Annotated in this window: 52 protein-coding genes and 1 pseudogene (2 of these 53 running past the window's edge); 26 read left to right on the top strand and 27 right to left on the bottom strand. The window is 63.7% G+C overall.

Annotation, left to right across the window (positions count from 1 at the left end):
- From AC3WK8_RS08560 to AC3WK8_RS08530, 7 genes are all read left to right on the top strand, one after another.
- On the top strand, positions 1 to 1038 hold the 3' portion of the coding sequence (locus AC3WK8_RS08560; protein WP_022643883.1) for an alpha-ketoacid dehydrogenase subunit beta. It extends 21 nt beyond the left edge of the window; 1038 of the gene's 1059 nt are visible here — the last part of the coding sequence; the start codon falls outside the window, past its left edge; its stop codon occupies positions 1036 to 1038.
- On the top strand, positions 1039 to 2337 hold the full coding sequence (locus AC3WK8_RS08555; RefSeq protein WP_103323832.1) for a dihydrolipoamide acetyltransferase family protein: 1299 nt from the start codon (positions 1039 to 1041) through the stop codon (positions 2335 to 2337).
- A 3-nt stretch (positions 2338 to 2340) separates the two neighbouring features.
- Positions 2341 to 3732, top strand: coding sequence for a dihydrolipoyl dehydrogenase (gene lpdA, locus AC3WK8_RS08550; protein WP_103323833.1), 1392 nt, complete (start codon positions 2341 to 2343; stop codon positions 3730 to 3732).
- 293 nt (positions 3733 to 4025) lie between these two features.
- Entirely contained in the window at positions 4026 to 5045 is a 1020-nt protein-coding gene (locus AC3WK8_RS08545) for a branched-chain amino acid aminotransferase (protein WP_022643880.1), read from the top strand.
- Between the two features lie 178 nt (positions 5046 to 5223).
- A complete protein-coding gene (locus AC3WK8_RS08540; RefSeq protein ID WP_103323834.1) occupies positions 5224 to 5739 on the top strand; it encodes a sigma-70 family RNA polymerase sigma factor in 516 nt (171 codons plus the stop codon).
- Positions 5736 to 6737 (top strand): FecR domain-containing protein, encoded by a 1002-nt coding sequence (locus AC3WK8_RS08535; protein ID WP_256592201.1) that lies wholly within the window; start codon positions 5736 to 5738, stop codon positions 6735 to 6737. Before AC3WK8_RS08540 ends, AC3WK8_RS08535 begins: the two co-directional genes overlap by 4 nt.
- 82 nt (positions 6738 to 6819) lie before the next feature.
- A complete protein-coding gene (locus AC3WK8_RS08530) occupies positions 6820 to 9249 on the top strand; it encodes a TonB-dependent siderophore receptor (RefSeq protein ID WP_103323836.1) in 2430 nt (809 codons plus the stop codon).
- Between the two features lie 63 nt (positions 9250 to 9312).
- On the opposite strand, the gene AC3WK8_RS08525 is transcribed toward AC3WK8_RS08530, so the two are convergent.
- Genes AC3WK8_RS08525 through AC3WK8_RS08515 form a run of 3 tightly spaced genes read right to left on the bottom strand, consistent with a single transcriptional unit; the run spans position 9313 to position 12119 of the window.
- Positions 9313 to 9999 (bottom strand): hypothetical protein, encoded by a 687-nt coding sequence (locus AC3WK8_RS08525; protein ID WP_053136061.1) that lies wholly within the window; start codon positions 9997 to 9999, stop codon positions 9313 to 9315.
- 12 nt (positions 10000 to 10011) lie between these two features.
- Positions 10012 to 10902, bottom strand: coding sequence for a TIGR03915 family putative DNA repair protein (locus AC3WK8_RS08520; RefSeq protein ID WP_103323837.1), 891 nt, complete (start codon positions 10900 to 10902; stop codon positions 10012 to 10014).
- The gene (locus AC3WK8_RS08515) at positions 10899 to 12119 is read right to left on the bottom strand and encodes a putative DNA modification/repair radical SAM protein (protein ID WP_022643873.1); all 1221 of its coding nucleotides are present in this window, start codon (positions 12117 to 12119) and stop codon (positions 10899 to 10901) included. Before AC3WK8_RS08515 ends, AC3WK8_RS08520 begins: the two co-directional genes overlap by 4 nt.
- Before the next feature lie 173 nt (positions 12120 to 12292).
- Between AC3WK8_RS08515 and AC3WK8_RS08510 the strand changes: the two genes are divergently transcribed.
- A complete protein-coding gene (locus AC3WK8_RS08510; protein WP_103323838.1) occupies positions 12293 to 12940 on the top strand; it encodes an SEL1-like repeat protein in 648 nt (215 codons plus the stop codon).
- A 9-nt stretch (positions 12941 to 12949) separates the two neighbouring features.
- On the opposite strand, the gene AC3WK8_RS08505 is transcribed toward AC3WK8_RS08510, so the two are convergent.
- Positions 12950 to 13885: a DMT family transporter gene (locus AC3WK8_RS08505; protein WP_103323839.1), complete on the bottom strand. Its 936-nt coding sequence runs from the start codon at positions 13883 to 13885 to the stop codon at positions 12950 to 12952.
- Positions 13886 to 14111: 226 nt separating this feature from the next.
- Between AC3WK8_RS08505 and AC3WK8_RS08500 the strand changes: the two genes are divergently transcribed.
- Positions 14112 to 14294 carry a hypothetical protein gene (locus AC3WK8_RS08500; RefSeq protein WP_143494544.1) on the top strand — a complete coding sequence of 61 codons (183 nt, stop codon included), beginning with the start codon at positions 14112 to 14114 and terminating at the stop codon, positions 14292 to 14294.
- Between the two features lie 207 nt (positions 14295 to 14501).
- Here AC3WK8_RS08500 and AC3WK8_RS08495 read toward each other — a convergent pair whose 3' ends face one another.
- Complete coding sequence (locus tag AC3WK8_RS08495; protein WP_103323840.1) at positions 14502 to 15194, bottom strand: thioesterase II family protein; 693 nt, start codon at positions 15192 to 15194, stop codon at positions 14502 to 14504.
- A gap of 64 nt (positions 15195 to 15258) precedes the next feature.
- A complete protein-coding gene (locus AC3WK8_RS08490) occupies positions 15259 to 18294 on the bottom strand; it encodes a non-ribosomal peptide synthetase (protein ID WP_103323841.1) in 3036 nt (1011 codons plus the stop codon).
- A 523-nt stretch (positions 18295 to 18817) separates the two neighbouring features.
- Between AC3WK8_RS08490 and AC3WK8_RS08485 the strand changes: the two are divergent.
- Both AC3WK8_RS08485 and AC3WK8_RS08480 read left to right on the top strand, forming a co-directional pair.
- Positions 18818 to 19628: pseudogene (locus tag AC3WK8_RS08485) on the top strand (DDE-type integrase/transposase/recombinase); the annotation flags it as partial.
- Positions 19629 to 19797: 169 nt separating this feature from the next.
- Positions 19798 to 20595, top strand: coding sequence for an AraC family transcriptional regulator (locus tag AC3WK8_RS08480; protein ID WP_068584514.1), 798 nt, complete (start codon positions 19798 to 19800; stop codon positions 20593 to 20595).
- A 17-nt stretch (positions 20596 to 20612) separates the two neighbouring features.
- On the opposite strand, the gene AC3WK8_RS08475 is transcribed toward AC3WK8_RS08480, so the two are convergent.
- Together AC3WK8_RS08475 and AC3WK8_RS08470 are read right to left on the bottom strand one after the other, a co-directional pair.
- Positions 20613 to 21128 carry a P-loop nucleotide/nucleoside kinase family protein gene (locus tag AC3WK8_RS08475; protein WP_103323842.1) on the bottom strand — a complete coding sequence of 172 codons (516 nt, stop codon included), beginning with the start codon at positions 21126 to 21128 and terminating at the stop codon, positions 20613 to 20615.
- 43 nt (positions 21129 to 21171) lie between these two features.
- Positions 21172 to 21921: an ArsR/SmtB family transcription factor gene (locus AC3WK8_RS08470; RefSeq protein ID WP_085596501.1), complete on the bottom strand. Its 750-nt coding sequence runs from the start codon at positions 21919 to 21921 to the stop codon at positions 21172 to 21174.
- A gap of 81 nt (positions 21922 to 22002) precedes the next feature.
- On the opposite strand from AC3WK8_RS08470, the gene AC3WK8_RS08465 reads away from it, so the two are divergent.
- Both AC3WK8_RS08465 and AC3WK8_RS08460 read left to right on the top strand, forming a co-directional pair.
- Entirely contained in the window at positions 22003 to 23121 is a 1119-nt protein-coding gene (locus AC3WK8_RS08465) for a cytochrome P450 family protein (protein ID WP_103323843.1), read from the top strand.
- A 94-nt stretch (positions 23122 to 23215) separates the two neighbouring features.
- Positions 23216 to 23716: a DUF1543 domain-containing protein gene (locus tag AC3WK8_RS08460; protein WP_103323844.1), complete on the top strand. Its 501-nt coding sequence runs from the start codon at positions 23216 to 23218 to the stop codon at positions 23714 to 23716.
- A gap of 15 nt (positions 23717 to 23731) precedes the next feature.
- On the opposite strand, the gene AC3WK8_RS08455 is transcribed toward AC3WK8_RS08460, so the two are convergent.
- Positions 23732 to 24679 carry a LysR substrate-binding domain-containing protein gene (locus AC3WK8_RS08455; RefSeq protein ID WP_103323845.1) on the bottom strand — a complete coding sequence of 316 codons (948 nt, stop codon included), beginning with the start codon at positions 24677 to 24679 and terminating at the stop codon, positions 23732 to 23734.
- A 118-nt stretch (positions 24680 to 24797) separates the two neighbouring features.
- Here AC3WK8_RS08455 and AC3WK8_RS08450 point away from each other — a divergent pair, with 118 nt between their 5' ends.
- Positions 24798 to 25433 carry a LysE family translocator gene (locus AC3WK8_RS08450; RefSeq protein WP_031321526.1) on the top strand — a complete coding sequence of 212 codons (636 nt, stop codon included), beginning with the start codon at positions 24798 to 24800 and terminating at the stop codon, positions 25431 to 25433.
- Between the two features lie 4 nt (positions 25434 to 25437).
- Here the strand turns inward: AC3WK8_RS08450 and dmeF are convergent, their stop codons facing one another.
- On the bottom strand, positions 25438 to 26394 hold the full coding sequence (gene dmeF / locus AC3WK8_RS08445; protein WP_103323846.1) for a CDF family Co(II)/Ni(II) efflux transporter DmeF: 957 nt from the start codon (positions 26392 to 26394) through the stop codon (positions 25438 to 25440).
- 9 nt (positions 26395 to 26403) lie between these two features.
- A complete protein-coding gene (locus tag AC3WK8_RS08440) occupies positions 26404 to 26679 on the bottom strand; it encodes a metal/formaldehyde-sensitive transcriptional repressor (protein WP_022643861.1) in 276 nt (91 codons plus the stop codon).
- Between the two features lie 213 nt (positions 26680 to 26892).
- On the opposite strand from AC3WK8_RS08440, the gene AC3WK8_RS08435 reads away from it, so the two are divergent.
- Positions 26893 to 27915, top strand: a complete 1023-nt coding sequence (locus AC3WK8_RS08435; protein ID WP_103323847.1) for a sensor domain-containing diguanylate cyclase — start codon at positions 26893 to 26895, stop codon at positions 27913 to 27915.
- Positions 27916 to 27924: 9 nt separating this feature from the next.
- On the opposite strand, the gene AC3WK8_RS08430 is transcribed toward AC3WK8_RS08435, so the two are convergent.
- The 4 genes from AC3WK8_RS08430 to AC3WK8_RS08415 form a co-directional block, all read right to left on the bottom strand.
- Positions 27925 to 28335 carry an NUDIX domain-containing protein gene (locus AC3WK8_RS08430; protein WP_085596508.1) on the bottom strand — a complete coding sequence of 137 codons (411 nt, stop codon included), beginning with the start codon at positions 28333 to 28335 and terminating at the stop codon, positions 27925 to 27927.
- Positions 28336 to 28351: 16 nt separating this feature from the next.
- Positions 28352 to 28690, bottom strand: a complete 339-nt coding sequence (locus AC3WK8_RS08425) for an FKBP-type peptidyl-prolyl cis-trans isomerase (protein ID WP_022643858.1) — start codon at positions 28688 to 28690, stop codon at positions 28352 to 28354.
- A 76-nt stretch (positions 28691 to 28766) separates the two neighbouring features.
- Positions 28767 to 29159, bottom strand: a complete 393-nt coding sequence (locus tag AC3WK8_RS08420; RefSeq protein ID WP_103323848.1) for an Imm10 family immunity protein — start codon at positions 29157 to 29159, stop codon at positions 28767 to 28769.
- A 32-nt stretch (positions 29160 to 29191) separates the two neighbouring features.
- Positions 29192 to 29623, bottom strand: a complete 432-nt coding sequence (locus tag AC3WK8_RS08415) for a DUF4265 domain-containing protein (RefSeq protein WP_103323849.1) — start codon at positions 29621 to 29623, stop codon at positions 29192 to 29194.
- Positions 29624 to 29747: 124 nt separating this feature from the next.
- Between AC3WK8_RS08415 and AC3WK8_RS08410 the strand changes: the two genes are divergently transcribed.
- Positions 29748 to 30347, top strand: coding sequence for a LemA family protein (locus AC3WK8_RS08410; protein WP_085596511.1), 600 nt, complete (start codon positions 29748 to 29750; stop codon positions 30345 to 30347).
- A 27-nt stretch (positions 30348 to 30374) separates the two neighbouring features.
- A complete protein-coding gene (locus tag AC3WK8_RS08405; protein ID WP_103323850.1) occupies positions 30375 to 31385 on the top strand; it encodes a M48 family metallopeptidase in 1011 nt (336 codons plus the stop codon).
- A gap of 5 nt (positions 31386 to 31390) precedes the next feature.
- On the opposite strand, the gene AC3WK8_RS08400 is transcribed toward AC3WK8_RS08405, so the two are convergent.
- From AC3WK8_RS08400 to AC3WK8_RS08390, 3 genes are all read right to left on the bottom strand, one after another.
- Positions 31391 to 32644 carry an OprD family porin gene (locus AC3WK8_RS08400; RefSeq protein WP_103323851.1) on the bottom strand — a complete coding sequence of 418 codons (1254 nt, stop codon included), beginning with the start codon at positions 32642 to 32644 and terminating at the stop codon, positions 31391 to 31393.
- A gap of 91 nt (positions 32645 to 32735) precedes the next feature.
- The gene (locus AC3WK8_RS08395; RefSeq protein WP_085596513.1) at positions 32736 to 34040 is read right to left on the bottom strand and encodes a CitMHS family transporter; all 1305 of its coding nucleotides are present in this window, start codon (positions 34038 to 34040) and stop codon (positions 32736 to 32738) included.
- 330 nt (positions 34041 to 34370) lie between these two features.
- The gene (locus tag AC3WK8_RS08390; protein WP_085596514.1) at positions 34371 to 35453 is read right to left on the bottom strand and encodes a 4-oxalomesaconate tautomerase; all 1083 of its coding nucleotides are present in this window, start codon (positions 35451 to 35453) and stop codon (positions 34371 to 34373) included.
- A gap of 168 nt (positions 35454 to 35621) precedes the next feature.
- On the opposite strand from AC3WK8_RS08390, the gene AC3WK8_RS08385 reads away from it, so the two are divergent.
- The 4 genes from AC3WK8_RS08385 to AC3WK8_RS08370 all read left to right on the top strand — a co-directional run bounded on the left by AC3WK8_RS08385 (position 35622) and on the right by AC3WK8_RS08370 (position 40714).
- Positions 35622 to 36512 carry a LysR family transcriptional regulator gene (locus AC3WK8_RS08385; RefSeq protein ID WP_085596515.1) on the top strand — a complete coding sequence of 297 codons (891 nt, stop codon included), beginning with the start codon at positions 35622 to 35624 and terminating at the stop codon, positions 36510 to 36512.
- A gap of 147 nt (positions 36513 to 36659) precedes the next feature.
- Positions 36660 to 38489, top strand: coding sequence for a monovalent cation:proton antiporter-2 (CPA2) family protein (locus AC3WK8_RS08380; protein WP_053136130.1), 1830 nt, complete (start codon positions 36660 to 36662; stop codon positions 38487 to 38489).
- Positions 38490 to 38563: 74 nt separating this feature from the next.
- On the top strand, positions 38564 to 39658 hold the full coding sequence (locus AC3WK8_RS08375) for a DNA alkylation repair protein (protein ID WP_103323852.1): 1095 nt from the start codon (positions 38564 to 38566) through the stop codon (positions 39656 to 39658).
- Positions 39659 to 39688: 30 nt separating this feature from the next.
- Positions 39689 to 40714: a DUF6602 domain-containing protein gene (locus tag AC3WK8_RS08370; protein ID WP_103323853.1), complete on the top strand. Its 1026-nt coding sequence runs from the start codon at positions 39689 to 39691 to the stop codon at positions 40712 to 40714.
- 46 nt (positions 40715 to 40760) lie between these two features.
- On the opposite strand, the gene AC3WK8_RS08365 is transcribed toward AC3WK8_RS08370, so the two are convergent.
- Together AC3WK8_RS08365 and AC3WK8_RS08360 are read right to left on the bottom strand one after the other, a co-directional pair.
- On the bottom strand, positions 40761 to 41135 hold the full coding sequence (locus AC3WK8_RS08365) for a hypothetical protein (RefSeq protein ID WP_103323854.1): 375 nt from the start codon (positions 41133 to 41135) through the stop codon (positions 40761 to 40763).
- Positions 41136 to 41164: 29 nt separating this feature from the next.
- Positions 41165 to 41797, bottom strand: coding sequence for a TetR/AcrR family transcriptional regulator (locus tag AC3WK8_RS08360; protein WP_103323855.1), 633 nt, complete (start codon positions 41795 to 41797; stop codon positions 41165 to 41167).
- A 154-nt stretch (positions 41798 to 41951) separates the two neighbouring features.
- Here AC3WK8_RS08360 and AC3WK8_RS08355 point away from each other — a divergent pair, with 154 nt between their 5' ends.
- Together AC3WK8_RS08355 and AC3WK8_RS08350 are read left to right on the top strand one after the other, a co-directional pair.
- The gene (locus AC3WK8_RS08355) at positions 41952 to 43490 is read left to right on the top strand and encodes an MFS transporter (protein WP_103323856.1); all 1539 of its coding nucleotides are present in this window, start codon (positions 41952 to 41954) and stop codon (positions 43488 to 43490) included.
- A gap of 106 nt (positions 43491 to 43596) precedes the next feature.
- Entirely contained in the window at positions 43597 to 44613 is a 1017-nt protein-coding gene (locus AC3WK8_RS08350; RefSeq protein ID WP_146043230.1) for an AraC family transcriptional regulator, read from the top strand.
- A gap of 13 nt (positions 44614 to 44626) precedes the next feature.
- On the opposite strand, the gene AC3WK8_RS08345 is transcribed toward AC3WK8_RS08350, so the two are convergent.
- The 6 genes from AC3WK8_RS08345 to AC3WK8_RS08320 are packed head-to-tail and all read right to left on the bottom strand — an operon-like array spanning position 44627 to position 51235.
- Positions 44627 to 45412, bottom strand: coding sequence for a MoaF C-terminal domain-containing protein (locus AC3WK8_RS08345; protein ID WP_103323858.1), 786 nt, complete (start codon positions 45410 to 45412; stop codon positions 44627 to 44629).
- Positions 45409 to 46383 carry an SDR family NAD(P)-dependent oxidoreductase gene (locus AC3WK8_RS08340; RefSeq protein ID WP_158091417.1) on the bottom strand — a complete coding sequence of 325 codons (975 nt, stop codon included), beginning with the start codon at positions 46381 to 46383 and terminating at the stop codon, positions 45409 to 45411. The genes AC3WK8_RS08345 and AC3WK8_RS08340 overlap by 4 nt, the downstream gene beginning before the upstream one ends.
- Before the next feature lie 16 nt (positions 46384 to 46399).
- The gene (locus tag AC3WK8_RS08335) at positions 46400 to 47482 is read right to left on the bottom strand and encodes a hypothetical protein (RefSeq protein WP_158250047.1); all 1083 of its coding nucleotides are present in this window, start codon (positions 47480 to 47482) and stop codon (positions 46400 to 46402) included.
- 19 nt (positions 47483 to 47501) lie between these two features.
- Positions 47502 to 48887, bottom strand: a complete 1386-nt coding sequence (locus tag AC3WK8_RS08330; protein ID WP_103323859.1) for a carbohydrate porin — start codon at positions 48885 to 48887, stop codon at positions 47502 to 47504.
- A 25-nt stretch (positions 48888 to 48912) separates the two neighbouring features.
- A complete protein-coding gene (locus AC3WK8_RS08325) occupies positions 48913 to 50061 on the bottom strand; it encodes a class II histone deacetylase (RefSeq protein ID WP_103323860.1) in 1149 nt (382 codons plus the stop codon).
- The gene (locus tag AC3WK8_RS08320) at positions 50051 to 51235 is read right to left on the bottom strand and encodes an MFS transporter (RefSeq protein ID WP_103323861.1); all 1185 of its coding nucleotides are present in this window, start codon (positions 51233 to 51235) and stop codon (positions 50051 to 50053) included. Before AC3WK8_RS08320 ends, AC3WK8_RS08325 begins: the two co-directional genes overlap by 11 nt.
- 245 nt (positions 51236 to 51480) lie before the next feature.
- Here AC3WK8_RS08320 and AC3WK8_RS08315 point away from each other — a divergent pair, with 245 nt between their 5' ends.
- A complete protein-coding gene (locus tag AC3WK8_RS08315; protein WP_085596528.1) occupies positions 51481 to 51918 on the top strand; it encodes a hypothetical protein in 438 nt (145 codons plus the stop codon).
- 166 nt (positions 51919 to 52084) lie between these two features.
- Entirely contained in the window at positions 52085 to 53002 is a 918-nt protein-coding gene (locus AC3WK8_RS08310) for a phytanoyl-CoA dioxygenase family protein (RefSeq protein WP_103323862.1), read from the top strand.
- A 6-nt stretch (positions 53003 to 53008) separates the two neighbouring features.
- Here AC3WK8_RS08310 and AC3WK8_RS08305 read toward each other — a convergent pair whose 3' ends face one another.
- Positions 53009 to 53908, bottom strand: coding sequence for a LysR family transcriptional regulator (locus AC3WK8_RS08305; protein WP_085596530.1), 900 nt, complete (start codon positions 53906 to 53908; stop codon positions 53009 to 53011).
- A gap of 162 nt (positions 53909 to 54070) precedes the next feature.
- Between AC3WK8_RS08305 and AC3WK8_RS08300 the strand changes: the two genes are divergently transcribed.
- Positions 54071 to 55304 carry the 5' portion of a GMC family oxidoreductase gene (locus tag AC3WK8_RS08300; RefSeq protein WP_103323863.1) on the top strand. It continues 413 nt past the right edge of the window, so only the first 1234 of its 1647 coding nucleotides appear in the window; it begins with the start codon at positions 54071 to 54073; the stop codon falls past the right edge of the window.

Genomic DNA, 55304 nt, shown 5'->3' with positions numbered 1-55304 from the left:
ATCCAGCTGGACACCGCCATGACCACCACCACCATGACCATGATCCAGGCCCTGCGCTCGGCCATGGATGTGATGCTCGAGCGTGACGACAACGTCGTGGTGTTCGGCCAGGACGTGGGCTACTTCGGCGGCGTGTTCCGCTGCACCGAGGGCCTGCAGGCCAAGTACGGCACCTCGCGGGTGTTCGACGCACCGATCTCGGAAAGCGGCATCATCGGCACCGCCGTCGGCATGGGCGCCTATGGCCTGCGGCCGGTGGCGGAAATCCAGTTCGCCGACTATGTCTACCCGGCCACCGACCAGATCATCTCCGAAGCCGCGCGCCTGCGTTATCGCTCCGCCGGCCAGTTCACCGCGCCACTGACCATGCGCATGCCGTGTGGCGGCGGCATCTATGGCGGCCAGACCCACAGCCAGAGCATCGAGGCGGTGTTCACCCAGGTCTGTGGCCTGCGTACCGTGATGCCGTCCAACCCCTACGACGCCAAGGGCCTGCTGATCGCCTCCATCGAGAACGATGACCCGGTGATCTTCCTGGAGCCCAAGCGCCTGTACAACGGCCCGTTCGACGGCCACCACGACCGCCCTGTGACCCCTTGGTCCAAGCACCCTTCGGCCCAGGTTCCGGACGGCTACTACAAGGTCCCGCTGGACGTGGCGGCCATCGCCCGCCCGGGCAAGGACGTCACCGTGCTGACCTACGGCACCACGGTCTATGTCTCGCAAGTGGCGGCCGAGGAAACCGGCATCGACGCCGAGGTCATCGACCTGCGCAGCCTGTGGCCGCTGGACCTGGACACCATCGTCAAGTCGGTGCAGAAGACCGGCCGTTGCGTGGTGGTGCACGAGGCCACCCGGACCTGCGGTTTCGGCGCCGAGCTGGTGTCGCTGGTGCAAGAGCATTGCTTCCATCACCTGGAGGCCCCGATCGAGCGCGTCACAGGTTGGGATACGCCGTATCCCCACGCGCAGGAGTGGGCATATTTCCCAGGGCCGTCCCGAGTGGGCGCGGCGCTGCAACGGGTCATGGAGGTCTGAATGGGCACGCACGTTATCAAGATGCCGGACATCGGCGAAGGCATCGCAGAAGTAGAACTGTCGCAGTGGCACGTGAAGGTCGGCGACCTGGTGGTCGAAGACCAGGTGCTGGCAGACGTGATGACCGACAAGGCCATGGTCGACATCCCCTCCCCGGTCCACGGCAAAGTGCTGGCCCTGGGCGGCGAGCCGGGTGAAGTGATGGCGGTAGGCAGCATCCTGATCAGCATCGAGGTCGAGGGTGCAGGCAACCTCAAGGACTCCGACCAGTTGCCGACGCCGAGCAAGGCGCCAGCCGCCCCGGAAAAACCCGCCGCCGCGCCGGTGGCCGCCGCACCTCAAGTGGAAAAACCGGCTCCCGCCTGCCAGGCCGCCGCCAGCCGTCCGGCCCAGGCTCCGGTCGCCCGCGACGCCAACGAGCGCCCACTGGCCTCGCCGGCGGTGCGCAAGCATGCCCTGGACCTGGGCATCCAGCTGCGCCTGGTACAAGGCAGCGGCCCTGCCGGGCGCGTGCTACATGAGGACCTGGACGCCTACCTGGCCCAGGGCACCCAGGCGGCGCACGGACATTCGGCGCCATCTGCCGGTTATGCCGAGCGCCACGACGAAGAGCAGATCCAGGTGATCGGCATGCGTCGCAAGATCGCCCAGCGCATGCAGGAATCCAAGCATCGCGCCGCGCACTTCAGCTATGTCGAGGAAGTGGACGTCACCGCCCTGGAAGAACTGCGCATCCACCTCAACGAGAAGCATGGCGCCACCCGCGGCAAGCTGACCCTGCTGCCGTTCCTGGTACGGGCGATGGTCGTGGCCCTGCGCGACTTCCCGCAGATCAACGCCCGCTACGACGATGAAGCCCAGGTCGTCACCCGCCACGGCGCGGTGCACGTCGGGGTCGCCACCCAGAGCGACGTTGGCCTGATGGTGCCGGTGGTGCGCCATGCCGAGGCCCGCAGCCTGTGGGGCAACGCCGAGGAGATCGTGCGCCTGGCCAAGGCCGCCCGCGCCGGCAAGGCCGCGCGTGAAGAGCTGTCCGGCTCGACCATCACCCTCACCAGCCTCGGCGCCCTGGGCGGGATCGTCAGCACGCCGGTGCTGAACCTGCCGGAAGTGGCCATTGTCGGGGTCAACAAGATCGTCGAGCGGCCCATGGTGATCAAGGGCCAGATCGTGATCCGCAAGATGATGAACCTCTCCAGCTCCTTCGATCACCGGGTGGTCGACGGCATGGACGCCGCGCAATTCATCCAGGCCATCCGCGGCCTGCTCGAACAACCCGCCACGCTGTTTGTGGAGTAAGACATGCAACAGACTCTCAACACCCAACTGCTGATCATCGGTGGCGGCCCTGGCGGCTATGTCGCAGCGATCCGCGCCGGCCAGCTGGGGATCTCCACCATCCTGGTGGAAGGCCAGTCCCTGGGCGGCACCTGCCTGAACATCGGCTGCATCCCGTCCAAGGCGCTGATCCACGTGGCCGAACAGTTCCACCAGGCCCGCCACCACAGCCAGGGCTCGGCCCTGGGCATCGAGGTGGCGGCGCCGACCCTGAACATCGGCAAGAGCGTGGAATGGAAGGACGGCATCGTCGACCGCCTGACCACCGGGGTCGCGGCCCTGCTGAAAAAGAACAAGATCCAGGTGATCCATGGCTGGGCCCGGGTGATCGACGGCAAGACCGTGGAAATCGACGGCGCCGATACCCGTATCCAGTGCGAGCACCTGCTGCTGGCCACCGGTTCCAAGAGCGTCAACCTGCCGATGCTGCCCCTCGGCGGGCCGATCATATCCTCCACCGAGGCCCTGGCGCCCAAAGTCCTGCCCAAGCGCCTGGCCGTGGTCGGCGGTGGCTACATCGGCCTGGAGCTGGGCATCGCCTACCGCAAGCTGGGGGTGGACGTCAGCGTGGTCGAGGCCCAGGAGCGCATCCTGCCGGCCTATGACGCCGAGCTGACCCAACCGGTGCTGGAATCGGTCAAGCAACTGGGGATCAAGCTCTACCTCAAGCACAGCGTGCTGGGCTTCGATGCCGGCACCAGCAGCCTGCAGGTACGCGACCCCAACGGCGACACCCTGGACCTGGCAACCGACCAGGTGCTGGTGGCGGTGGGCCGCAAGCCCAACACCCAGGGCTGGAACCTGGAAGCGCTGAACCTGGAAATGAACGGCTCGGCAGTCAAGATCGACGCGCGCTGCCAGACCAGCATGCGCAACGTCTGGGCCATCGGCGACCTGAGCGGCGAGCCGATGCTGGCCCACCGGGCCATGGCCCAGGGCGAGATGGTGGCCGAGCTGATCGCCGGCAAGCGCCGGGAGTTCACCCCGGCGGCGATCCCGGCGGTGTGCTTCACCGACCCGGAAGTGGTGGTGGTCGGCAAGACGCCGGACGAAGCCAAGGCCGCCGGCCTGGACTGCATCGTCGCCAGCTTCCCGTTCGCCGCCAACGGCCGGGCCATGACCCTGGAATCCAAGGGTGGCTTCGTGCGCGTGGTGGCACGGCGTGACAACCACCTGGTGCTGGGTTGGCAAGCGGTAGGCGTCGGGGTTTCCGAACTGTCCACGGCTTTCGGCCAATCCCTGGAGATGGGCGCGCGCCTGGAAGACATCGGCGGCACCATCCACGCCCACCCGACCCTGGGCGAAGCGGTCCAGGAAGCCGCATTGCGGGCCCTGGGCCACGCGCTGCACATGTAACCACCAGAGCGTAGGAGCGAGGCTTGCCCGCGATAAGGCCAGCAGGCACGCCAGAAACGTCGAACCATCTGCGCCGACGCCATCGCGAGCACGCTTCGCTCCTACAAAAAAGATGCAAGGCAGGTCGCTATCCCGGGGGACGGGAGGGTTCATGAGCAGGCTAAGTTTTTTTGCTCCCCCTCCCATCGTCCGGGGTGCGGCCTGCCCCCGGAATGCAGTATTGTTGTGCCCATCCAATAAAAACGTCAGAAGCCTTGAGCCGTTCCGACGGTTGTTAAGAGATAGAGGGTGTCATGGGTAACGAAAGCATCAATTGGGACAAGCTGGGTTTTGACTACATCAAGACAGACAAGCGCTATCTGTCGTACTGGCGCAATGGCGAGTGGGACGCAGGCACCCTGACCGAAGACAACGTGCTGCACATCAGCGAGGGCTCCACCGCCCTGCACTATGGCCAGCAGTGCTTCGAGGGCCTCAAGGCCTACCGCTGCAAGGACGGTTCGATCAACCTGTTCCGTCCGGACCAGAACGCCGCTCGCATGCAGCGCAGCTGCGCTCGCTTGCTGATGCCGCAAGTACCGACCGAACAATTCATCGAAGCGTGCAAGGCCGTGGTCAAGGCCAACGAACGCTTCATCCCGCCCTACGGCACCGGCGGCGCGCTGTACCTGCGCCCGTTCGTGATCGGCGTGGGCGACAACATCGGCGTGCGCACCGCACCCGAGTTCATCTTCTCGATCTTCGCCATTCCGGTCGGTGCCTACTTCAAGGGTGGCCTGACCCCGCACAACTTCCTGATCTCCAGCTATGACCGTGCAGCGCCACAGGGCACCGGCGCGGCCAAGGTCGGTGGCAACTACGCCGCCAGCCTGATGCCCGGCTCCCAGGCCAAGAAGGCCAGCTTCGCCGACTGCATCTACCTGGACCCGCTGACCCACAGCAAGATCGAGGAAGTCGGCTCGGCCAACTTCTTCGGGATCACCCATGACGACAAGTTCGTGACTCCGAACTCGCCATCGGTACTGCCGGGGATCACCCGCCTGTCGCTGATCGAACTGGCCAAGAGCCGCCTGGGCCTGGAAGTGGTCGAGGGCGACGTGTTCATCGACAAGCTCGGCGACTTCAAGGAAGCCGGCGCCTGCGGTACCGCCGCGGTGATCACCCCGATCGGCGGCATCGAGTACCAGAACAAGCTGCACGTGTTCTACAGCGAAAAAGAAGTCGGTCCGATCACCCAGAAGCTCTACAAGGAGCTGACTGGCGTGCAGACCGGCGAAGTCGAGGCTCCGGCCGGCTGGATCGTCAAGGTCTGACCCGCCCCGCTTCACCCAAGCCCGCCCCTGCTTGCCAGCGGCGGGCTTTTTCATGGGTGGTTTGCGGGATATCGGATTCTTCCTGGCAGCCCCTCAGACTTTTCTTGCCGAGCTTGGCTAGCGATCTATATGATAAGCGTTATCATTCGCGACCTCCCTGCCCCGGTAATTGTCCGTCATGCCTGCTCCCGTCCAAGCCAGCGACCTGACCCTGCTGTATCGCCAACAGCATCAATGGCTCAAGAACTGGCTGCGCCTGCGGCTCAACTGTTCCCACAGCGCCGCAGACCTGGCCCAGGACACCTTCCTGCGCCTGCTGGCCAAGCCCGAACCGGTGCAGATCCAGGCGCCGCGCAGCTTCCTGGCCAAGGTGGCGCAGAGCGTGCTGAGCAACCACTACCGGCGTCAGAAACTGGAGCGGGCCTACCTCGAGGCCCTGCAGCACGTGCCGGCGCACGGGGTGCCGGACCTGGAGACCCAGGCCATCCTCATGCAAACCCTGATGCAGCTGGACGCCGTGCTCGAGCGCCTGGAACGCCCGGTGCGCCAGGCCTTCCTTTGGTGGCAGCTCGACGGCCTGGGCCATGAGCAGATCGCCGAACGCCTGCAAGTCTCGGTGACCACGGTCAAGCGCTACATCGTCAAGGCCGGGGCCCAGTGCATCCTTCTCGACGACAGCCTGGGCGCCTTGTGAATCAGCCGCTGAGCCGCGACACCAGCACAAACCCGCAGTCCATCGATATCGCCATGGCCGAGCAGGCCATGCAATGGCAACTGGACCTGCAGGAACCCCAGGTCAGTGCCGCCACCCTCGCCGCCTGGCAGCGCTGGCGCGAGGCTCACCCACTGCACGAGACAGCCTGGCAGCGGGCCGAAACCCTCGCCCAACGCCTGCAGCAGGTACGCAGCCAAGGCCACAGCGAGCTGGCCCGGGCCACCCTGGCACCGAACCTCGGCCGGCGTCGCGCCCTCAAGCAACTGGGCCTGCTGCTGGCCGCCGGCGCCGGTGCCTGGGCCACGCGCGATACCGCGCTGATCCAGGATTGGAGCGCCGACTACAGCACCCGGGTCGGCCAGCAGCGACGCATCACCCTGACGGACCAGACCCAGCTACAGCTCAATACCGACACCGCGATCACCCTGGCTTTCGACCGCCAGCAACGGCGTATCAGGCTGCTGCGCGGCGAACTGCTGCTGACCCTGGCACGGCAGGACTCGCTCCCGGCCCTGCTGGTGGAAACCGTCGAAGGCTGGGTCCAAGCCAGTGCGGCAAGCTTCAGTGTGCGCCAACTGGCCGGGCGCACCGAACTGGCGGTGTACCAGGGCGAGCTGACCCTGCTTCCCCGGGATGGCGGCCAGCCCCCGCAGCGCCTGGGAGCCGGCGAGCAAGCCGGTTTCAGTCGCCAGGGCTTGCTGCTGCGCCAGGCACAAGGCGCCACGCAACCGGCCTGGAGCCAGGGCATGCTGGTGGCCCAGGCCCAGCCCCTGGCGCAGTTCCTCGAAGAACTGGGGCGCTACCGCCCCGGGCACCTGGGCTGCGACCCGAGCCTCGCGCAGCTGAAAGTTTCCGGCACCTTCCCCCTGGCGGACACCGACCGCGTGCTGTCTGCCGTGGCCCAGACCCTGCACCTGGAGGTGCGCCAGTTCACTCGCTACTGGGTCACCCTCAAGCCCCGTACGGCCCTGGGCTGAAAAAAAGTTGCGCCAAGGTGGTCTGTTTTTCGCGCTGGCGAGACTTAACCCCCAGAACATTCATTTGCATGGGGAGCCACACATGTCATCGGCAGTAATGCAGCGCCGTCAGCGATCCTTTTCACTCAAGCACAACCTGGCCGGCGCCGTGGCCCAGGGCCTGGTCTGCCTCACTGGCAGCGCCGCGGCCATGGTCCTGCCCACGTGGGCCCTGGCAGCGGAACAGGTCCAGGTCGAATTCGATATCGCTCCCGGCAACCTGGCCGGCGCCCTCACCCGCTTCGGCCAGAGCGCGCATATCCTGCTGTCCTACCCGGCAAGCCTGGCCGAAGGCCGCAGCAGCCCGGGGCTCCAGGGCCGGCATGACATCGACGGCGGCCTGGCCCTCCTGCTCAGAGGCACGGGCCTGCAAGCGGTGCGCGGCGCCAATGGCGACTATTCCCTGCAGGCCCGCAGCAGCGGCGCAGGCCTGGAGCTGAGCCCGATCTCGATCTCCGGCAAGGCCCCCGGCTCCACCACCGAAGGCACCGGCGAATACACCACCTACTCCTCCAGCAGCTCGACTCGCCTGAACCTCACGCCCCGGGAAACCCCGCAGTCGATCACGGTGATGACCCGCCAGCGCATCGACGACCAGAACCTCAGCACCCTCACCGACACCCTGGAAGCCACTCCCGGCATCATCGTCACCCGCGACGGCCTGGGAGCGGAAACCGACAGCTACTGGTCCCGGGGTTTTGCGATCCAGAACTACGAGATCGACGGCGTGCCCACCAATACCCGCCTGGACAACTACTCCCAGAGCATGGCCATGTACGACCGGGTCGAGGTGGTACGCGGAGCCACTGGCCTGATCAGTGGCATGGGCAACCCGGCGGCCACCATCAACCTGATCCGCAAGCGCCCTACCCGCGAGGCCCAGGCGAGCATCACCGGCCAGGCCGGCACCTGGGACCGCTACGGTGGCGGAATCGATGTCTCCGGCCCGCTGACCGACAGTGGCAATGTGCGCGGGCGCCTGGTGACCGACTACAAGACCGAAAGCGCCTGGATCGATCGCTTCAAGCAACAGACCCAACTGCTGTACGGCATCAGCGAATTCGACCTCAGCGAGGACACCCTGCTGACCCTGGGCTTCAGCTACCAGCGCACCGACGTCGACTCGCCGCTGCGCACCGGCTTGCCCACCCGCTTCAGCAGCGGCGAGCGCACCCACTTCAAGCGCTCCACCAACACCGCCCCAGAATGGTCCTACAACGATCACCAGCAGCGCAGCTACTTTGCATCCATCGAGCAACAACTGGGCAACGGCTGGAGCGGCAAGATCGAGTACACCCACGCCGAGAACCAGTTCGACGAGCTGTTCAACTTCGCCATGGGCTCGGTGAACAAAGACGGTAGCGGGCTCAGCCAGTTGCCGGTGCGCTTCTCCGGCACACCCCGCCAGGACAACCTCGACCTGTACCTGACCGGCCCCTTCAGCCTGTTCGGCCGCGAGCACGAACTGATCAGCGGCGTGACCTTGTCCCAATACAACGAGCGCACCCCTGGCTGGGGCGGTTGGCGCTATGACTATGCCGGCTCCGCGGCCGGTGCCATCGGCAACCTCAACGGCTGGGACGGCCGATCGCCCAAGCCGGACTTCAGCGTAAGCGGCAAATCCTCGATAGATGAAGACCAGTACGCGGCCTACCTGACCTCACGCCTGAGCCTCGCCGATGACCTGAGCCTGATCCTCGGCAGCCGGGTGATCGACTGGAAACGCGACACCAGCGAGCGCCCCTATGGCGGCACCGAGAGCGAGGTCAAGCGCGAAGAAAACGGCGTGTTCATCCCCTACGCCGGGGTGGTCTACGACCTGGACGACACCTGGTCGGTGTATGCCAGCTACACCAGCATCTTCAACCCCCAGGCCTCCTGGGTGCGCAGCGAAGACAACAAGCCCCTGGACCCGATGGAGGGCAAGGGCTACGAGGTCGGCATCAAGGGCAGCCACTTCGATGGCCGCCTGAACTCCAGCCTGGCGCTGTACAAACTGCAGCAAGACAACCTGGCCATCTGGCAGCACGACGACGTCTACAGCGCCGAGCAGGACACCACCTCCAAGGGTGTGGAACTGGAGTTCAACGGCGAGCTGGCCGAAGGCTGGCAAGCGTCTGCGGGCTACACCTACTCGGTCACCACCGACGCCGACGACCAGCGGATCAACACCGGCCTGCCGCGCAACAGTTTCAAGACCTTCACCAGCTACCGCCTGCACGGTCCGCTGGACAAGCTGACCGTGGGCGGCGGGGTCAACTGGCAGAGCAAGGTCGGCAACGACCTGCACACCTTCACCCAGGGCAGCTACGCGGTCACCAACCTGATGGCCCGCTATGACATCAGCCGCAACCTCAGTGCCTCGCTCAACCTCAACAACCTGTTCGATCGCGAGTACTACAGCAACGCCGCCCTGTCCGGCAACTACGGCGCCCCGCGCAACCTGATGACCAGCTTCAAGTACAGCTTCTGACGGCGGCGCATCGCCGCGCCTCGGCGCCACCCGCCCTCTTGTCGATGAAGGCGGGTTGGCTCCTCAAGGGGCGATACCCAGCAGCGCCAGCACCTGGTGCGCCCCCTCCACTACCAGCAGCGCAGCCCGGGAGGCCATCAAGGTGTAGAGAAAACTCGCGATCAACACACACAGTTCGAACCAGATGAACATCGGCCAGTTGCTGACGCGCAACGGTCGGTCCTGCATGAGCTGCCTCACCCCATTACGCGGCTTGTGATAGACGAGCTCGAAAATCTTCATCTCGCGAAAGTTCTTGAGTATCGCGTATACCACGGCGCACCCGGTGACGGCTGCCATCCACCAGAAACCGACGACCTCCACCCCGTTCTGCCCCTGCAGCTGGACGCTGGCACTTTGTTGAAAAAAATGAATGCCCACCGCTGAAACCACGGGCATGACGACCCCGAAGTAGACCACCAACCCCAGGCTGGCCATGGCGACACCCGTGGCGAACACACTGAGGCGGATCACCCGTTCCAGGAACCCGGGAGAAAATTTCGAATAGGCCCTCTGTGTCTCGATCACCAGCAACGGAACCAGCATGGTCAGCACCCCGACCCCGATATCCACGGCCCTGAACCCGGTCTTGGGCAGCAGCAATGCCATCAGGAAGGTCACGCCCCGGCTGCCTACCCGCCACATCATCTTGGCGTCGTCGCTCACCCCCTTGGACCAGAATTCCTCGGTAATGCCCTTGCCATCATCCATTGGCTGCCTGCCTCATTGTTCAAAGCTGCGCATTGTCGCTGATGGCTCCAGCGACGCCACCTTGCTCTCCCTTCGCGGGCCGATCTGCTTGCCGCGCTGCACCGCCACCTGGCTGGCCTGCCCGTCGCGCTGCTTGCCGTGGCGGGCCTGGGCGATCAACGCGGGGATCAACGGCCCCTCCGGCAAGTGCTTCCAGAACCGCGCCGGCAAGTGACCTTGCATGACCTTGGGGTTGAGCCGCGCCGGGTTGAAGATATGGCTGTAGTAGGTCAACCACAGCTCGCCCCCGGGGTCTTCCATGCCCTGGGCCAACTGCTGCCAGGCACCGGGGCACTGGCGCTGGTGATGCAGTTGCACGCCATCGAAATACACCCCATCGCGGGGTGTGGCGATCATCCAGCGCTGGCGCCCCATGCGTCCGATGAAATGCTCGCTGGCGCTGGCCAGGATGTCGTGGGCCGGGTCGTGCCAGGCCACGAACTGCGGCTGCTCGGCCAGGATCGGACGTCCGGGCGGCACCGCGATAAAACGCACGAAGGCGTGCAAGTGATGAGCCTCGCGATCCACCTGGCGAATGCGCCGTTGCAACTCGCTGCCCAAGGGGTCGCCGCTGAGCATGGCCGTGCGGTCACCATGGCTGACCCGCCACAGCACCTCGTACAACAGGCTCCAGCGCTGCTCGCCACGATAGCTCGCCGCCCGCTGCAACAGCCCCAGCAGCGCCAGGGGAATACGTGCCTGGAATGGCCCGGGTTGCTGCGGATAGTCCTGCGGCCGGCCGAACAGGTCGGGCTCGCGAGCGCCGGACCAACTGACCTGGCTGGGGTCGATGCCATGGCTGAGCAAGCGCCGGGCCTGCTCGCGCCAGGTGTCGAACGACTCGTGGCAGTCCAGGTCGATCATCCCCACAACCCCATCTGCTGCGGTTGCGGGCGATCACGCAGTTGCTGGTAGAGCTGCGCGCTGCTGGTCTCGGCCTGGCGCGGGTGATAGTCGCTGGTGATCAGGAACGGCTTGGCCTTGCCCAGCACGCACCGCATGCGCGCCAGGTCCTCGAAGCGGATGCGCCGCTCCCGGCGCAGCTCCACCAGGCGCTGGGTGGTGCGCAGGCCGATGCCCGGGATACGCGCGATCAACGCTGGCTCGGCGCGGTTCAGGTCCAGGGGAAACAGGCTGCGGTTCTCCAGGGCCCAGGCCAGCTTGGGGTCGATGTCCAGGGCCAGGTGCCCCGGTCCCTTGAACAGTTCATTGGCGCTGAAGCCATAACCGCGCAACAGGAAGTCGGCCTGGTACAGACGGTGCTCGCGCATCAGCGGCGGCGCGGCCAGGGGCACGCTCTTCGGGCTGTTGGGGATCGGGCTGAAGGCCGAGTAGTAGACCCGGCGCAGGCGGAAGTTGCCGTACAGGGCCTCGGCGCTGTGCAAGATGGTGCTGTCATCGGTGTCGTCGGCGCCGACGATCATCTGCGTGCTCTGCCCGGCCGGGGCAAAACGCGGGGCCCGGGGCTCGTTGAGCACCGTCTGCTCGCCGGTGTGGATGGTGCGCATGGCCTGCTTGATCGAACCCAGCTGCTTCTCCGGGGCCAGGGTCTTGAGGCCCTGGTCGGTGGGCAGCTCGACATTCACGCTCAGGCGGTCGGCATAGCGCCCGGCCTGCTCGATCAACGCGGGGTCGGCATCGGGGATGGTCTTGAGGTGGATGTAGCCACGGAACTCGTGTTCCTCGCGCAAGAGCCTGGCCACTTGCACCAATTGCTCCATGGTGTAGTCCGCCGAGCGGATGATCCCGGAACTGAGGAACAGCCCGCTGACGCAGTTGCGCCGGTAGAAGTCCAGGGTCAGGCGCACCACTTCCTCGGGGGTGAAGCGGGCCCGCGGCACATCGCTGGAACGGCGGTTGACGCAATACTGGCAGTCGTAGAGGCAGAAGTTGGTCAGGAGGATCTTCAGCAACGAGACGCAGCGCCCGTCCGGCGTGTAGCTATGGCAGATGCCCATGCCGTTGGTCGAGCCCAGCCCTTCCTTGCCCTGGGAGCTGCGCTTGGGGGCGCCACTGCTGGCGCAGGAAGCGTCGTACTTGGCGGCATCGGCGAGGATGCCCAGCTTGTCGATCAGTTGCATGGTCGGACCCATATACTGTTTTTATATACAGTACAGAGTTCGCACCCGGCACTTCAAGGGGGCGTCTGACCAGCGTCACAGAAATATCCCTGGCCGCTTGGGATAAAACCCTGGCCTGGTGGGTAAAAGACCTTAAGATACGCGCGCTTATCCATGCCGCTAAAGGATTGCCCATGCGCCCCTTCTACTTTCCCTGGCTACTCGCCATGACCCTGCTGCCAGCCTGGCAGGCCCAGGCCGCACCAGCCCCTGCAACCCCGGCCGAAGCCGTGTCGACCCAGGTCCTGGCGCAACCACAATGGCAGAGCCTGGCCCGGCAATGCCCGGCGACGCTGGTGCCACGAAAGGAGGCGCCGACAGAGCCCGACCGCTGCAGCGAGCCCGGGCAGATGGAAGGCTGCCTGCAAAGCTGCAAGCGCGGCGATGGCAATGACTGCTACTGGCTGGGCATCAACGTGCAAAAGGCCAAGGGCCCGGCCATGGGTTATGAGCCGCTGTTCCAGCGGGCCTGCAGCCTGGGCGTGGTCTCCGGCTGCACCAACCGTGCGGCCGGGATGTACGTGGCCACCCCCGACGACGAATCCGTGCGCCAGTGCGTGACCAAGACCTACGCCAAGGCCTGCGAGACGAACGACCCCTGGGCCTGCACCATGTACGGTTTCAACTTGAGCCAGGGCATCGGCACCACGACAGACAACACCAAGGCCCTCAAGGTGCTGGGCAGGTCCTGCAACAAGCACGGTACCGAGGACCCGGCCTGCACCGCCGCCATCCAGCTCCAGCAGAAGATCCAGGACAAGCTCGCGGCGCCCAAGCCCTGAGGCACCGCCTCAAGAGTCCAGGGCCCGCCGCGGGCCATGGCCCAGGCGCTGGCGCAGCCATTCATAACCGCTGACCAGCACGATGCCCGCCAGCACCAGCGCGGCACCGAAGATAAATCTCGGCTCCAGGGGCTCGTGCAGCAGCCACACGCCAAAACCGATGCCGAACAGCGGCGTCATGAACGACAGCACCCCCAGGCGCGAAGCCAGGTAGCGGCGCAACAGGCCAAACCAGATCAGGAAGCTGGCGAAGGACACCACCAGCACCTGGAAACCCAGGCTGGTGATGACCAACGGGGTGAAGCGGATGGAGGTTTGCCCGGACAGCCAGGCCGCCAATCCCAGCCACACACAGGCACCCAGCAACTGGTACTGCAAGGTCCGGGTGGTGGGGCTCGAAGCCAGGCGTGAACAGCGCACCACCACCGTGGTCGCGCCCCAGGCGGCACCGCCCAGCAGGCCGAGGAAATCCCCCAGCAATGCATTGCCCCCTGCCCCTTGGGACGAAGGCCCGCTAAAGGCCACGACAATACCGGCGAACGCCACGCCGATCCCCAGCCATTGCATCGACTTGAGACGCTCGGCGGGCAGCCGCCAATGCAGGCCCAGGGCGGCGAAGATCGGCGCGGTGTAAAGGAAGATCGCCATGTGCGAAGCACTGGTATGACGCAGGCCCTCGCCCACCAGCAGGAACTCCAGGGCGAACAGCGCGCCCACCACCAGGCCGGGGCGCCAGTGGCCTTCGCGCAGCCCCAGGCGCTCGCCGCGCCAGAGCATCAGCAGCCCCACCAGCAACGCGGCGCCAGCGGAACGCAGGGCGATCTGCATGATCGGAGCAATGTCCTGGACGGTGGCCTTGAGCGCCACCTGCTGCAGGCCCCAGACGGCACAGAGGCCGACCATCAGGCTGCAAGCCGTGGCATCGAGGGGTTGGCGTACAGCCATGATGGTTCCTTGGGTGAATGAGTCAGGTGGGCTATTGTCCGCCTGACAGAATTACTAGATATAGCTCGCCTACGCCAAGTCATAGCGAGTTAAAGACAACTGCGCCGACGTCAGCGCTGGGTTAGGTGAGGATCTGGGCACGGTGAGCTAAAGGCCTGGGCTTCGAGCTGAAAGCCAGCCCCATGTGAAAGGCATCGGCCTGCAAGATAAGGTGATCCTCACCTGCATGAAAAACATTGAAAACTACCGTGTTTGCCGTGAAGGCACCGCCACGTTGAAGCTGGCCGGCAACGAGTTCGACCCGCTGGACAGCATCCCGCTGGTCTCGGTAGGCAAGGCCCGCTACTCCCAGGGCGAATCGTCGGGGGTTGTCCCATGGTTCGACACCCTGGAGAACCCGGACGCCTAAGTGCTATTTACCTATGGCCACAAGTTCGACGACTTGCGCATGTTCCACAAAGCCAAGCGCTCTGTGAAAGAGTAAGGCTCCGGCAACCGCGTCCAAACCGTTTGGGCAGGTTCGTTTCTGGCTCATCGGTTACAAGACTGCGGCCGACACTACAAGCTAGTGTCGGCTTTAGATTGCAGAGTACTGGACTAAACTTCTCGATAGATACTAGTCTTCTTGTGACAACACTGACTTTACAATGGCAGCTATCTCACAAGCATGCTGATGGATGAAGAAGTGGTTACCACTAAGCAATTTTTTATGAAAGCGAGAAGTTGTATATTCTCTCCATAAATCTATTTTTTCTGAAAACTCCTCTTCCATCCCCATTACCACATGCAGCGGAATATCAACAGGCTTAAACTCGTAGCCATCTGCACGCTCCGCCACTTCGAAATCAGCCCTGATGACAGGCTCAAAAAAGGTGAACAATTCCGAATTATGTATAACACTCTCAGGCAAACCGCCAAGTTCTAGCAATACCTGCTTGAGCTCCTGAGTCTCCAGGAAAGCAGTATTCTTGTATTTAACTAATTTGGGGCCTGCATGGCCGGTAAAAATAAGAGCTGAAGGCCTTTTTGCATAATCCTCCAGCATACGCGCAACCTTCAGGCCGAGAACGGCACCCATACTATGCCCATATAAAACAAAAGAGCTCCCACTAAGCTGAGATACGATTTGTTGAAAAACATCCTGAGCGGCGGCCTCAAAGCCTCGAATAAGCGGCTCATCTATTCTCTTGCCTCGCCCTGGCAACTCTATCGAAACAACATCAAAATCGATCAATTCAGGTTTCATGAACTGATAGGAGTAACAGTTTCCACCCGCAAAATGCAAAGTAAATACTTGTGGTTTCTTCATAAGCGCAAGATCTCAACCAAGCATAAAAACAGTGCATCGCACCGCAATGCACTGCCATTGAAAACTACTTAGGACTATGTGCAGAGATACCCATGAAATCCAAATATCTTGAAAGAAGCGCCTTATCGATTGGAGGCGTTTCTATTCCGCTGCCTTTAAGAAACTCAGTAGTATTCGTCCTATCAAAGTAGTAAGTCATCTCATAAGACTCGACCAGAGATTTCCCTGGAACAATCTCCTCGGTGAACAGGCTTAACAAACTATATAGAGGGCTATGTTCATTATCCTTCCACTTACTTAACCATTCGCGATAATGAATCGGCCGAAGTTTAATCCCGAAATATTCATTTAACTTCTCAAAAAACTCTGGCACAGATATGTCATGTACCGGTTCAGGAACGAGATGGAAAAATTTTCCTGGAGCTTCTTTGTTTTGAGAAATGTGCACAATTGCTTTTGCTACAAAGTCCACAGTCACCAGCTGATCCTTAAGGCCCATGATCATGGGGTAGGTCCCGAGAGCAACACAGCACCGGACAAAACTTCCCCACCACTGGTTCATTTCTGTGGCACCGCTGTCATTCTGGCACATGACAAATCCCAGACGAATACCAATAACAGGTAATCCTTTCTTTTTTGCCTCTTCCAGGACATTTTCCATCACCCACTTACTTCTGACATAGTTGGTATCTCGACAAACCACGGATAGATTCTGATGAATATCATCGTCTTCACACATCCAGGTTTTTCCTGTAGTCAGGTACCCCCAACTAAAAACGGCTATAGTGGAGCATGCGACTAGATACTTCAATTTTGATGTTGTCGCGAAACGAATAATTTCCTGAATCCCATTTACGTTGACCGCTTTCATTTCAGCGTAAGGTTTTACATAATTAACATTTCCGCCAGTGTGATATATAACCTGAATATTTTTCGACGTATTTAAAAAATCGGAATCGGACATACCCAGCTGTGGCCTAGTAAAATCGCCTAAAACTGGAATAATACGGTCAGTTTTCTCTTCGGGCCAAGAAAGTCGGTATTTTTTTAGGGTAAACTTTATCCTTTCAATAGCATGCTTAAAACTTTCAGCCCTAACCAAGCAATATATATTCGCAGAGGTTTTATCCAGCAACTCCAGTAACAAATGCACTCCAACGAACCCAGTAGCCCCCGTCAGGAGTACACTTTCCGGGTTAGCTAAAACATCAGGATCGATCTCCCTCGGAAATTCATAGTCTGCCGCAAGCTTGATATCACCAAGCAATGTCTTCTTAGATAATTGCATTTTCTCTTCAAACGTCAACGGACGCTTATTTTCGCGAATCTTTATTTCTTGCGCCAATTGCTCAATGCACGGATAGGTATAAAGATCAACCAATGTTATTTGGCTTCTGATAGATTCAGGCAGCGAGGTGAACACTCGAACTACGGCAACAGAATTCCCGCCAACTTCAAGAACATTGTCCTGAGCTTTAATATCATCCGTCTGCAGAACATGTTTCCATATCGCGACGAGAGTACCTTCAATATCATCCTCTGCCAGATTATCTAGCGAGAGTGCTTCTTCCTTCATTAAGGACTGGAGTGATTTTCGATCAACTTTCCCACTAACCGTCTGAGGAAAGTAATCCAAGATAAAAATCTTATCGGGAACCATGTAGACCGGAAGAGTATTTTGCAATATCTTTTTAATTTCCGACTTTATTTTAATTTCATCTTTTGAGTGATAATCCGATAGCGTAATGAAAGCAGCCAGCATTGGCTGCCCTAGTTCCTTGTTCACTGCCACAACTGCAGACTCTCGGACATTTTTTATTCTATTTATTGAGCTCTCAATCTCACCAGACTCAATGCGAAAGCCTCGAATCTTGAGTTGCGTATCATTCCTCCCTATATATTCAATATTTCCACTTGGCAATAGAGTCACAATATCGCCAGTTCTATAAAGTCGCTTGCACTCACTTCTTCCAGTTCGTGAATCCGCCACGTCGATATGTAAAAATTTTTCTTTTGTTAGCTCGGGTCTATTCAAGTAACCCTGAGCAAGTTGTGCTCCACCAATGAATAGTTCACCCGGCGAACCTATAGGCAATGCCTTGAAGTTTTCATCCAGCACATAAAATTCAACACCAGACAGAGGGCTGCCGATATTTTTAACGCTCTGCCCTGCCATATATTTATGGCAGGTAACAGCTACCGTTGTTTCTGTTGGGCCATAAAGATTATACATCTGCAGCCTACTGGCCCAATACAGGAATACGTTGTCCGCACAAGCCTCTCCGCCCACGACAATACTTTTAAGCTCGCCTATTGGCTGTCCAGTAGGGAATGTAGCAAGAATGGTCGGAGTAATCATTGGAATAGTATCAATACGATTCGATCTAATATATTCCAATAACGCTTCACCCAGTAACTTATTATCTGGATAAAGATGCAATGTCGCACCAATCAGGAGCGGCATCCATGTATCGACAAAGGAAGCATCGAATGTGTAAGAAAGAATTTGTATGGCGGTGTTTTCTGATGAAACATTGATTACCGGCTGCACATTCTCAATAAAACTAGCAATTGCGCCATGCTGAACAGCCACTCCTTTTGGAACCCCGGTACTGCCAGATGTATATATGACATACATCAAGCTTGACGAAGGTATTTCCTTCAAAAGATTGCTGCCTGACTGCTTATCAATCAACGACTTTTCTCGGTCACTATCAGGAACAATCAAAGTCCCACGAAAATCGGAAAACTTATGCTCATATGCTTTTGACGTAATCATTAGCTTCGCTTGGGTATCCTCGAGAATAAAATCAAACCTCGTGGCAGGGTATTCAGGGTCAAGAGGTAAATAGACGGCGCCGACCTTTACTATCGCCATCATAAAAACAACACGACTTATTGACTGCTCAACACATACCGCGACGATATCGCCACTCTCGACACCACGCTCGAGCAAATGTCTTGCCAACTGATTTATTTTCTCATTCAGAAGTCCATAAGTTATACTGTCCGAGCAATGAAACAATGCAGTCTTACTTGAGCGAAAACTAGCCTGGCTCTCAAACATATCGACTATAGTTATATCCCTTGCCATTTCCATATAGCGCCTCTAGCAGTCCATTTATTTAAATCAATACAACAACAAACACACTCCGAACAGGCCGTATAAACCAAAGTCAACGGCGATCAACCTTAAAAAACAAGAGCCAAACGAGAGCGCAAAGCTACTTACAGGCCATGCCGCATAGGTCTTCCTAGAAATAAAACCACAAAACCAACTATTAAAGACATTAACGAGAAACTCTATTTTTCATGCAGAGCCCAGTTAAGACAGCCAAAAACAAACTGTCAAAAAAAACACCAATACAAGTATGATTTTTTTGCTATTAAAAAAAATATAATAATTCCAATAACCCAAAGATCCCCTTCCAACCACCCCTTGAGAAAACTCCTAGAAGCATAGGAAACACGCCTGACTGTACCGTGTACCGGCCACCACGAAGACCGAACCACCAGCCCTTCTACTCACTCCTGAACTACGCAACCTCTTTCCCTGTGTAGTGCCCCAATAAAAACCAGACACCTGTTTTTAGGCGAGAATACTCGCCAGATTGAGGTGCTTGATGAGCAAGCAACGTCATTCATTTTCTGCTGAACTCAAACGCAAGGCCGTAGGGCTCGTGCTCGATCAAAGCCATAGCCATATCGAAGCCCGCCGATCGCTCAGGGTAATCAGGCCCGCATTGCGCGCCTTGAACGGGAGAAATTCATTTTAAAAATGGCTACCGCGCTTTTTGATGTCGGAAGAGTACGCGCGCGGATTGATCAGTTAAGTACTCAGGCGCCTGTGGATTGGCTTTTCTCGGTCTTCGCCATCACTTGCTCGTGTTACTGCGCCGGTTGTCTCAAACGCAGCACTCCGAACGTTGAGCGACTGCAATTGCGCAGTCGGATCAATGAACTGCTTACAAATAGTCGCAGCATCGTGCCGATGCTGCAGGAAGACGTCGAGCAAATCGGACAGTTCAAGGTGCGGTGCCTGATACAGGAACTGACCTTAATCAGTAAAGAACCGGGAGTACATGCTTACAAGCGACGATCGAGCGGCCTGATATTCCAAGCATCTTGGTGATGTACCGACACTAAAACAGTGTCTGGTGTGGCGATATAACCTATATCAGGGCACAGGTAAGATGGCATTACTTGGCGACCGTTTTAGAATTCTACGCACGCCAAGTTGTGGGTTGGGCGCTATCAAACACATCAGTCCCGGATCTGGTGATCAAGGCATTGGACATGGCTTATGAACAGCGTGGCAGTTCTCAAGGTTTGCTGTTCCACTCGGATCAAAAATTGAAATATGGCAACCGTCAGTTTCGCAAGCGGCTCTGGTGTTACCGCATGAACCGTAGCCTGAGTCGTCTTGGAAACTGTTGAGAAAATCCGCCATTGCAGCGCGTATTTCGCAGTTTGAAAACTGAATGGATGCCTAGCAAACCGAGTTTAGCAAACAGCCTTCTAACACCCCCTCCAGCGATGAATCCAGTGGGTCGTGTAGGATCGCACCTCCGCCCTTTTGCTTGTCCACCCACCGGTGCCTGCCATGCCCAAAGCCGCGCAACACCTGCACCTGCCACCGTTCAGCCAGGACCTGCCGGCGCCGGTGTTCTTTCGCACGGCCAACCTGCCCGCCCACGCCACCTACCCCCGGCATAGCCATGCCTGGGGCGAGTTCGTCTATGCCTACAGCGGGGTGATGGAGATCGAGCTGGACGACCACCACTACCTGGCGCCGCCGCAGTACGGCATCTGGTTGCCACCGAATGTCGAGCATGTGGGTTTCAACCACCAGGAGGCCTGCCACTGCTCGCTGTACCTGAGCCCGGAGCTGTGCGGCGCCCTGCCCGCGCGGCATTGTGCCCTGAGCCTCAGCCCGCTGGTGCTGGCGCTGCTGGACGACCTGCGCCAAGACCCGCCCGGCCTGCCGCAAAGCCCGGAGCAGCAGCGTTTGCTGCAAGTGTTGGTGGACAAGCTCGGCCAGGCCTCCTGCGCCGGCAGCTACCTGCCCTCCTCCGATGATCCGCTGCTGGGCCCGGTGCTGCACATGCTCAAGGCCAACCCCGGGGACCCGCGCTCCCTGGCGGAACTGGCCCATGCCGCCAATACCAGCGAGCGCACCCTGGTGCGTCGCAGCCAGAAGGAGCTGGGCATGTCGCTGCTCGAATGGCGCCAGCGGCTGAAGGTGGTCCAGGCCCTGGCCTTGCTGGAACGCGGCCAGACCGTGGAGACCATCGGCCTGGACCTGGGCTACAGCAGCGCCTCGGCCTTCATCAGCATGTTCCGGCGGATGATGGGCACCACCCCGGACGAATACCGCCGGCAGTGCATGGGCCGGGGCTGAACCCCGTCACCTGTGCTTCAGCGAGCCGGCGGCAGGAGTGCGCCAGGCAACTGCGCAAGAATCCGCTGTACCGCTTGCTCCGGCTCCAGCCGCGCAGTGTCCAGCACCAGGCGCGGTCGGTCCCAGGCCTGGTAGTCGTGGGCCAGTACCGATTGCCAGCTCGGGGGCGAAAGACCCGGGACATCCGAGCGCCGGCCCTCGACCCGGCGCCGGTGCTGGTCACGGTCGGAGCACACCACTTCGATTTCCAGCAAGTCGACCTCCAGCTTTCGCGCCAGGGCTTGCCAGGCCGCGCGGCTCTCGGCCACCGGGTTGACGCAGTCGGCCAGCACCGGGTTGCCCAGGGCCAGGTTGGCCTCGGCCAGTTGCAAGGCGATCTGATAGCCCGCACTGCCGACCTGTGCCAGGCCGGCATCACGCAGGCCCTGTTCGATGCTGTCGATCCGCAGGTAGGTGGCACCCAGGCGTGGGGCCAGGGTGCGGGCTATGGTGGTCTTGCCAGTGCCAGGCAAACCGCCGAACACGATGAGCATGGGGCGCTTCTCCTGGCTACGGGTACAGGTCGTCATGTGCCATTCAGCCACCGAGGCCTTGCAGCTCCAGGCTGGCCGAGGCCGAGAGCGGCCGGGTCGGCTGGATCAGGGCCAGGCCGAAACGCTTGCTGATGGCTCGCCCACCGGTACCGGTCAGGGCGAGGGCGCGGCTGTCCAGGTCGCGGACCAGCCATTTGCGCTGCACCAGGGCTTGCAGCAAGGCCGCGCCCAAAGCGCCGCCCAGGTGCGGACGACGCACGCTCCAGTCCAGGCAACCGCAGGCGAAACGCCGACGCAGGCCGGCCAACGCAGCGACATCGATGTCCAGCCCACGGAAAAACTCACTTCCACTGTCGCTGACCCGGTAGCCATCCCCATCCTCCAGCAGCCAACCGGCCTCGAACAAGCGGTCGTGCAACTGCACGCCCAAGGTGCCCGCCAGGTGGTCGTAGCAGGTCCGGGCGAACTGCAGACGATCCGGGGTGCGCGGGCTGAAGCGCTGCTCGCGGCCCTGGCCGATCACCATCAGCGCCTCCAGGGCCCGGGCTACCAGCGGATCGCCAAGGCCGTAGTAGCGGTGCCGGCCCTGGACCTGGACCCGCAGCAGGCCCGCGTCCTTGAGCTTGGCCAAATGCACGCTGGCCGTGGAGGTACTGACCTCGGCGATGGCCGCCAGCTCGGTGCTGGTGCGCGCATGGCCGTCCATCAAGGCGCACAGCATGCGAGTGCGGGCCGGTTCGGCGATGGCGGCCGCCACCTGGGACACGCCGCGGTCATTCTGCTCAGCATTCATATTTCGCTCCCTGACGAATCATGCCTTCGGAAGGCTGAGGATAGTAGCAACCGACACGCTTGGCTCACACAGAGATAAATCATGGACTTGATCAGCACTATCACCCATCCCGATCCCTACCGGCATTGCTATGCCGGGCTACGGGCCGGATCCGGCCTGGCCTACGACGCCGGGCTCGGGCTATGGATCGCCAGCAGCGCCGAGGCCGTGACGGCGGCCCTCGAACATCCGGCCTGCCGGGTGCGGCCCCTTTACGAACCAGTGCCGGCGGCGTTGGCGAACGGTCCCGCCGCAGCGCTGTTCGCGCGCCTGATGCGAATGAACGACGGCCCCCGCCACAGCTGCCCCCGCGCCACCATCGAGCCGGGCCTGCGGGCCATGGCCGGCATCGACCTGATGCTTGCCCTGGAACACCGGCGGCCACCGCTGGATACGCCGAGCGACGCCGCCGGAGTGCGCCGCTGGCAATTCCAGCTGCCAGTGGCGATGGTCGCCGGCTCGCTCGGCGTGGCGACAGCCCAGCAACCCGAGATCGCCCGGCGCACCGGCGAGCTGGTGGCCGGGCTGTCGCCCCTGGGCGATGCCTCCCAGCGCCAGGCCGCCCATCAGGCAGCGCATTACCTGGACCAGCAGATGCAGGCCCTGATGCAGGCCGATGCTCCCGGACCGCTGCTGCAAGCGATCCGGCAACAGCAAGGGAGCCTGGACCCGGCGGACCTGCGGGCCAACCTCGTGGGCTTGCTGGTCCAGGCCCATGACGCCTGTGCCGGGCTGTTCGGCAATGCCCTGCTGGCCTTGCTCGACCAACCGGCGCTGGCCCAGCGCCTGCGCCACGACCCGGCGCAGCTCGGTGCCTGGTTGCGCCAACAACAGAAGCTCGACCCACCGGTGCACAACACGCGGCGCTTCGTCGCCGAACCCTGCACCCTGGCCGGAGTAGCGCTGCAACCCGGCGACACGCTGCTGGTGCTGCTGGCTGCGGCCAACCACGACCCGGCCCTGCCCCCGGACCAGGACTTGAGTTTCGGCGCCGGCCGCCACCAGTGCCCCGGCCGGGACCTGGCGCTGAACATAGTCACCAGCCTGCTCCAGGCCCTGCTGGGCACGCCAGCCCTGGCCGAGCTGCGGCTACGCTGGCACTACCTACCGTCGCTCAATGGTCGGGTCCCGTGGTTCAACGATGCATCGCCGCCCCACTGAACCAGGCACCCTTGGCAGCGCCCCGGGCTTGCGGTAAAACCTGCGGCCCACGCGGTGCCCGGCACCCCGACCGATCCCGGAACAAGGAACGCCCATGCTGTTTGTAGTGATGCTGGGGGGCAAGCACCCCCAGGCGAAGATCGAGGTCCACGACGTCCAGTTCGTGGTGGCCGACTCCCTGGAAGCGGCCTACCCGCAACTGCGCGAGGGCTGGTTCGGCAGCCCCGCCGGCCTGCATATCGACTCATGGATGCAGGTCGATGGCGTCGAAGGCTACAAGCTCGAGCTCAGCCCCCTGGCCCCCGCGGCCGGTGCGCCCCGGCTGTTCTTCATCAACCTGGGCGGCTACGAGAGCGCCACCTTCGGCGAAGCCCATCGCTACTTGCTGCTGGTTGCCTCGGACAAGCAGCAAGCCAAGGCCAAGGCCAAGGCCAAGCAGCAGATGCTCGCCCATTGGCACAAGGCCCATACCGATGCTCTGCTGGATGTCGACGACTGCCTGCCGATCGACCTGTTGCAAGGACGCTACGTGCACCTGGTGCCAGGCCCGCACCGGGGCATAACGCAGCACAATGACTACATCATCCTCGGCTAGGCCGGTAGCGGCGGCCTAGGCTGGCGGCGCACCGGGCACCAGATAGTCCAGGGCCAGGTCGTCGATCGGCACCACCCGATCCAGCAGGTACTGGCGCAAGCAGGCAATCCGCTCCTGCTGGAGGCTGCCGCGCAACCACACCAGGTAGTAACCGTCTCCCGAGGCCACTGCCCGGGGGAACGGCAGCCCCACCCGACCACGCCGAATGTCCTCGGCCACCAGGTGCAGGTCGCCCACCGACAGCCCGTGCCCGGCCATGGCGGCGGAAATCGCCTGGTCCAGGGTGTCGAAGACCGTACCCCGGTCCAGCCGCAGCGCCTGTGCCAAGCCCTGCTCCGGCTGGGCCTGCAGCCAGCGGCGCCAGTCGCGGCGATCCGCCGAGGGGTGGATCAGCTCGGCCTGCGCCAGGCGCTCCAGGGTCCAGGCCGGCGCATCCGCAGGTTGCGGCGCACCGATGGGGATCAGCCACTCGTCGAACAGCTTGCAAGCCTCGACCCCGGCCCCGAAGTGGCCATTGCCCAGCAGGATCGCGCAGTCGTAGGGCTCGGCGTGCAAATCCGCATGATCGAAATCCATCCACACGCTGGCCAACTGCACCGGCAGCTCCGGGCAGTCGCCCTTGAATTGCTCCAGTACCCGCAGCAGCCAGCGCATGGTCAAGGTCGAAGGCGCTTTCAGGCGCAGCTGGCCGCTGTTGGCGCGCAGGGGCAGGCAGGCGTCCTCGATGATCCGAAAGCCGCTCTTGAGCTCCCGGGCCAGGCGCTGGCCGACGTCGGTCAGCACCAGCCGCGGCCCATGACGCTCGAACAGGCGGCAACCGAACTGGCTCTCCAGGGTACGGATATGCCGGCTGATGGCGCTCTGGGTCAGGGACAGCTCCTCCGCCGCACGGGTGAAGGAGCTGGAACGAGCGGCCACTTCGAACGCACGCAAGGCATAGAGCGGCGGCAGGGACTCGACCATCGGCGGGCACTCATCATGATAAAAAATCATAGTAGGTCATAGCTTTTTGCGTTTTTCAACGCCGGCAAAAGCCCCCAAGCTGCGCGCCTGTCAATTGCCGGGAGCCTGGTCCGTGGAGCTGAATCTGTCGTTGTTGCTGGTCTACATGCTGAGCGTGCTGATGCTGGTGGCGACCCCGGGACCGGTGGTGGCGCTGATCATCAATACCAGCATGAACGCCGGCCCGCGCCAGGCGCTGCTGACCGCCGTGGGCACCAACGCGGCCTCGCTGCTGCTGGCCCTGGTGGCGGTGCTGATGCTGACCACCGGCCTGTCCCTGGACCCGCGCCTGATCAGCTGGGTCAGCCTGCTGGGCTGCTGTTTCATCGGCTGGCTGGCGCTCCAGGGCCTGCGGGAAGCTGCTGCTGCGCCCGGCAGCGAACCTGAGGCCGCTAGCCCACGGCGCCGTGGCCAGGGCCTGGCGACCGGCTTCCTGGTGGGGATCGGCAACCCCAAGGACATCATCTTCTTCGTCTCGTTCTTTCCCCAGTTCATCCAGGTCGGGCGCTCCCTGCAGCACAGCGCCCTGCTGCTGACCCTGGTCTGGGCGCTGATCGACTTCGCCGTGCTGGGGGCCTACATCCTCGTCGCACGCCAAGGCTTCTCACTGAAGTACAAGCGCCTGGTCACCGGCTTGTCGAGCCTGGTACTGCTGGGCGTGGCACTGGTGGGGCTGGTCTATTCGGTGCTGGAGTTGCTGCGCCCGGCGGCCTGAGACGTCAGACGCTGCGCAGCTCCAGGGTCAGGTGCGCCAGCCCGGGCACCGGCGCCAGCCGCCCACGCAGGGCCTCGGCATTGAGGGACGCGCGGGCCACCACGCTGACGATCGCCGCCCGTGCCCCGGGGCCCACCTGCCACACATGCAGGTCGACGATATTGGCGTCTCCCGGCGCTTCCACCGAACGGCGGATCTGCTCGGCCACCTGCTCGTCGCTGGCATCGAGCAGCACCGCGGCGCTGGACTTGATCAAGGTGTAGGACCAGCGCGCGATCACCAGGGCGCCGACGATGCCCATCGCCGGATCGAGCCAGACCCACCCCAGGTAGCGCCCGGCCAGCAAGGCGACGATGGCCAGTACCGAGGTCAGGGCGTCGGCCAGGACGTGGACATAGGCCGAGTGCAGGTTGTTGTCACCATGGCCAGCGTGCTGCCTTTGATGTTCGTGATGTTCGTGATGTTCGTGATGATGCCCGTGGGCGTGGCCGTGATGTCCATGCCCGGCCCCCAGCAACCAGGCGCTGAGGATGTTCACCGCCAACCCCACCACTGCAATCAGCGTGGCTTCGGCAAAAGCCACGCTGGCCGGCTGGAACAAGCGCACCAGCGACTCACCGGCGATGCCCAGGGCTACCAGGCCAAGGATGATCGCCGAAGCGAAACCCGCCAGGTCACCGACCTTGCCGGTGCCGAAGCTGAAACGGCGATTGCCGGCATTGCGCCGGGCAAAGCCATAGGCCGCCGCCGCGATCCCCAGGGCCCCGGCATGGGTCGCCATATGCAGCCCGTCGGCCAGCAGCGCCATGGAACCGGTGAGATAACCGGCGAGGATTTCCCCCACCATCATCACCACCGTCAGCACCACCACCCACAAGGTGCGCCGGGCATTGGCATCGTGATCGGCACCGAGGAACTGGTGCTCATGGGCCAGGCTCGCGGCCTGTTGCGACAGGTTCATCATGGGCTCCTACTTGGAATAACGGCGAATGGCTTGCAGCAGTTCATCCACACCCTTGGCCCGCTCGGCATCGCTGAGCTCGGGGTGAGCCACATGTTCCAGGGCATGGGCCTGGATGATCTCGTCCAGCAAACCGTTCATTGCGCCGCGGCTGGCGGCCACCAGATGCAGGGTCGTGGCGCATTCGGCACCGTCCTGCAGGGCCCGTTCGATGGCCTGGACCTGCCCGAGAATGCGCCGGACGCGCTTGAGCAACTGCTCCTTGCGCTCATGAGTGTGCGACATACCTATACCCCCTATACCTATATGGCGAGCATGCTGCGCCCGGATCGGCCGTTGCGCAAGTCGCTATCGCCGCAAACCTTTGCGCTCCCGGGAGACCGCCGACCAGCGGCATGGCCCGGCAGAAAAAGCTGCTGTTCGTCACACTGCGTGGATTAACATAGCCAAGTGCCATCCCTTCTCCAGGATCCTCTCTTCCATGTTGCCCAGCATCCGATGATTGCCGTCTGGTCACTGCTCTGCCTGACCTCGCTGCTGGCCCTGCTGGTGCTCTGGCTGTTGCGCCGCGAGCGGTCGGCCCAGGCCCAGCTGCGGGCCTACCGGGAACTCAGCCAAGGCCGGCCCGACACCGTCGAACGCTTCGAGCGCAGCCAGTACTTCGCACGGATCGGCACCTGGGACTGGGAGGTCGATACCCAGCACCTGTACTGGTCGGAAGCCATCTACGACATGTTCGGTTTCAAGGTCGGCGAAGTGGTGCCCTCCTACGAACTGTTCTGCTCTTGCGTGCACCCAGAGGACCGCGAGCGGGTGCGCGCCGGCGAGCTCCATTGCCTGCGCACCGGCGACAACCACGATGAGCAATACCGGGTGATCTGGCCCGACGGCAGCATCCACTGGCTGCGCGAGACCGGCAACGTGGTGCGTAACGGGCACAACGCCACGGTGAAGATGATGGGGGTGGTACGCGATATCACCGACGAGAAGGTTTCCACTCGCCAGTTGCAGCGCCTGGCGCACTTCGATCCACTGACCGGCCTGCCTAACCGCCTGATGCTCGAACAGCGCCTGTCACGAGCCCTGGAACAGGCGCGCCTGGACCAGACCCGGGTGGCCCTGGTGTTCGTCGACCTCAATGGCTTCAAGGCGATCAACGACCAGTACGGCCATGCCATCGGCGACCGCGTACTGAGCGTCACCGCCCAGCGCCTGCAGGGCGTGCTACGCAGCAGCGATACCGTGGCCCGGATCGGCGGCGACGAATTCGTGGTGATTCTCGAAGGCTTGTCGCCGGCGCTGGACCTGGCCGAGGAAGCCGGGCGCATTGGCGAGAAGATCTTCAGCCAGCTGGCGCCGCCGGTGGAGGTCGACGACCGCCGGCACAGCGTGGGCAGCAGCCTGGGGGTCGCGGTGTTTCCCGACCACGGGGCACGCATGGACCAACTGCTGCACGTCGCCGACCTGGCGATGTACGAGGCCAAGCGCAGCGGCAACAACCAGTACCGCCTGGGCCAGTGAAGCCGCGGCTCAGCGCCGCAGCAGGCGTTCACCCAGATAGGCCAGGGCTCGCTGGAACAGCGGATGCCATTGCTCCGATGGCGCCTCGGCCAGGGGATGCCAGAAGAAGCTGAACTCATGGCCGCCGTCATCGCCACAACGGTGGCTCCAGGATTCGGCCAGCGCCTGGATCACCCGGCATTCATGGAAGGCCCAGACCTGGCCGGGGAATCCGGAATGCCAGATGCCCAGCGGGCGCACCGCGATGCCCTGGACCCCAGCCTCCTCCGCCAGCTCGCGGACCGCCGCCGCGGCCGCCGCCTCACCCGCCTCGATGCTGCCCTTGACCAGTTGCAGGCCAGCCAATGGGTGCCGAAAAGCCAGGATTTCCAGGCCTGCGCCCTGGCGCAACACCACGGGGCAGGCCTTGTTCGCCTGCATGTTCACGCTCCCTGGCTCAGTCGTCGCGGGTCAGCACTTCCAGCAGTTCGATCTCGAACACCAGGTTGGCGTTGGCCGGGATCGAGCCCACGGCACGCTCGCCATACCCCAGGTGCGCCGGCACCAGCAGCTTGCGCTTGCCGCCCACCTGCATGCCCATCAGGCCCTGGTCCCAGCCCTTGATCACCCGCCCGGTGCCGATCACGCACTGGAACGGCTTGCCGCGATCATAGGAAGAATCGAAGCTGCTGCCGTCCTCCAGGAATCCGCGGTACTGGGTGGTGATCAAGGCGCCCTTGACCACGGCCTTGCCGTCGCCCAGCTGGATATCGATCACCTGCAACTCATCGCTCATGCGTGTTCATCCTTCAACCATCGCCCCGATGCGGGGCTGCGGGCGGCTTTTTCGCAGAATTGCCCGGGCTTGGCAATCACTGGGCTTGTCGCCGGATAACGGTGGCGGTCTCGTTGAAGATGCCAGCCAGTGCCGCGTCGAGTTCATCCGGCACCAGCAACCCGGTGTCCCAGCGTATTTCCAGGCTCGGCAGGGAACGACACCAGGCCACCGCCTGGGAGAAGTGCAGGGTCAGTTGGCCCGGCGCCAGCAGCAGCTGCTCGATACCGCCGTAGCCGGATACACCCTGGCCCCCAAGCTCCACATGGTAGGTAGCCATGCCCAGTGCCTCGTCCTGCTCGTCGAATTCCTCGGCACGCTGCAACAGCAGGTAATGCGTGGGCTGCGCAGGGTCGTCGGCCAGGCCGAGGATATGCACCCCGTCTTCGGTATAGGCGCTATAGGTGTTGGCGTGAAATTCCAGGTTCATCCTTTGCTTTCCTTGTGCATTCGGTCTGGCCGTCACTGACGCAGCAATCCGTGTTCATAGTCCAGCCAGCCCTGCTCGCCGAGTTCCTGCAAATAATCCAGTACCTGGTCCAGGGATGCCTCGGCCGGCACGTTGAGTGCGTAGAACCAGCGATGCAGCCCTTCCCAGCTGCAACCCAGCGCCACCAAGTGCTGCAGGACCTGTTGCGCCTCGTCGTGGCCCGGTTCGTGGAACACCAGGCGCAGGGTGCTGTTGGTGCTTGCGCGGATCACCCGCTCGAACCATTTCAGGCCGTCATCCGCCACCCGTACCTGTACCTCGTCGCCCCAGCACAGCTCGCGGGAATAGAAGGGAATGTTGTCGATCCGGTAGTGCCCGCAAGACTGGAGCCGGGCCCAGACGCCTTCGCTGGCAACCGGCGGGTAGTCGTCGACCACCGTCAGCCGGAGCATGATCTTGTCCATCGCCAGTCCCTAGTTGTGCGAAATGGGAGCGCTTTTTCGCAGAATTGCCCGGACCTGGCAACCATCGGCCGCAAGTATTCCGTTACCATGGCCGCCCCCACGCCCCACCTCGATAAGGACATCCATGGCCACCGCCGATATCGTCACCCTGGCGCTGCTCGCCCTGCTGGCGCTGTACCTGTTCAGCCTCTACAACCGCCTGACGATCCGCCGCACCCGCCTGCGCAACGCCTTTGCCCAGATCGAAGTGCAGCTCAAGCGCCGCTATGACCTGATTCCCAACCTGCTGGAAACCGTCAAGGGCTATCTGCAGCACGAACACACCACCCTCACCGCCCTGGCCCAGGCCCGCAACACCGCCCGGGACAGCCTGCAGGCAGCGGCCGCCGAGCCTGGCGACCGCGAGAAGATCCTGCGCCTGGGCCAGGACCAGGGCGCCCTGGACCAGGCCCTGGGCCACCTGCACCTGAACCTGGAGGCCTATCCGCAACTCCAGGGCTCGCAGAACATGGCGCAGTTGAGCGAGGAGCTCACCAGCACCGAGAACAAAGTGGCGTTCGCCCGCCAGGCCTTCAACGATGCGGTGACCGACTACAACCTGTGCAAGCAGCAGGTGCCGGCGCTGTTCTTCGCCCGCTTGCTGGGTCATCGCAGCGACGCCACCCTGTTGCAATTCAGCGACAGCGCGCTGATTCAAGACGCCACCCGGATCGCCTTCCAGTAAAGCGGCCCCTACCCTGCGGATGTTTGCATGAAATTCTTTCAACACCAGGCCCAGGCCCGGCGCCGCACCCTCAAGCTGCTGTCGTTGATGGCCTTGGCGGTGGCCAGCCTGACCGCCCTCAGCAGCCTTGGCCTTGGCTGGCTGTGGCGCGAGCTGAACCAGGAATCCGGGCAGCCCAAGGTACTGAACTGGCCCCTGGTCGCAGTGGTGGCCGCCCTTATCGTCCTGGTGGTGCTGCTGGGCAGTTGGTACAAGACCTGGCGCCTGCGCGCCGGCGGCAAGGTCATCGCCGAGCACCTGGGCGGACGCCTGGTCAACGGCGCGGCGCGCAACAGCGATGAACAGCGGCTGCTGAACATCGTCGAGGAAATGGCCCTGGCTTCGGGCACCACGATGCCTGCGGTGTATGTACTGCCCGAAGAGGCGATCAACGCCTTCGCCGCCGGTCTCGACCCGCACCAAGCGGTGCTGGGGGTGACCCGGGGCGCCCTCTCCCGGCTTGAGCGCGATGAGCTGCAAGGCATGGTCGCCCACGAATTCAGCCACATCCACAACGGCGACATGCGCCTCAACACCCGGCTGCTGGCGGTGATCCACGGGCTGCTGCTGTTCAGCCTGGCGGGCGTGCTGGTGCTGCGCCAGGCCGAACGCGAGCACCTGGCCAGCGACCGCCACCGCTTCATCTGGCAGATCGTCTTCGCCGTGCTCGGCCTGGCCCTGCTGATCCTGGGCTCGCTCGGCACCCTGCTGGGCAACCTGATCAAGGCCGCCATCGGCCGCCAGCGCGAATTCCTCGCCGACGCCTCGGCCGTGCAGTTCACCCGCAATCCCCAGGGCCTGAGCGGGGCGCTGAAGAAAATCGGCTGCTGCACCGCCGGCTCGCGCCTGAAGGCCTTCAACGCCGCGCAATACAGCCACATGTATTTCCACCAGGGCGTGCAGTCGCGCCTGAACCGGCTGTTCGCCACCCACCCGCCGCTGGCCGAGCGCATACGGCGCCTGGATCCACAGTGGGATGGGCGCTTCAAGCCGCTGTAAATGCGCTACCAGAGGGCAATGTCGTAAGTGATGTAGAGGCGGTTGCTGTCGCGCCCACGTGAGTAGTCGGAGCGATACACGTAATTGCGCAGCTTCACTCCCAGCCCTTTGAACGAGCCCTGCTGGAGCGCATAGGCCAGTTCGCTGTCGCGCTCCCACTCATCGACGCGGGTGCCGGACTTGCCGTCATTGCCGCTCAGGTAGCGGGAGCTGAAGGTCAGGCCGGGAACACCCAGGCTGGCGAAGTTGTAGCCATAGCCGAGCATCCAGGTCCTCTCGCCCTCCTCGATGAACTTGCCGATCCCGGCATTACTGAAGGAGTAGACCGTGGCGCCGCTGATATACGGCAAGCCGGCATCGCCACTGAGGCGCTGGTAGCCGCCGCCAAGGGAATGCCCGGCGATCGCGTAGGTCAGCTGGCCGCTGAACAGGCGGTTGGCGATCTTGCCGTCGAACGCCGCGCCTGAATCGGCGCTGCGAAAGTAGCGCAGGTCGCTGGTCAAGGTCCCCTGCCCCAGCGCCAGCTCATGTTGCAGGCCGACAAAGTCCTGCCGATAGAAGTTCTCGAGTTCGCCATGGAAATAGCTCAGGCGCAGGGTCTTGCTCCATTGGTATTCGGCCCCGCCATAGCGGAAGTCCCCGGACTGGCCGCCGCTGTAGCCGTCGGGCACCAGCCCCACGCTGTCGGTGGAGTCGCGCAGTTTGAAGCGCTGCAGATAGCCGCCGGTCAAGCTCAGGCCGTCGATATCGGTGCTGGTGAGCTGGGTGCCGTGGTAGGTCTGCGGCAACAGCCGGGCATCGTTGTAGACCAGCAACGGGGTCTTGGGCAGCAGGGTGCCGTACTTGAGCGTGGTCTTGGCCAGCCGCACCTTGGCCGTGGCGCCGGCACTGGCGAATTCGCCTGCGGCGCGCCCATCGTCGTGCACCGGCAGCAGCCCCGTGCCACTGCGGCCCTTGCCGGAATCGAGGCGCACGCCCCACAGCCCCAGGGCATCGATCCCGAACCCCAGGGTGCCGGGGGTGAATCCGGACTGATAATCGAGCAGCAACCCATGGGCCCATTCGGTGCGCTCGCTCTTGGCCGTGCGCGCAGCCTTGGCGCTGAGGCCGTGTTCGTCGCGGAAGTTTTCGTTGAAATAGACGTTGCGCAATTGCAGCTTGAGGCTGCTGTCGTCGATCAAACCCGCGGCCTGGACCAGGCTCAGGGGCAACAGGCTCAGGCCGGGAACAAGCATTACGCGGATCAGCAAATGGCTCATGTCGTACTTCTCGTTGTTGTTATTCAAGGCGCAGGTCGCCAGACGCCCCGCCAGCAGGCGCGCCAGACAACGAAAGTGGGCTTTGAACGAGTCAGGCGAACAAGGTCAGGGCGCCGGTCAACAAGGCCAGGGCCATGATCACCAGCGAAGTCAGCACCGCCCACTTCACCGTGGCTTTCTGGAAGTCGCCGATGTCGCGATCCACCATGCCCACCAGCAGCAAGGTCGAGGCCACCAGCGGACTCATCAGGTGCACCGGCTGGCCGAGGATCGAGGCGCGGGCGATTTCCAGGGGAGAAATGCCATAAGCCGCCGCCGCGTTGGCCAGGATCGGCACCACGCCGAAGTAGTAGGCATCGTTGGACAGGACAAAGGTCAGCGGCATGCTGGTAACCGCTACCACCAGCGGAAACAGATGACCCCAAGACGGCGGGATCCAGTCCACCAATGCCTGGGCCAGGGCATCGACCATTCGGGTACCGGAAAAGATCCCGGCGAAGATCCCGGCGGCAAATACCAACAAGACCACGGTCATTGCATTGCCTGAGTGGGCAAGAATGCGTTCTTTTTGAATATCCAGCCGAGGGTAATTGATCATCAACGCCAGGACGAAACCGAGCAGGAACAACACCGCGGAGTGCATCAGGCCCGACACCAGCGCCGCCATGACGGCCACAACCAGCAGCAGATTGACGTAGGCCAGCTTCGGCCGCTTGTACGGCGTGTCTTCGAGAATCGCCTCGATGTAGCAGTTACCGCCCCCACTTTGCAGATGGACGTTGCCGATGCGCTTGCGCTCGGCCCGTCCCAGCAGGTAGGCAGTGAAGACTACCCAGGCCGCGCCACCGATCATGGTCGGCAGCAACGGCACGAAATACTCGCCGGCATCCAGGCCCAGCGCCGCGATGGCACGTGTCGCAGGACCTCCCCAGGGAGTCATGCCGCTCATGATGCTCAACGACAGCATGGAAATGGTGGCGAGGATCATCGGGTTCATGCCGATGCGCTTGTACAACGGCAGCATCGCCGCGCAGGTGATCATGTAGGTGGTAGTACCATCGCCATCCAGGGCCACCACCAGCGACAGCAAGGCGGTGCCCATGGCGATCTTGGTCGGATCGCCGTTGACCTGCTTGAGAATCCTGCGAATCAATGGGTCGAACAATCCGGAATCGATCATCAGGCCGAAAAACAGAATGGCGAACAGCAGCAGCGCTGCCGACGGAGCGACCATTTTCAGACCGTCGAGCATCATCTTGCCGGTACTGTCCGCAAACCCGCCGAGCAGCGCAAAGACAACCGGTACCACCGTCAGGGCGACGATGGGCGACAGGCGTTTGGTCATGATCAGGAAGGTGAAAACCACCACCATGGCGAGGCCGAGTAACGCGAGCATAAGTCGATTCTCTTGTTTTTATGGTGAGCATGGCCGGCATGCAGGCGCACGGCCGCCGTGGCGCCGGGCAACCATTCGGGGACCCGGCACAAACTCTTGAACAGATGCATTGGGGGACAGCGCAACCGTGGTGCTGATCAGACCGAACTGGGGCGCCAGTAAGGTTTTCCGGTTTTCATCGGGATGGGAATTCGCCGTCCGGCATGCGCGGCACGGCCTGACGACCGGCCCGCAGCAAACGGATCCTCAGGTGGAGCGATTCGACATGGTTCATGGCATCACCTGTTCTTGGAATTGTTCTGGTGCGAAGCGCACCAGCGACAGCCTTGGCTAGCCGTCCAACGATTGTGAAGCCGGTACATAGACATAACCGGAGAACAATCGCCGGGCGGTACGAACCACCGAGGCACGAAGGATTCCCTGGGGAGCTTCGGGGTAGGACAACAGCACATCGATACCTCCGCTGGGGTGCTCGATACGGACCTTTTGCAAGGGCGGCTCACTGACTCCGCCCAAGATCTCGGCCACGACACTACCAGCCGTGACACAAGCGGTAGCCAGGCCGATGGCGCCGGTGATAGCCAGGGCCCGATGGCAGTTGTGGGGCATGAAATAGCGCACCGCCAGGGTGCCCCCGGCCTGGGCCCGGGACACCAGCACCGGCTTGGGAATCACCTTGTCACTCACATCCCCCAGGCCCATGGCTACCCCGGCATGCAGGCGCAGGCTTTCCAGGCGCTGCAAGAATTGCGGGTCGGCATCCAGTTGCGCCGGACTTTCATCACCGCGCTTGCCCAACTGGGCGGCTGGCACCAGTACCATCGGCATTGCCATGTCGATACATGTCACAGTCAGCCCGTCGATCAGGTCCTGGGGCTGGCCGGTGGGAAACAACTGGCCAGTCTTGCTGCCGGCAGCATCGAGAAATGTCAGGGCCACTGGTGCCGCACGGCCCGGCACGCCGTCGATGGCGGTATCGCCTTCATAACTGACCTGGCCATCGGGCGTCTGCACCTGGGCAATAACGAGAATGCCGGTGTTGAGATTGCGAATCCGCACCTGAGTCACAGCGCCCATGGCCCTGACCAGTCCTTGCTCTATCGCGAAGGGTCCAACGGCGCACAGCATGTTGCCGCAGTTGGGCGCGGTATCTACCCGCCGCTGAGACACCATGACCTGGACGAACAGGTAATCGACATCGGCCTCCGGGTGCAACGATGGGCTGACGATCGCCACCTTGCTGGTCTGTGGGCTGCCACCGCCGATACCATCGATTTCCAACTCGTGACCGGACCCCATCAGGTCGAGCAATAGTTCATCACGTTCAGCAATGGCCAGGGGCAGATCCCTGGCCAGGAAAACCGGCCCTTTGGAAGTGCCGCCGCGCATCAATACACAAGGAATTTTCTGCATGAATACTGACTCTTGTTGATCAATCAAGGAAATTAATGTCCTTGAAGCAAGAGTGTCAGGATTCAAATAGTGTTTCCAATGCAAATATCAGAGCTATTATTGCGATAAACGCATCAATTAAATAATGTGCATCACTACATTCCCTAGCCCCCATCTTGAGAGAACCTCATGGAATATGAGCTCCAGGACATAAGATCCTTCGTGAAAATCGCCGAACTTGGAAGTTTTCATGAGGCGGCCGATGCCTTGCACCTGTCACAGCCAGCCCTGAGCCGACGCATGAAAAAACTCGAAGAAGGCCTGGGCACCGCTCTCCTCGACCGCACCACCCGTAAAGTCAGCCTGACCAGCGTTGGCCGTGACTTCTTGCCCAAAGCCAGGCGCTTGCTGGATGACTTCGACGACTCGATCCTCAACATTCGCGAATTGGCGCAGCGACAAATCGGCCAGGTGACCCTGGCCTGCATCCCCACGGCAGCCTTCTACTTCCTGCCGTCGGTCATCCGCCTGTATAACCAGCGCTATCCGAAAATCCGTATCCGCCTGCTCGATCTCAGCGCCAACGATGGCCTGGAATCGGTGTTGCGAGGCGAGGTGGACTTCGGCATCAACATGATGAGCGGCCAGCATCCCGACATCGAGTTCGTGCCCCTGGTCAACGAACCCTTCGTGCTAGCTTGCCGGCGCGACCATGAGCTGGCCGGACGCAGCTCGGTAAGGTGGGCCGAACTCAGCGATCATCGCCTGATCGGAGTCGGGCGCATGAGCGGTAATCGCATGTTGCTGGATCATGCTTTGTCCGGATTGAGCTGGCGTCCGCAGTGGTTCTATGAGGTGCAGCATCTGTCCACCTCCCTGGGACTGGTGGAAGCCGGCCTGGGGATTTCGGCAATGCCAAGCCTGGCCATGCCGGCCGCCGACCACCCCACGCTGGTGAGCATTCCCCTGACCGATCCCGTGGTCAATCGTACCTTGGGGCTGGTTTACCGACGTGGCGCGTCGCTATCGCCGGCAGCGGAAAAATTCGTCTCGATCCTGCGCGAACAATGGCCTCACTGACCCAGGAGCAAGCGCTATCCATGCCACACGGCACTTGGGCAGACGTGCCTTGACGGCAGCACCGCCAGTCTCAGAACATCCACGCCGTTTTTGTTCAAGCGCTGCCAGGCGACATCCCAGCGCCCCGTTCTACCAGGAGTCCCCCCGATGCCCCATGAAGGCAACCTGCTACAAGCCGCCGTCGTGTTTCTCTGCGCCGCGGTCGTCACCGTGCCCCTGGCCAAGCGCCTGCAACTGGGGGCCGTGCTCGGCTACCTGCTGGCCGGGGTGCTGATCGGCCCGTCGGTGCTGGGCCTGATCGGCAATCCCCAGAGCGTCAGCCACATCTCCGAGCTGGGGGTGGTGCTGTTGCTGTTCATCATCGGCCTGGAGCTGTCGCCGCGACGCCTGTGGGTGATGCGCAAGGCGGTTTTCGGGGTCGGCCTGGCCCAGGTGCTGCTGACCGGGGTAGTGATCGGCAGCGTGGCGCTGTTCCTCTTCGGCCAGACGCTCAACAGCGCGGTGGTGCTGGGCCTGGGCCTGGCCCTGTCGTCCACCGCCTTCGGCCTGCAGAGCCTGGCCGAACGCAAGGAACTGACCAGCCCCCACGGGCGCCTGGCGTTCGCCATCCTGCTGTTCCAGGACATCGCCGCGATCCCGCTGATCGCCATGGTGCCGGTGCTGGCCGGTGTCGATCACCACACCAGCAGCGCCGAGGACCTGCGCCATGGCTTGCAGGTACTGGGCAGCATCGCCGTGGTGGTGGTCGGTGGCCGCTACCTGCTGCGCCCGGTGTTTCGCATCGTGGCCAAGACCCGCTTGCCGGAGGTCTCCACCGCCACCGCATTGCTGGTGGTGATCGGTACCGCCTGGCTGATGGACCTGGTGGGCGTGTCCATGGCCCTGGGCGCCTTCCTCGCCGGCCTGCTGCTGGCCGACTCGGAATACCGGCATGAGCTGGAAGCCCAGATCGAACCCTTCAAGGGCCTGCTGCTGGGCCTGTTCTTCATCAGCGTCGGCATGGGTGCCAACCTCAGCCTGCTGCTCAGCGCGCCCTTGGCCGTGCTGGGCCTGACCCTGCTGCTGATCGGCCTGAAGCTGCCGCTGCTGTTCGTGGTCGGGCGCCTGGCCGGTGGCCTGGACCGCGAGCATGCGATCCGCCTCGGGGTGGTGCTGGCGGCGGGCGGTGAGTTCGCCTTCGTGGTGTTCAAGATCGGCCGCGACCAGGGCCTGTTCGACGCGCGCCTGCACGACCTGCTGGTGCTGACCATCACCCTGTCCATGGCCCTGACCCCACTGTTGTTGCTGGCCTGTTCGCGCCTGCTCAAGCCCAAGCCGAAACCCGTGGAGATGCCCGCCGAATACCGCCGGATCGACTCCGACCAACCGCGGGTGGTGATCGCCGGCATGGGTCGTATGGGCCAGATCGTGGCGCGTATCCTGCGGGCGCAGAAGGTGCCGTTCGTGGCCCTGGACACCTCGGTGGAGACCATCGAGCTGATCCGCAGCTTCGGCGGCGGCATCCCGGTGTTCTATGGCGACCCGTTGCGGCCGGAAATCCTCAGCGCTGCCAAGGTCGGCCAGGCGGAGTTCTTCGTCATCGCCACCGACGACCCGGACACCAACATCAAGACCGCCGAGCAGGTGCGCAAGCTCTATCCGCACCTGAAAGTCATCGCCCGCGCACGTAACCGCCAGCACGTGCACCGCCTGGTGGACCTGGGCGCCCAGGCCGTGCGGGAAACCTACTACTCGAGCCTGGAGATGAGCCGCCGGACCCTGATCGGTCTCGGGCTCAGCCAGGTCCAGGCCGACTCGCGGATCCAGCGCTTCACCCAGCACGACCAGCAATTGCTGGCCGCCCAGCATGAGGTGTACGACGACGAGGCCAAGGTCATGCAGACCGCCCAGGAAGCCCGTGCCGAACTGGCCCGCCTGTTCGAGGCCGACGAAGAGGACGAACGCCTGGAAGAGAACCTGCTACCGCCGATGCGCTGAAGCACTCTCCTGACAGATTCTGTCAGCCGCCCGGTCTAGATTGGGCGGCCTCCCTCCCCTGACAGGAAACCTCGATGAGCGACGCTGCCCCTGCCCTCAAGGAAATCTTCAACCAGCGACGCCTGGTGCATATCGCCGACGCCATGCGCGAGGTGTATCCGGCGTTCGACCACCCGGGCTTTCTCAAGCGCGCCAGCCAGGGCCTGGCCGAGCTCTCGGTGATGCAGCGCCTGGCGCGGGTCAGCGACAGCCTGCACCAGGTGCTGCCCGGGCCCTACGAACACAGCCTGGAACTGCTGTATGCCCTGGCGCCACGGCTCGACAGCCGCTTCGTCTGCATGTTCCTGCCGCACTTCGTGGCCAGCCATGGCACCCATGACTTCGCCCGTTCCATGGCGGCGCTGAAGTTCTTCACCGGTTTTGGCTCCTCGGAGTTCGCCGTGCGCCCGTTCCTGGTCAACCAGCAGGCGGCGACCCTGGAGCATATGTACGACTGGTCGCGCGATCCGGACGAACATGTGCGCCGCCTGGCCAGCGAAGGCAGCCGCCCGCGCCTGCCCTGGTCATTCCGCCTGGAACGCCTGCAGGCCGAACCTGGGCTGGCGGCGCCGATCCTCGAGCGACTGCGCAACGACCCCAGCCTGTATGTGCGCAAGTCGGTGGCCAACCACCTCAACGACATCACCAAGGACCACCCGCAGTGGGTGCTGCAACGCCTGCAAGACTGGCCGCTGGAGCAACCGCATACGGCCTGGATCGTCCGCCATGGCCTGCGCAGCCTGATCAAGCAGGGCGAGCGCCAGGCCCTGGCATTGATCGGCGCCGGGGCCCGGGCCGAGGTCCAGGTAAAGCACTTCACCGTCACGCCTGCGGCCTTGCGCCTGGGCGAGCGCCTGGAGCTGGCGCTGGAACTGGTTTCCGGCAGCTCGCAGCCCCAGCGCCTGGTGGTGGACTACGCCATCGACTACATCAAGGCCTCGGGCGCCACCAGTACCAAGGTGTTCAAGCTCAAGACCTTCACCCTGCCCGGCCAGGCGCGCCAGGCACTGGCCCGCCAACAGCAGATCCGTGAATTCACCACCCGCCGGCACTACCCCGGGCGCCACCTGGTGCACCTGTTGGTCAACGGCGAACGGCTGGCCAGCGCGCACTTCGACCTGCTGCCCTGAGCCCCTCTCAATCCACACAAGGAAGACCTCGTGGCAATCATCAACAGGTGGGCCAAGTCCATCGCCAAGGTGCTGGAAAGCAGCTTTGCGGTGAGCAGCAGCATCGCCGACCACAAGACCATCCTGGGCGACGCCCGGGAGAGTTTCATCAGGGATGTGCTGCAACGCTTCCTGCCGCGCAATATCAGCATCGGCTCGGGGCAGATCGTCGATGCCGAGGGCGGGATCTCCAAGCAGATCGACCTGATCATCTACCGCAACGACTTTCCCATCCTGCGCACCTTCGGCTCGGCCGACGTGTACCTGATCGAAGGCGTGGTGGCCACGGTGGAGGTCAAGTCGCAGCTCAACGAAACGCAGTTGTTCCAGGCCCTGGAGAACGGCAAGTCGGTGCGCAACCTCAAGGTGTCGATCACCCGGGAATCCATGGACCATTACAGCCAGTTCATGTACCGCAAACCCTTCGCCGACCTGCCCCCGGCGCAATCCTTCTCGGTCCGCGACCAGTTGCTGCCGCCAACCTACATCTATGGCTACAACGGCTATACCGCCGGCAGCCTGGACAAGCTGCGCCAGAGCCTCAACACCTGGCACCGCGAGCCCCTGGCCCAGGGCGAGCAGGACGTGATCCTGATGCCGGAGGTGATCGCCACCCAGGGCTGCGTGACCCTGAAGAACCTCAACAACATCCTGGGCCTGCCCCGGGTTGCCGGCGAAGAGCTGGAGGCCTGCCGCCAGGCCTTCAACCGGGTGCTTGGATTCAACCTGGACAAACGCGAGTTCCTCGGCTATTTCCGCGAGCGTGACGACCAGGGCTTCGACTACGGGATCGGCCTGAAAACCTGCGATTCGCCCCTGCAGTTCCTGATCTCCAGCCTGCTGCAGACCCTCACCAGCCGGGTCGGTCATCCGCAGTTGGGCAGCACCGCGATCCAGTACGACCTGGGCCGTTATCACTTGAGCGAAGAGATGGAAGGTGGCTGGTCGGGCGCCGCAGTGAACCTTACGCGCATCAGCGACCCACGGCTGGACTTCGCCCGGGCCAACGGCTTCTGAAACCTGCGTTGCGGCCACATGCAACTCGGCCGCAGCGCGCCGGGCTTCAGTCCTTGGCGGTCGTGGCCGGCAACGCTATCAGGTGGTCGTCGCAGCCAAAGCCCACCACGTGCTCGCTGCCCCAGGACACCTCCACCACCGCAATGCACGGGTCATAAGACTCGCCCACCAGGCTGCCATCGGCCTTGAACACCCGCAGGTAGCCACCGGTGGAGTAGCGCGAGCTGTCGCCATCGCCGGGCATGGTCATGGTCGGAATCCAGGCGCGCCAGCTGAACAGCCGGTACTTCTGGTAGTAGAAGGCCCGGTCGTCACTGTAGTAGCGGTCCTGGTAGGGCGTGCCGTAGTAGAACCAGCCATAACCCTTGTACGCCAGGAATACGGCCAGTACCGCGCCGAGCAGGCGTTTGCTGTGTTTCATCGAGGTCTTTCCTTGTACCGAGGAGAACTTCAGGGCTGGGTCACGCCGAGCATCCGCAGGCAGGCCTGGACGATGGCCTCGGCCAGGGCCTGGCCATCTTCCTGGCGGGCGGCGATCACGTCATCGGTGGCGCCGTGCACCCCGGCATAGATCAGCGAGGCGATCACCGTCGGCTGTTCCAGGGGCCAGCGACCGGCCTGCCGCCCTCCTTCGAGGATGCCCTGCAACTGCTGCAGGATCGCATTGCGCTCCGGGTTGCCGCGCCCATGGTGGTGATGGTTGGGGTAGACGATGTCGTGCAGGCGGTAGGTGGCCAGGTAGGCCTGGACGCTGGCGCGGATCCAGCTACTGACCTTCGCCACCCAGTCATCCTCGGCGCAGGCCGCCACCGCCTGCTCCAGGCAATCGAGGAAGTCCCGGGTGTAGCGTTCGCCCAGGGCCGCCAGCATGTCGTTCTTGGATTGGAAGTAGTGATAGAAGGTGCCCTTGGCCACCCCGGCGCGCTCGACGATCTGGCTGATGGTGGTGGCCTCCACTCCCTGTTCCAGGAACAGGCTGCGGGCGGCGCCCATCAATTCTTCCAGGCGCACTTCGGCGGGTTTGGTCCGCGGCTGCGGCAAGTCGCTGGCAGGTTCCTGGGCCTTGTGGCGTTTCACGATCATGAACGATTCCGGGCGGTGGCGAGGGCCGCCAGTCTAGGGCAATTGCCGGGCAAAAGAGAGTTGAGAATATTTATCATTTTCCATTGACCGACGGTCAGTCGAAACACTAACCTGAGTGCCTCGCCCCTCTCCAGCCCTCCACGGGAGATGTTTGATGGAACGCTATCGTCGCCCGGCCCTGGTGGCCGCCGCCTACCTCGGAACCTTCCTCGCCTCGCTGGACATCAGCATCGTCAACGTCGCCCTGCCGACCCTGCAACAGGCCCTGGCCACCGACCTGGCCGGCCTGCAATGGGTGGTCAACGCCTATGCCATCTGCCTCTCGGCCTTCATGCTCTCGGCCGGCCCCCTGGGCGACCGCTTCGGCCACAAGCGCTGCTGGCTGGCCGGAGTGTTGTTGTTCACCCTGGGTTCAGCGCTCTGTGCCCTGGCCCAGGAGCTCGGGTTGCTGCTGGCCGGGCGTGCGGTCCAGGGGCTGGCCGGGGCACTGCTGATTCCCGGGGCGATGCCGATCCTCAGCCACGCCTTCCCCGACCTGCGCCAGCGGGCCCATGTCATCGGCGGCTGGTCGGCGTTCAGTGCCCTGGCGCTGATCCTCGGCCCCTTGGTGGGCGGCCTGCTGCTGGAGTCCGTCGGCTGGCAGAGCATCTTCCTGATCAACCTGCCCATCGGCCTCCTCGCCCTGGCCCTCGGGTGCTGGGGAATCAGCGAGCGCAAGCACCCGCAGCACGCTGCCCTCGACCCGCTGGGCCAGGCCCTGAGCGTGTTGTGGCTGGCGGCCCTGACCTATGGCCTGATCCTCGCCGGCGAAGAAGGCTTCGCCAGCCAAGGCCCCCTGCTGACCTTGCTGGTGGCCGCCGCGGGGCTGCTGGCCTTCACCCTGGTGGAGCGGCGGGTGCAACGGCCGCTGCTACCCCTGGACCTGTTCCGCCAGCGCCCGTTCGCCGTGGCCAACCTGGCCTCGTTCATCCTCGGTTTTTCCAGCTACAGCAGCTTGTTCTTCTTCTCGATCTTCCTGCAGCAGATCCAGGGCTGGTCCGCTGCCGAGACCGGCCTGCGCATGCTGCCGCAATTCACCGTCACCGGCCTGGTAGCCATCGGCTTCGGGCGCATCAACCAGCATGTGCCCCTGTCCTGGCTGATGGTGGCCGGCTACGGCCTGGTTGGCCTGGCCATGACCGCCATGACCCTGTTCGACGCCCACACCCCCTACTGGCTGGTGGGCTCGTTGCTGGGGCTGCTGGGCCTGGGCATGGGCCTGGCATTGCCGGGCACCGGCCTGACGGTGATGGCCTGCGCCCCGCCGGAACGCGCCGGGATCGCCTCGGCCAGCATGAATGCCCTGCGCCAGACCGGCATGAGCATCGGCATCGCCCTGCTCGGCAGCCTGATGGGCGCCCGGGCCATCCAGGTGCTAGGCGAATCGGCTCGGGCCAGCGGCATGGCCAACGCCGGCGAACTGGCCCGCCAAGCGGTGACCGAACACCAGTTGCCACTAAACAACCCGCTGTTCGGCGAGCTGTACCGCACGGCCATGACCAGCGGTTTGCACCTGGCCATGCTGCTGGCGGGTGCCTCCAGCCTGCTGGCCATGGGCTTGCTGCTGGCTATTCGCCGACAGCCCCGCGCGAAACACGCGGAGCAGCCCGCAGGGCATGGCAACGCCCTGCCCCAAGGGGGCGAGAACAGGTGAACGATGCCCATTGTCCGGGGCTTTTCTCCTCGTCTAGTATGGTTGCCGGACCGCGCGTGCCACCTGGGAACGTGCCTTGCAGAACAATAAGAAAAACGCCATCGCCATGCCTGCATCCCGCCCCGTCGGCGCCTATGTGCGCCGCCTGAAGCTCAGCCCCTTGCTCGAGTACCTGCAAGAGCGGCAGCTGCGCCTGCCATCGCCCTGCCAGGCCCGGTGGCAAGGGCTCAAACCCGCGGACCATATTCCCCTGGATCAATACCTGGGCTTCTTCGAAGAAGCGGCCCGGACCCTGGACGACCCGCTGCTGGGCGCGCGCATCGGCCTCGCCAGCCGCTCACCGGTACTCTCGCCGCTGCGCGAGCTGTTCCTCAACGAAGCGACCCTGCACGGCGCACTGTTGGAGCTCAATCTCAGCACCACGGCCCTGCAGGGCGGCACCCGCACCCAACTGCGCATCGACGGCGAGCAGGTACAGATCAGCTACCAGTTACCCGCCTACCCGGCCAGGGCCTGCCGCCAGGATGTGGAGTTCAGCCTGGGCATGCTGATCCATGTCTTGCAGTTGCGCCTGGGACAGGACTGGCGGGCCCAGCGGATCGACCTCTGCCATGCACTGACGGCCAAGGACCGCGAGGCCCTGGGCGGGCTGCTGGATTGCCCGGTGCGGGATGCCGCGCCCAGCAACGGCATCGTCTTCGCCAGCCATTGGCTGGATCACAGGTGCCCCGGCCAGGGCTGCGATGCCGACGTCCTGCTGTTCTTTCGCGAGCACGTCCAGGGCCTGTGCGCCGAACAACACAGCGGCAGCTTCCATGAGCGGGTGCGGCGCCTGCTGGAACGGCAATTGGGCGAACAGCCGCCGTCCCTGGAGCGCATCGCGCGTCAGCTGTGCCTGTCGCCACGCAGCGTGCAGCGCAAGTTGGCCCTGGAACAGGTGGTGTTCTCCGAGCTGCTGGAGCAAGTGCGGCACAGCCTCGCCCTGGAACGCATGCGCCATCCCGGCACGCGGATCGACGAACTCGCCGACAGCCTGGGATACGCCGACAGCGCGGCGTTCTCCAAGGCTTTCAAACGCTGGACCGGGGTGCCGCCGCTGCGCTATCGGCGGCAGTTCCTCTAGCCGGCCCGGCTCTTCAGAGCGGCGAGATGCCTTCGGGATACGCCGTCTCGCTCAACAGCCGTACCTGCGCGCCGATGGGCACGTTGAACCAGGCCCCATCCACTTCGCCCAGGGCCATGCCGGTATTGCGCCAGGCCCTGGTGTCGAGGACGAAGACGATCGCCACATCCACCGCCTTCTCGCGAAAGCTCACCAGGTACAGCTGGTCGCGCAGCTTGAAGTAGCTGGCCTCGTCGCAATCGCAATCACCATGGCGCACGCCGCCATGGATCTGATAGGCGTACCAGCGACTGTTGAGATAGACATGCTCCACCGCCGTGTCCTGGCTGTAGAGATTGAGCACGCGCTTGCCGATCAGCTCGTCGCTGCGCTCGGGCGGTGCACCGGCCGGCCGGCCATCCAATCCGGCGTGATGCAGCGCCTGGCCGACGTTGGAGGCCAACCCGCGAGCCTTGCGCTCGGTATCCAGCCAGGAATGCACCAGCAAGGCCCGGGATCGCTGCTCGTCGATGATCACCACCAGGCTCTGGCGCTGCGCCGCCGGCAATGGCAGGTCGATGAAAAACAGCCCGGCACAGGCCTGCACCACGTTGGCTTGCCCGCCCCCCGCCGCCAGTGCCAACGGCAGGCCCTGCCAACGGGCCTCGCCCTGGTCATCGAACGCCAGCTCGCCCCGCTGCTCGGCGAACCCCAGGACGAAGCGCCGCCCGCGCAGCGCCGGGCTGTCGGGCAGGCGGTTGAGGCGCAACTGCGCGGCAAAGTCATCGAATCCGGGAAGCGCCTGTTCCAGCGGGTTCATGGCCGCACCTCCCGCTGCTCGCCAGCCAGGGCTTGCTGGATCAGCCGCTCGCTGAGCGTCCACAGTTGCCGGGCCTGGGCGACATCACGCACCCGGGGCATGACGCCCAGGTGATCCAGGGGATCGGCGTTGCTCAAGGCCACCTGGCAATCCTCCAGGTAGTAACCGCCACAGCCCTCCAATTGCGGATGCAGCAGGGCCCAGAGAATGCTCGCCGCACCCTCCTCGGTGCTCTTGCGCCGGGTCAACTGGCGCAGCCCGGGCTGGCGTTCGAGCAAGGGCACGAAGTCGGCGTCGGTCAGGTGATTGTGCAGGTTGGTCCCGGCCACCACTCCGGGGGCCACCGCCAGGGCGCGGATGCCCTCCTCGGCCAGGTGCTGGTCCAGGCCCACGGCGAACAGCACGTTGGCCGACTTCGACTGGCCATAGGCCGTCCAGCGATCGTAGGCCCGGTGCTCGAAGTTGGGATCGGCGAAATCGATGCCCGCCAGGCGATGGGCGCCCGAGGTCAGCAGCACCACCCGGGCAGCGGCCGCCTGGCGCAGTAACGGCAACAGCCGGGTGATCAACCGATGGTGGGCGATATGGTTGATGCCGAACTGGCGCTCCAGGCCATCGTCGGTACGAGCGAAATCGGTGGCCATGATCCCCGCACTGGCGATGACGCCGTCCAGGTGCGGCAACTGCTCCAGCAGCCTTGAGGCCAGCCGCTCGACGTCGCGCAATGACTCCAGGCGCACCGCCTCGAAGTGCAGCGACTGGCTGCCGGTGGCGGCCCGCAGCTCGGCCAGGGCGGCGTTGCCGCGTTCGGCGCTGCTGCCCAGCACCAGTACCCGGGCGCCACGGGCAGCGAGGCAGCGGGCGCATTCCTTGCCCAGCCCCGAAGTGCCGCCGGTCACCAGGTAGATCTTGCCGGAGAGGTCCAAGTCCCGGACCAGGTCCCAGGCTCGTGTATGGGTATCGAATGACATGTTGCTACTCCTTCCTTCATTGAATGAACAGGCTGGCGTCCAGCTCCAGGGCCGCACCGGGTGCCTCCAGGGCCTTGACCCAGAGCAGCGCCACGGACAGCTGCAACGTCGCCACGGGCCCCAGCTCACGCTGCAATTGATGGCTGAACGCTTCCAGCAAGGGCTGGCTCGCCGCGGGGCCGGCCTCGATGCCGGGACACTTGAGCAACACCTGCAAGGCCGCCGGCTGGCCACCGGTGTCGAGGCGCCTGGCCAGGGCCCCCGCCGCCTGCTCCACGCTCGCCAGCGACAAGCTGCCGGCCTCGCCGCACGCCAGGCTGAACCAGGTTGGCCGCGGGGCTTGCGGGCGCAAGGCCAGGCCATCGATCTCGATCTTGAAATCCTCCAGGACCATGCCGTGGCCACGTAGCACGCACAGTTGCAGCGCCTCGGCCACCCTGGCATCGGCCCGCTGGCGCACAGCCTGCGTTACCAACTGTCGGGCGTGCTGCGGGTCCTGGTCGGCGCGCAGGTACAGGGTCAGGCGGGCCAGGTCGGAGCAGTCGGCGTCCAGGGCCCGGAGGCTGTCCTGGATCTTGTCCAGGATCACCTCCACCTGCTCCGCCAGACCGGGACGGACCTGCAGGTTATCGGCGCTGAAGCCACGCTCCGGCGCCAGCAGTTCCAGGGCCTCGAAACCGGTGAGGAACACCTGGCCGCGATACTCCAGGGCCCGCGCCACATCCATCGGCAGGTCGTCGAACAGGGCCCGCCGTGCCGGCGTGGCATGCCTGGCGAATACCGCCTCGAGCGCCACCAGCGCCCCTTCCCGGGACAGGTGTGGCACCCGGAAAAGGGTGCCGACGCTGGGCTCCCGGACCAGCCCGGGGGCCAGGGCATGGCACTGGCGATGGAATGCCTGGATCGCCGCCAGCGGGTCCACGGCGCCATTGCGAATGGCGATGCTGTGCTTGAGCATCGCACCCAGGCTCAGCCCTCGTTCGGCCAGGGCTGCAGCCATGGTTTCGAGCAAGGCGGCAAGTTGCTGTTCCAGGTCACCGTCCACTGCCGCCTGTTGCCAGTTGCAGAAGATCAGGTCCTGGGTTTGCACAAGGTTCATCGGGACTCTCCTCAAGGGATCAGTGGCGCCAGCCCAGCAACGGGTCGAGGGCGAAGTTCAGGCCCAGGCCGAACAACCAGCCGCTGGCCGGACGCTGTTCGGCGAAGGGGTTCTGGAAGCGACTGGGTTGCAGCACGTAGTTGATGAAGGGGTCCAGGGTCACGCCGCTACCCAGGACGAAGCGCCCATTGAGCTCGGCGACGAAACTGTCCCGTGGCTGCTCGTAGGCACTGCCCGAGAGGCGTCCGGCATCCTTGAGGCGGGCCTGGAAGTCCTTGCTCACGCGAAACCAGCTCAGGCGTGCACCAAGGCTATCCAGCGGGCGGCCCGGAATGACATTGAGGGCATTGACCCCGATGAAGCCGAAGGCATCCACCCCACCGGTGACCCCGGGAGTCAGCGACGAGCTGAGCCCGCCTTCCAGGGTCAGGCTGCGCGGGTTGGTATCGAACGGGCGGCTGCCACCGTCGGCGCGGTACACCGTCTTCTGCCAATTGAAGAGAATGCCGTCGGCATGCTCCTGGACCTTGGGCGCCGAGCCTCGGTCGAGCAAGGTCGAGGTACCGGCCACCGTGCGGCTGGGGTTGGGCTGTTTCTTGGTGGAGCGATACAGGGCCAGCTCGAAACGACTGGGATAGAGCGCCTCGCCAAAACGGGTCTGGGTGCCGACCTGGGCCAGGAAGAAGCGCCCGTCGTGGCGTTCCTCGCGCCAGTTCCAGCCGGACTCGAAGGGGATCTGCCCATTGAGCAACCAGCCACCCACCTGGGCAAAGCGGTTGTCGTCGAAGTTGTAGCGGGCCGTGGCGCTCCAGTAGGCGAACGGATAGGCGAACACCGAGCCGTTCATCAGCGTCAGCGGGTTGAAACAGGTGAACACGAAGGCACAAGCCGGCTGCATGAATGAGGTCGCGGGGTTGCTCCGGCCCAGCTCCAGCTTCAGGGCATCCTCCAGCAGGCGCTGTTCGTAGGACAGCTGCACCAGCCGCGCCTTCTTCGGCACGAAAGGCGCCACCGCGCCATAGATGTCCCCCAGCGCCGGACCGTAGTCGACATTGCTGGCCACCGGCGCATAGCTCTGCTTGAGGTGCACGCTGGCGCCCTTCACGCCCAGCAGCTTGTGCAGGTCGAAGTCGGCCGCCAGCATCAGGAACAGATTGTTCTGGTCCTGGCGACGCCCCACGCCGTAGGTGTTGTACAAGCTGTACCAGCTACCGAAGCCGTGCACGGCGATACCCTGGGCGTCCAGCTGTTCGCCAAGGCTCGGTGCCCGGGCCGGTGCGGCCGGGTTCGCGACCGTGCCGGGCTGATCCGGGCCGGCCAGCGCGCACCCGGCCCACAGGGCGCAGCACGCCAGCACAGTCCCACGTTGGACGAAGAATCGATTGTTGTTATTGGAAGGATTCATGGTCGGACCTGTATGGGCGATGGACTCAAGGAGCAGGCACCAGCTCCAGTTGCCGGGCCTGGGTTTGCACGCGCTGGCGGTGCAGGCGGTCGAAGTCGTCCGCCAACCGCTGCTGTTCGATGAACTCGATGAAGGGATCGCGGACCTGGGTCTGCAGGCCGGTCAGGGCCTCGATGGCGGCGATCGCGCAGAACGGCACGTAGACCTCCGAGTAGCCGCCCTCATGGATCATCACCAGGCGTCCATGGCCGAGGCGCTCGGCCACCGCCACCATCATCCGGGTCATCTCGCGGAAACTGCCGCTGTGCAATTGCATGTGGCCGAGCACGTCGTAGGTGCTGGCGTCGTAGCCGCTGCCGATCACCAGCAGGTCCGGGGCGAAGCGCAGCAACGCCGGCACCACCAACTGCGCCATGGCATGCAGGTACTGCTGGTGGCCACAACCGGGCAGCAGCGGGATGTTGAGGTTGCACCCCTGCCCTGCGCCTCGCCCGAGTTCGTCGGCGCCGCCGGAGCCCGGGGGGAAGCAGTTTTCCTGGTGCAGGGAGATGGTCAGCACGTCCCCGCGCTCGTAGAACAGAGACTGGGTACCGTTGCCGTGGTGCACGTCCCAATCGACGATGGCCACGCGCCGCGCACCGAGTTCGGCAATGGCGTGCTCCACGGCGATGGCCGAGTTGGCCAGCAGCGTCGAGCCCATGGCCTGGTCCCGCAAAGCGTGGTGCCCGGCCGGGATGCAGGCGGCATAGGCCCGCTGGTACTCGCCGCGCATCACGCCTTCCACCGCCGCCCTGGCCAACCCGGCGGACAGCGCCGCCAGCTCGAAGCCTCCGGCGGCGAATGGCGCCGCCAATCCCAGTTCTCCTCCCTGCTGCTCGCTCAACCGGCGAAAACGCTCCAGGTACTCAAGGTCATGGACCCTGGCCATCTGCGCCAGGGAGGCCGGCGCTGCAGACTCCACTCGCAACTGCCGGCTCAGGCCGCTGGCGTCCATCAACGCCTTGAGCCGCCGCAGGCAATCGGCCGAGGCTACCCCCGAGCCGCTGGCCAGCGGCTGGACCCACCCGCCGACCGGGGCCGCCAAGGCCGAGGCCCGGCCGGAGTGGAACCACAGGCAGCGTTCGTCGAACAGGAACGCACTGGCGCCCGCTGAAGGATGCAATTCAGGCTTCATGGCAAAGACTCTTGGATGGCAGGTGGAAGTGCGCGAGGTTGATCGCCGCGGCGGCCAGCAGAGCCAGCAGCGCGCCGCAGCCGAACATCGCCTGGTAGGAAAAGGTTTCCAGCAGGTAGCCGCACAGCGCCGGGCCGCAGGCCAGCCCCAGGCCGAGGACCAGGTTGGTCAGGTTGATCAAGCCGCCCTCGCGATCGTGCAGGCTGATCACCGTGAGCATGAAGGGCACCAGCAGGGTCCAGGTGAACTTGAACACCAGCACCGCGATGAAGGCCGCATCCGCCCGGGGCACCGCCGCCATCACCAGCAAGGCCAGGATCAACGCGGCGAACCCCAGCAGCAGGCATGTCCCGCGATAGCGATCACGCCCCAGCCAGGTGGCGGCGCCGGCGCCGAGGATGCCCAGCGCGCTGGACAGGGTCAGCAGCTGGTCCAACTGCCCACGATCCATGGCCGTGGGCGCCTGCAAGGCACTGATGAAGGTCCAGACTCCGCCCAGGCACACATACAGCAGGAAGATCGAGGCCACCCCCAGCAGGCCATGCCTGGAAGCCCCCAAGCGACGGCGCCCACCGCTGGCAGCTAGCTGCGGGACCCGGACGAAGTGCCGGCACAGCGGCACGCAGGCCAGCATCAACAGCGCCTGCAAGGCAAAGCACACCCCGGGGCCAAAATGCTGGAAGGCGCTGGGTAACACCGCCAGTCCCAGGGTTCCGAGTATCAGTTGGCCGAAGATGATCGAGCCGAACGCCCGCCCGCGATCATCCAGGTGCGCGACGCTGCGGGTACACAGGATCAGCAGTGAACCGGCGGCCAGTGCAGTGACGCCCCGAGCCGCCAGGAAGGCGTCGAAATGGCGCTCCAGCAGCAGCGCCGAAACCAGATTGCCGCCGATGTACAGGCCCATGAACAGCAAGGCCCAGCGCTGCCAGTGCCCCGAGCGCAGCCAGTAGATGGCCGGCAAGGTGGCCAGGCTGCTGAAGATCAGCTCCAGGGAAAACATCGCGCCGATCCGGCTCGGGCTCAGGCCGATCTGCGAGGTCAATTGCATGGACAGGGCCGGGGCCCAGAGGAAGGTCGCCGGTAGCACCGACGCACATAGGGTGATGGTGATCAGCAGCCAGCGATGACTGGCCTCGCCCGGCAGGGCTGCAGGTTCGGCGGTAGCGCTCACGATAGGCACCTTCGTTATTGATTGTTATGGGTGAGGTGGCACGGCAACGGCTGCCAATCTAGCAACGGCCCTGGCGACGACCGGCTTCAATTGATGACGACTTTTTGTCTTTTCACGCCAATGCCCGCAGGCGCTATCAGGTTGGCCAGGCGCCCCGGCGAGCCGGGGCATTGACAAGCGCGATGGCGGCTTCGACCATCGGCGCCGCAACGGCCGCTGCCGGCCCATGACTCAGGAGATCAAGGATGAAAAGGCTTTCGCTGGCGCTGTGCCTGATGGCAGGCGTGGGCCCGGCTGGCGCGCAGGACCTGGCGGCTGCACGCCAGTCCCTGAAGAACTATGGCCTGGCCTACTGCATGGCCAGGCAGTTTCCCGAGCGCTCGGCCATGGGCGAGGACGTTGGGCACGCCATCGGCATGTATGGCGTCATGGGCGCAGGCCTGCATCAGGTCCTGCAGGACGAAGACACACTCACGACCCTGCATGACCCCTATGACGCCACCACCGACTACGTCTTCAAGGCTTATGACCAGGTCGCGGCCAACAGCAAGCACCGTCCTGGAAAAGTCGTGCTGCACGCTTGCTTGCAGGTCTACAACTCCAGGGCCTTCGACCGGTTCATCCGGAGCCAGGACTCCTACATCCGCCAGCAAGACCTGCAAGCTGCCGGCCCCAACTCCTGACAGCGCTCGATGTGCCAACGGCGACAGACTCGCCCTAGCCTGGCCGCACGCCGACAGCAACCGGTGGCAGGTGTCGCTTAAACACCGGTCGAGGTCGAATCCAGCGCTCGGTCAGCGACGCCACTGTCCATACTCAGGCACTTGTCCCCGATAATGGAATACGCCCGTGAACCTGCCGCAGCCGCCCGCCCCTTGCCTGGTCAATCCCCTGCCCCTGGACCCGCATCAGCGGCGGCTGTTCCAGGAACAGGGCTACCTCAAGCTCCCGGGATTGCTGAGCAGCGCCGCCATCGAACCGTTGCGCCAGCTGGTGGAGCAGCAACTGCGCCCGACCCAGGCCAGCGCTGGCGAGGGGTTCAACCGCCTGACCCACCGCCTGGAGCAGGACGGCATTCTCCGGCAACTCCAAGGCCAGCCGGCATTGGCCCAGGTACTGACTTACCTCACCGACAGCCGGCTGATCCTGTGTGAGGCCCAGGGCTTCGAGCTGGGCCAGGGGCGCTCGGGTTTCGCCTGGCACTACGATTCGCTGAACTTTCGCTACATCCGCCCCCAAGACCCGGCCTTCAGCCTGTGGCTGCCCCTGCAACCGGTACGCCCAGAGGCACAGGGTGGCGGCATGGCCTGGGTGCCGTTGTCGCTGTGCTCGGCCCTGGGCAACTTCCAGTTTTCGCGAATGCTGGCCCAGCAGTTGGCCCAGGGCGAGTCGATCGCCGAGCTGTCCGAGCTCTTGCGCCAGACCTACGCCAGCCCGGGCCCCTTGACCGAGCGCTTCGAGCGACAGCGCATCGAAGAAGCCTTCGAGCCCGGCGATGCCCTGCTGTTCAGCAAGTATCTTTGGCACCGCTCCAGCCCCTTGCTCGCCGGCGAGCTGTCCCGGCGCCAGGCCGTGACCCTGCGCCTGGTGGCTGCCCAGGCACGCCTGGACCCGCTGTTACAGGACGGCGAGACCCGTACCACTGGCGGCCTGGGCATGGGCCAGGAGCGCGGGGCACTCAAGCCGCTGTCCTATGGCTCGCGCTTCGTCGATATCCAGGCCGGCGACCTGCTCAGCCGCTCGGCCCACTGTGGGCCGCTTTTGTGAGCCGCCCTAGACCTGTGGGGCGGTCCCCAGCAATACCGGCTGGTGCGTGGCGCACAGCTCCATGAGGTAGTCCCAGACCACCCGCAGGCGCACCGACTTGTGCAGCTCGCGGCGGGTGCTGATCCAGTAGGCGCGCTGGATGCTCTCGGTGGGCAGCAACGGCACAAGCTGCCGATCCGTGGCGGCCATGTAGCACGGCAGCACCGCGATCCCCAGGCCCGAGCGGGCTGCCTCTTGCTGGGCGATGACGCTGGTGCTGTGGAACAGCACCTGGGGATTGCGACAAAAGCTGTTGAGGAACATCAGCTCCTGGCTGAACAACAGGTCGTTGACGTAGCCGATCCAGGCATGGCGCCCCAGGTCCTCGCGATTGCGCAGCGGTGGGGCGCGGTCCAGGTAGGCCTGGCTGGCGTACAGCGCCAGGCGGTAGTCGGTGAGCTTGCGGGTCACCAGCATGTCGGCACTGGGTCGTTCCAGGTGGATGCTGATTTCCGCCTCGCGGTTGAGGATGCTGACGAACCGCGGCACCGCTACCAGTTCCACCTCCAGCCCCGGGTAACGCTCGAACAGGCCGCCCATGCGGCTGGCGAGGAACTTGACCCCCAGGCCCTCGGTGACACCGACGCGGATCTTGCCCAGCAACGCGCTGGACTGGGTGATTTCCTCCTGGGCCAGCAGCGCCACGTTCTCCATGGCCTCGGCGTGCTTGAGCAGCGCCTCGCCGGCCGGGGTCAGTTCATAGCCCTGGGCGTGCTGGACGAACAGCGCAGTGCCCAGGGCTTTCTCCACCGCCTCGATATGCCGCGCCACCGTGGCATGGGTGGTGTTCAGCCGTCGCGCCGCGGTGAGCAGGCGCCCGCTGCGTTGCAGTTCGAGAAAAAAGCGCAGGTCGTTCCAGTCGAACATGGGGATTCCTTGCCGGTGCCTTGGGGCAAACACTGTTAGAAAACGCACAGCGGGTGGGCAAAAACTAACATTCTTTTGACGAAAGCTAACAACTAGGATGAAGCACAAGGCTGCCGCGGATGACGGACAGCTGCTAATAAGAATCTGCCAACGAGGTCACGGATGCTTCCTGCCTTTGACGCTTTCGACTACATCGTGGTCGGTGCCGGTCCTGCCGGCTGCCTGCTGGCCAATCGCTTGTCCGCCAACCCCCAGCACCGGGTGCTGCTGCTGGAAGCCGGCGGGCGCGACAACTACCCCTGGATCCACATTCCCGTCGGCTACCTGTTCTGCATCGGCAACCCACGCACCGACTGGTGCTTCAAGACCGAGGCCGAACCGGGCCTGCAAGGCCGCGCCTTGAGCTACCCGCGGGGCAAGGTGCTGGGCGGCTGTTCATCGATCAACGGCATGATCTACATGCGTGGCCAGGCCGCCGACTACGATGGCTGGGCCGCCGAGGGCAACTCGGGCTGGAGCTGGAATGAGGTCCTGCCGCTGTTCAAGAAGAGCGAGAACCACTTCGCCGGGGCCAGCTCGCTGCACGGCGCCGCCGGCGAGTGGCGGGTGGAGCGCCAGCGCCTGTCGTGGCCGATCCTTGACGCCTTCCGCAGCGCTGCCGAGCAAAGCGGTATCCCCCGGATCGACGACTTCAACGGTGGCGACAACGAAGGCTGCGGTTACTTCCAGGTCAACCAGAAGGCCGGGGTGCGCTGGAACGCCGCCAAGGCCTTCCTCAAGCCCATCGCCCAGCGCGCCAACCTCACCGTCCTGACCGGCGTCGAGGTGCAACGGCTACTCCTGGAAGGCGGCCGCGCCACGGCGGTGCGCGCCATGGCCCAGGGGCGCCAGCAGGACTTCAAGGCCCGCCGGGAGATCATTCTCTGCGCCGGCTCCATCGGCTCGCCGAGCATCCTCCAGCGTTCCGGCATCGGCCCGGTGGCGTTGCTGCAACGCCTGGGCATCGGCGTCGCCCATGCCCTGCCCGGGGTCGGCGGCAACCTCCAGGATCACCTGCAACTGCGGCTGATCTACAAGCTGGACAACGCCCGCACCCTGAACCAGATCGCCGGCAGCCTGTGGGGCAAGATGGGCATGGGCCTGCGCTACCTGTACGACCGCAGCGGCCCGCTGTCCATGGCTCCCAGCCAACTCGGCGCCTTCGCCCGCTCCAGCCCCGAGCAGGCCACCGCCAACCTCGAGTACCACGTGCAGCCGCTGTCCCTGGAACGCTTCGGCGAACCCTTGCACGACTTCCCGGCGTTCACCGCCTCGGTCTGCGACCTGCGCCCGCAAAGCCGTGGCCGGGTCGAGATCCGTTCCGTGGACGCAGGCCAGGCGCCGCTGATCCAGCCCA

This window comes from Pseudomonas sp. FW507-12TSA (genome assembly GCF_058781435.1).
This window is presented reverse-complemented; position numbering and strand designations above follow the sequence as displayed.

What these genes read in the sequence shown, in the direction of transcription:
- AC3WK8_RS08555 (WP_103323832.1), top strand. Translation starts at nt 1,039, where the DNA reads ATGGGCACGCACGTTATCAAGATGCCGGACATCGGCGAAGGCATCGCA.
- AC3WK8_RS08330 (WP_103323859.1), bottom strand. Translation starts at nt 48,887, where the DNA reads ATGAATCCTTCCAATAACAACAATCGATTCTTCGTCCAACGTGGGACT.
- AC3WK8_RS08410 (WP_085596511.1), top strand. Translation starts at nt 29,748, where the DNA reads ATGGCCACCGCCGATATCGTCACCCTGGCGCTGCTCGCCCTGCTGGCG.
- lpdA (WP_103323833.1), top strand. Translation starts at nt 2,341, where the DNA reads ATGCAACAGACTCTCAACACCCAACTGCTGATCATCGGTGGCGGCCCT.
- AC3WK8_RS08465 (WP_103323843.1), top strand. Translation starts at nt 22,003, where the DNA reads ATGGACTTGATCAGCACTATCACCCATCCCGATCCCTACCGGCATTGC.
- AC3WK8_RS08480 (WP_068584514.1), top strand. Translation starts at nt 19,798, where the DNA reads ATGCCCAAAGCCGCGCAACACCTGCACCTGCCACCGTTCAGCCAGGAC.
- AC3WK8_RS08335 (WP_158250047.1), bottom strand. Translation starts at nt 47,482, where the DNA reads ATGAACCTTGTGCAAACCCAGGACCTGATCTTCTGCAACTGGCAACAG.
- AC3WK8_RS08505 (WP_103323839.1), bottom strand. Translation starts at nt 13,885, where the DNA reads ATGGCTGTACGCCAACCCCTCGATGCCACGGCTTGCAGCCTGATGGTC.
- AC3WK8_RS08440 (WP_022643861.1), bottom strand. Translation starts at nt 26,679, where the DNA reads ATGTCGCACACTCATGAGCGCAAGGAGCAGTTGCTCAAGCGCGTCCGG.
- AC3WK8_RS08545 (WP_022643880.1), top strand. Translation starts at nt 4,026, where the DNA reads ATGGGTAACGAAAGCATCAATTGGGACAAGCTGGGTTTTGACTACATC.
- AC3WK8_RS08315 (WP_085596528.1), top strand. Translation starts at nt 51,481, where the DNA reads ATGAAAAGGCTTTCGCTGGCGCTGTGCCTGATGGCAGGCGTGGGCCCG.
- AC3WK8_RS08415 (WP_103323849.1), bottom strand. Translation starts at nt 29,623, where the DNA reads ATGGACAAGATCATGCTCCGGCTGACGGTGGTCGACGACTACCCGCCG.
- AC3WK8_RS08495 (WP_103323840.1), bottom strand. Translation starts at nt 15,194, where the DNA reads ATGAAGAAACCACAAGTATTTACTTTGCATTTTGCGGGTGGAAACTGT.
- AC3WK8_RS08345 (WP_103323858.1), bottom strand. Translation starts at nt 45,412, where the DNA reads ATGAACCCGCTGGAACAGGCGCTTCCCGGATTCGATGACTTTGCCGCG.
- AC3WK8_RS08530 (WP_103323836.1), top strand. Translation starts at nt 6,820, where the DNA reads ATGTCATCGGCAGTAATGCAGCGCCGTCAGCGATCCTTTTCACTCAAG.
- AC3WK8_RS08420 (WP_103323848.1), bottom strand. Translation starts at nt 29,159, where the DNA reads ATGAACCTGGAATTTCACGCCAACACCTATAGCGCCTATACCGAAGAC.
- AC3WK8_RS08365 (WP_103323854.1), bottom strand. Translation starts at nt 41,135, where the DNA reads ATGAAACACAGCAAACGCCTGCTCGGCGCGGTACTGGCCGTATTCCTG.
- AC3WK8_RS08520 (WP_103323837.1), bottom strand. Translation starts at nt 10,902, where the DNA reads ATGATCGACCTGGACTGCCACGAGTCGTTCGACACCTGGCGCGAGCAG.
- AC3WK8_RS08435 (WP_103323847.1), top strand. Translation starts at nt 26,893, where the DNA reads ATGATTGCCGTCTGGTCACTGCTCTGCCTGACCTCGCTGCTGGCCCTG.
- AC3WK8_RS08490 (WP_103323841.1), bottom strand. Translation starts at nt 18,294, where the DNA reads ATGGAAATGGCAAGGGATATAACTATAGTCGATATGTTTGAGAGCCAG.
- AC3WK8_RS08395 (WP_085596513.1), bottom strand. Translation starts at nt 34,040, where the DNA reads ATGCTCGCGTTACTCGGCCTCGCCATGGTGGTGGTTTTCACCTTCCTG.
- AC3WK8_RS08375 (WP_103323852.1), top strand. Translation starts at nt 38,564, where the DNA reads ATGAGCGACGCTGCCCCTGCCCTCAAGGAAATCTTCAACCAGCGACGC.
- AC3WK8_RS08360 (WP_103323855.1), bottom strand. Translation starts at nt 41,797, where the DNA reads ATGATCGTGAAACGCCACAAGGCCCAGGAACCTGCCAGCGACTTGCCG.
- AC3WK8_RS08525 (WP_053136061.1), bottom strand. Translation starts at nt 9,999, where the DNA reads ATGGATGATGGCAAGGGCATTACCGAGGAATTCTGGTCCAAGGGGGTG.
- AC3WK8_RS08385 (WP_085596515.1), top strand. Translation starts at nt 35,622, where the DNA reads ATGGAATATGAGCTCCAGGACATAAGATCCTTCGTGAAAATCGCCGAA.
- AC3WK8_RS08455 (WP_103323845.1), bottom strand. Translation starts at nt 24,679, where the DNA reads ATGGTCGAGTCCCTGCCGCCGCTCTATGCCTTGCGTGCGTTCGAAGTG.
- AC3WK8_RS08340 (WP_158091417.1), bottom strand. Translation starts at nt 46,383, where the DNA reads ATGTCATTCGATACCCATACACGAGCCTGGGACCTGGTCCGGGACTTG.
- AC3WK8_RS08510 (WP_103323838.1), top strand. Translation starts at nt 12,293, where the DNA reads ATGCGCCCCTTCTACTTTCCCTGGCTACTCGCCATGACCCTGCTGCCA.
- AC3WK8_RS08405 (WP_103323850.1), top strand. Translation starts at nt 30,375, where the DNA reads ATGAAATTCTTTCAACACCAGGCCCAGGCCCGGCGCCGCACCCTCAAG.
- AC3WK8_RS08425 (WP_022643858.1), bottom strand. Translation starts at nt 28,690, where the DNA reads ATGAGCGATGAGTTGCAGGTGATCGATATCCAGCTGGGCGACGGCAAG.
- AC3WK8_RS08540 (WP_103323834.1), top strand. Translation starts at nt 5,224, where the DNA reads ATGCCTGCTCCCGTCCAAGCCAGCGACCTGACCCTGCTGTATCGCCAA.
- AC3WK8_RS08325 (WP_103323860.1), bottom strand. Translation starts at nt 50,061, where the DNA reads ATGAAGCCTGAATTGCATCCTTCAGCGGGCGCCAGTGCGTTCCTGTTC.
- AC3WK8_RS08355 (WP_103323856.1), top strand. Translation starts at nt 41,952, where the DNA reads ATGGAACGCTATCGTCGCCCGGCCCTGGTGGCCGCCGCCTACCTCGGA.
- AC3WK8_RS08350 (WP_146043230.1), top strand. Translation starts at nt 43,597, where the DNA reads ATGCCTGCATCCCGCCCCGTCGGCGCCTATGTGCGCCGCCTGAAGCTC.
- AC3WK8_RS08305 (WP_085596530.1), bottom strand. Translation starts at nt 53,908, where the DNA reads ATGTTCGACTGGAACGACCTGCGCTTTTTTCTCGAACTGCAACGCAGC.
- AC3WK8_RS08475 (WP_103323842.1), bottom strand. Translation starts at nt 21,128, where the DNA reads ATGCTCATCGTGTTCGGCGGTTTGCCTGGCACTGGCAAGACCACCATA.
- AC3WK8_RS08400 (WP_103323851.1), bottom strand. Translation starts at nt 32,644, where the DNA reads ATGAGCCATTTGCTGATCCGCGTAATGCTTGTTCCCGGCCTGAGCCTG.
- AC3WK8_RS08430 (WP_085596508.1), bottom strand. Translation starts at nt 28,335, where the DNA reads ATGCAGGCGAACAAGGCCTGCCCCGTGGTGTTGCGCCAGGGCGCAGGC.
- AC3WK8_RS08380 (WP_053136130.1), top strand. Translation starts at nt 36,660, where the DNA reads ATGCCCCATGAAGGCAACCTGCTACAAGCCGCCGTCGTGTTTCTCTGC.
- dmeF (WP_103323846.1), bottom strand. Translation starts at nt 26,394, where the DNA reads ATGAACCTGTCGCAACAGGCCGCGAGCCTGGCCCATGAGCACCAGTTC.
- AC3WK8_RS08470 (WP_085596501.1), bottom strand. Translation starts at nt 21,921, where the DNA reads ATGAATGCTGAGCAGAATGACCGCGGCGTGTCCCAGGTGGCGGCCGCC.
- AC3WK8_RS08500 (WP_143494544.1), top strand. Translation starts at nt 14,112, where the DNA reads ATGAAAAACATTGAAAACTACCGTGTTTGCCGTGAAGGCACCGCCACG.
- AC3WK8_RS08515 (WP_022643873.1), bottom strand. Translation starts at nt 12,119, where the DNA reads ATGCAACTGATCGACAAGCTGGGCATCCTCGCCGATGCCGCCAAGTAC.
- AC3WK8_RS08460 (WP_103323844.1), top strand. Translation starts at nt 23,216, where the DNA reads ATGCTGTTTGTAGTGATGCTGGGGGGCAAGCACCCCCAGGCGAAGATC.
- AC3WK8_RS08390 (WP_085596514.1), bottom strand. Translation starts at nt 35,453, where the DNA reads ATGCAGAAAATTCCTTGTGTATTGATGCGCGGCGGCACTTCCAAAGGG.